This window comes from Prosthecobacter sp. (assembly GCF_044226605.1).
In the GTDB taxonomy this organism is placed as follows: Bacteria; Verrucomicrobiota; Verrucomicrobiia; order Verrucomicrobiales; family Verrucomicrobiaceae; genus Prosthecobacter.
The window spans coordinates 1-57,035 of sequence record NZ_JBGAGS010000032.1 but is presented as its reverse complement, the minus strand read 5'-3'; the positions used below and the strand labels follow the sequence as shown (position 1 = coordinate 57,035).

The 57,035-nt window shown below is 60.2% G+C and carries 53 protein-coding genes (1 of these 53 running past the window's edge); 38 read left to right on the top strand and 15 right to left on the bottom strand.

Features of this window, described 5'->3' with window-relative positions; translation table 11 throughout:
- On the top strand, positions 1-141 hold the 3' portion of the coding sequence (locus ACILSO_RS29855) for an ATP-dependent Clp protease proteolytic subunit (RefSeq protein ID WP_395741154.1). Its footprint begins 984 nt before the window's first position; the window shows 141 of its 1,125 coding nt (coding positions 985-1,125); its start codon lies beyond the left edge, outside the window; the stop codon is at positions 139-141.
- Positions 142-453: 312 nt separating this feature from the next.
- Here the strand turns inward: ACILSO_RS29855 and ACILSO_RS29850 are convergent, their stop codons facing one another.
- On the bottom strand, positions 454-1,194 hold the full coding sequence (locus ACILSO_RS29850) for a hypothetical protein (RefSeq protein WP_395741153.1): 741 nt from the start codon (positions 1,192-1,194) through the stop codon (positions 454-456).
- A gap of 115 nt (positions 1,195-1,309) precedes the next feature.
- Between ACILSO_RS29850 and ACILSO_RS29845 the strand changes: the two genes are divergently transcribed.
- Complete coding sequence (locus ACILSO_RS29845; protein ID WP_395741152.1) at positions 1,310-2,086, top strand: DUF6088 family protein; 777 nt, start codon at positions 1,310-1,312, stop codon at positions 2,084-2,086.
- Positions 2,083-3,126 (top strand): nucleotidyl transferase AbiEii/AbiGii toxin family protein, encoded by a 1,044-nt coding sequence (locus tag ACILSO_RS29840; RefSeq protein ID WP_395741151.1) that lies wholly within the window; start codon positions 2,083-2,085, stop codon positions 3,124-3,126. The genes ACILSO_RS29845 and ACILSO_RS29840 overlap by 4 nt, the downstream gene beginning before the upstream one ends.
- A gap of 146 nt (positions 3,127-3,272) precedes the next feature.
- On the opposite strand, the gene ACILSO_RS29835 is transcribed toward ACILSO_RS29840, so the two are convergent.
- Positions 3,273-4,094 (bottom strand): nucleotidyl transferase AbiEii/AbiGii toxin family protein, encoded by an 822-nt coding sequence (locus ACILSO_RS29835; RefSeq protein WP_395741150.1) that lies wholly within the window; start codon positions 4,092-4,094, stop codon positions 3,273-3,275.
- A complete protein-coding gene (locus ACILSO_RS29830; protein WP_395741149.1) occupies positions 4,091-5,218 on the bottom strand; it encodes a hypothetical protein in 1,128 nt (375 codons plus the stop codon). Before ACILSO_RS29830 ends, ACILSO_RS29835 begins: the two co-directional genes overlap by 4 nt.
- A gap of 504 nt (positions 5,219-5,722) precedes the next feature.
- On the opposite strand from ACILSO_RS29830, the gene ACILSO_RS29825 reads away from it, so the two are divergent.
- From ACILSO_RS29825 to ACILSO_RS29790, 8 genes are all read left to right on the top strand, one after another.
- On the top strand, positions 5,723-6,673 hold the full coding sequence (locus ACILSO_RS29825) for a hypothetical protein (protein ID WP_395741148.1): 951 nt from the start codon (positions 5,723-5,725) through the stop codon (positions 6,671-6,673).
- A 220-nt stretch (positions 6,674-6,893) separates the two neighbouring features.
- Entirely contained in the window at positions 6,894-7,385 is a 492-nt protein-coding gene (locus ACILSO_RS29820) for a hypothetical protein (RefSeq protein ID WP_395741147.1), read from the top strand.
- Between the two features lie 170 nt (positions 7,386-7,555).
- Complete coding sequence (locus ACILSO_RS29815; RefSeq protein WP_395741146.1) at positions 7,556-8,128, top strand: hypothetical protein; 573 nt, start codon at positions 7,556-7,558, stop codon at positions 8,126-8,128.
- A gap of 615 nt (positions 8,129-8,743) precedes the next feature.
- A complete protein-coding gene (locus tag ACILSO_RS29810) occupies positions 8,744-9,478 on the top strand; it encodes a hypothetical protein (protein WP_395741145.1) in 735 nt (244 codons plus the stop codon).
- Positions 9,479-9,648: 170 nt separating this feature from the next.
- Positions 9,649-10,023, top strand: coding sequence for a hypothetical protein (locus ACILSO_RS29805; protein ID WP_395741144.1), 375 nt, complete (start codon positions 9,649-9,651; stop codon positions 10,021-10,023).
- A gap of 580 nt (positions 10,024-10,603) precedes the next feature.
- Positions 10,604-10,807 carry a hypothetical protein gene (locus tag ACILSO_RS29800; RefSeq protein WP_395741143.1) on the top strand — a complete coding sequence of 68 codons (204 nt, stop codon included), beginning with the start codon at positions 10,604-10,606 and terminating at the stop codon, positions 10,805-10,807.
- A gap of 107 nt (positions 10,808-10,914) precedes the next feature.
- On the top strand, positions 10,915-11,157 hold the full coding sequence (locus ACILSO_RS29795) for a hypothetical protein (protein WP_395741142.1): 243 nt from the start codon (positions 10,915-10,917) through the stop codon (positions 11,155-11,157).
- Between the two features lie 61 nt (positions 11,158-11,218).
- On the top strand, positions 11,219-11,899 hold the full coding sequence (locus ACILSO_RS29790; RefSeq protein ID WP_395741141.1) for a hypothetical protein: 681 nt from the start codon (positions 11,219-11,221) through the stop codon (positions 11,897-11,899).
- A 247-nt stretch (positions 11,900-12,146) separates the two neighbouring features.
- Here the strand turns inward: ACILSO_RS29790 and ACILSO_RS29785 are convergent, their stop codons facing one another.
- The 5 genes from ACILSO_RS29785 to ACILSO_RS29765 form a co-directional block, all read right to left on the bottom strand.
- The gene (locus tag ACILSO_RS29785; protein WP_395741140.1) at positions 12,147-12,578 is read right to left on the bottom strand and encodes a hypothetical protein; all 432 of its coding nucleotides are present in this window, start codon (positions 12,576-12,578) and stop codon (positions 12,147-12,149) included.
- A 645-nt stretch (positions 12,579-13,223) separates the two neighbouring features.
- A complete protein-coding gene (locus tag ACILSO_RS29780) occupies positions 13,224-13,796 on the bottom strand; it encodes a hypothetical protein (protein ID WP_395741139.1) in 573 nt (190 codons plus the stop codon).
- On the bottom strand, positions 13,793-14,719 hold the full coding sequence (locus ACILSO_RS29775; RefSeq protein ID WP_395741138.1) for a hypothetical protein: 927 nt from the start codon (positions 14,717-14,719) through the stop codon (positions 13,793-13,795). Before ACILSO_RS29775 ends, ACILSO_RS29780 begins: the two co-directional genes overlap by 4 nt.
- A gap of 12 nt (positions 14,720-14,731) precedes the next feature.
- Positions 14,732-16,168: a toll/interleukin-1 receptor domain-containing protein gene (locus ACILSO_RS29770; protein ID WP_395741137.1), complete on the bottom strand. Its 1,437-nt coding sequence runs from the start codon at positions 16,166-16,168 to the stop codon at positions 14,732-14,734.
- Positions 16,169-16,297: 129 nt separating this feature from the next.
- The gene (locus ACILSO_RS29765; RefSeq protein WP_395741136.1) at positions 16,298-16,696 is read right to left on the bottom strand and encodes a hypothetical protein; all 399 of its coding nucleotides are present in this window, start codon (positions 16,694-16,696) and stop codon (positions 16,298-16,300) included.
- A gap of 741 nt (positions 16,697-17,437) precedes the next feature.
- Between ACILSO_RS29765 and ACILSO_RS29760 the strand changes: the two genes are divergently transcribed.
- The 8 genes from ACILSO_RS29760 (at position 17,438) to ACILSO_RS29725 (ending at position 23,755) form a co-directional block, all read left to right on the top strand.
- Positions 17,438-19,618 carry a hypothetical protein gene (locus ACILSO_RS29760; protein ID WP_395741135.1) on the top strand — a complete coding sequence of 727 codons (2,181 nt, stop codon included), beginning with the start codon at positions 17,438-17,440 and terminating at the stop codon, positions 19,616-19,618.
- Positions 19,619-19,792: 174 nt separating this feature from the next.
- The gene (locus ACILSO_RS29755; protein WP_395741134.1) at positions 19,793-20,062 is read left to right on the top strand and encodes a hypothetical protein; all 270 of its coding nucleotides are present in this window, start codon (positions 19,793-19,795) and stop codon (positions 20,060-20,062) included.
- Positions 20,063-20,066: 4 nt separating this feature from the next.
- Positions 20,067-20,225, top strand: coding sequence for a hypothetical protein (locus ACILSO_RS29750; RefSeq protein WP_395741133.1), 159 nt, complete (start codon positions 20,067-20,069; stop codon positions 20,223-20,225).
- A gap of 1,003 nt (positions 20,226-21,228) precedes the next feature.
- Positions 21,229-21,882 (top strand): hypothetical protein, encoded by a 654-nt coding sequence (locus ACILSO_RS29745; RefSeq protein ID WP_395741132.1) that lies wholly within the window; start codon positions 21,229-21,231, stop codon positions 21,880-21,882.
- 35 nt (positions 21,883-21,917) lie between these two features.
- Positions 21,918-22,421, top strand: a complete 504-nt coding sequence (locus ACILSO_RS29740) for a T6SS immunity protein Tdi1 domain-containing protein (RefSeq protein ID WP_395741131.1) — start codon at positions 21,918-21,920, stop codon at positions 22,419-22,421.
- Between the two features lie 115 nt (positions 22,422-22,536).
- The gene (locus ACILSO_RS29735; RefSeq protein ID WP_395741130.1) at positions 22,537-22,776 is read left to right on the top strand and encodes a hypothetical protein; all 240 of its coding nucleotides are present in this window, start codon (positions 22,537-22,539) and stop codon (positions 22,774-22,776) included.
- Between the two features lie 162 nt (positions 22,777-22,938).
- Complete coding sequence (locus tag ACILSO_RS29730; RefSeq protein WP_395741129.1) at positions 22,939-23,142, top strand: hypothetical protein; 204 nt, start codon at positions 22,939-22,941, stop codon at positions 23,140-23,142.
- Between the two features lie 331 nt (positions 23,143-23,473).
- On the top strand, positions 23,474-23,755 hold the full coding sequence (locus tag ACILSO_RS29725) for a hypothetical protein (protein ID WP_395741128.1): 282 nt from the start codon (positions 23,474-23,476) through the stop codon (positions 23,753-23,755).
- Between the two features lie 39 nt (positions 23,756-23,794).
- Here the strand turns inward: ACILSO_RS29725 and ACILSO_RS29720 are convergent, their stop codons facing one another.
- The 3 genes from ACILSO_RS29720 to ACILSO_RS29710 form a co-directional block, all read right to left on the bottom strand.
- Complete coding sequence (locus ACILSO_RS29720; RefSeq protein ID WP_395741127.1) at positions 23,795-24,922, bottom strand: AI-2E family transporter; 1,128 nt, start codon at positions 24,920-24,922, stop codon at positions 23,795-23,797.
- A gap of 247 nt (positions 24,923-25,169) precedes the next feature.
- Entirely contained in the window at positions 25,170-25,415 is a 246-nt protein-coding gene (locus tag ACILSO_RS29715; protein WP_395741126.1) for a glycine zipper domain-containing protein, read from the bottom strand.
- 345 nt (positions 25,416-25,760) lie between these two features.
- Positions 25,761-26,384, bottom strand: a complete 624-nt coding sequence (locus ACILSO_RS29710; protein WP_395741125.1) for a hypothetical protein — start codon at positions 26,382-26,384, stop codon at positions 25,761-25,763.
- A 175-nt stretch (positions 26,385-26,559) separates the two neighbouring features.
- On the opposite strand from ACILSO_RS29710, the gene ACILSO_RS29705 reads away from it, so the two are divergent.
- Positions 26,560-27,177, top strand: a complete 618-nt coding sequence (locus ACILSO_RS29705; RefSeq protein WP_395741124.1) for a hypothetical protein — start codon at positions 26,560-26,562, stop codon at positions 27,175-27,177.
- A 378-nt stretch (positions 27,178-27,555) separates the two neighbouring features.
- Here ACILSO_RS29705 and ACILSO_RS29700 read toward each other — a convergent pair whose 3' ends face one another.
- Positions 27,556-29,682 (bottom strand): ATP-binding protein, encoded by a 2,127-nt coding sequence (locus ACILSO_RS29700; RefSeq protein WP_395741123.1) that lies wholly within the window; start codon positions 29,680-29,682, stop codon positions 27,556-27,558.
- Positions 29,683-30,189: 507 nt separating this feature from the next.
- The gene (locus ACILSO_RS29695) at positions 30,190-30,402 is read right to left on the bottom strand and encodes a hypothetical protein (RefSeq protein WP_395741122.1); all 213 of its coding nucleotides are present in this window, start codon (positions 30,400-30,402) and stop codon (positions 30,190-30,192) included.
- Between the two features lie 129 nt (positions 30,403-30,531).
- On the opposite strand from ACILSO_RS29695, the gene ACILSO_RS29690 reads away from it, so the two are divergent.
- The 7 genes from ACILSO_RS29690 (at position 30,532) to ACILSO_RS29660 (ending at position 36,915) form a co-directional block, all read left to right on the top strand.
- Positions 30,532-31,542 carry a hypothetical protein gene (locus ACILSO_RS29690; protein ID WP_395741121.1) on the top strand — a complete coding sequence of 337 codons (1,011 nt, stop codon included), beginning with the start codon at positions 30,532-30,534 and terminating at the stop codon, positions 31,540-31,542.
- Between the two features lie 2 nt (positions 31,543-31,544).
- A complete protein-coding gene (locus ACILSO_RS29685; protein ID WP_395741120.1) occupies positions 31,545-32,054 on the top strand; it encodes a hypothetical protein in 510 nt (169 codons plus the stop codon).
- 344 nt (positions 32,055-32,398) lie between these two features.
- Positions 32,399-33,028, top strand: coding sequence for a hypothetical protein (locus ACILSO_RS29680; RefSeq protein WP_395741119.1), 630 nt, complete (start codon positions 32,399-32,401; stop codon positions 33,026-33,028).
- Between the two features lie 136 nt (positions 33,029-33,164).
- Positions 33,165-33,452 (top strand): hypothetical protein, encoded by a 288-nt coding sequence (locus ACILSO_RS29675; protein ID WP_395741118.1) that lies wholly within the window; start codon positions 33,165-33,167, stop codon positions 33,450-33,452.
- Positions 33,453-33,498: 46 nt separating this feature from the next.
- Entirely contained in the window at positions 33,499-34,008 is a 510-nt protein-coding gene (locus tag ACILSO_RS29670; protein WP_395741117.1) for a hypothetical protein, read from the top strand.
- 401 nt (positions 34,009-34,409) lie between these two features.
- Positions 34,410-35,132, top strand: coding sequence for a hypothetical protein (locus tag ACILSO_RS29665; RefSeq protein ID WP_395741116.1), 723 nt, complete (start codon positions 34,410-34,412; stop codon positions 35,130-35,132).
- A gap of 13 nt (positions 35,133-35,145) precedes the next feature.
- Positions 35,146-36,915: a hypothetical protein gene (locus ACILSO_RS29660; protein WP_395741115.1), complete on the top strand. Its 1,770-nt coding sequence runs from the start codon at positions 35,146-35,148 to the stop codon at positions 36,913-36,915.
- A gap of 79 nt (positions 36,916-36,994) precedes the next feature.
- On the opposite strand, the gene ACILSO_RS29655 is transcribed toward ACILSO_RS29660, so the two are convergent.
- Complete coding sequence (locus ACILSO_RS29655) at positions 36,995-38,887, bottom strand: phosphoethanolamine transferase (RefSeq protein WP_395741114.1); 1,893 nt, start codon at positions 38,885-38,887, stop codon at positions 36,995-36,997.
- Between the two features lie 630 nt (positions 38,888-39,517).
- Here ACILSO_RS29655 and ACILSO_RS29650 point away from each other — a divergent pair.
- From ACILSO_RS29650 to ACILSO_RS29610, 9 genes are all read left to right on the top strand, one after another.
- Positions 39,518-40,483: a peptidylprolyl isomerase gene (locus ACILSO_RS29650; RefSeq protein WP_395741113.1), complete on the top strand. Its 966-nt coding sequence runs from the start codon at positions 39,518-39,520 to the stop codon at positions 40,481-40,483.
- 167 nt (positions 40,484-40,650) lie between these two features.
- Positions 40,651-41,067, top strand: a complete 417-nt coding sequence (locus ACILSO_RS29645; protein WP_395741112.1) for a hypothetical protein — start codon at positions 40,651-40,653, stop codon at positions 41,065-41,067.
- 549 nt (positions 41,068-41,616) lie between these two features.
- The gene (locus tag ACILSO_RS29640; RefSeq protein ID WP_395741111.1) at positions 41,617-42,741 is read left to right on the top strand and encodes a tetratricopeptide repeat protein; all 1,125 of its coding nucleotides are present in this window, start codon (positions 41,617-41,619) and stop codon (positions 42,739-42,741) included.
- 100 nt (positions 42,742-42,841) lie between these two features.
- A complete protein-coding gene (locus ACILSO_RS29635; RefSeq protein ID WP_395741110.1) occupies positions 42,842-45,175 on the top strand; it encodes a tetratricopeptide repeat protein in 2,334 nt (777 codons plus the stop codon).
- A gap of 166 nt (positions 45,176-45,341) precedes the next feature.
- Positions 45,342-45,878, top strand: a complete 537-nt coding sequence (locus ACILSO_RS29630) for a hypothetical protein (protein ID WP_395741109.1) — start codon at positions 45,342-45,344, stop codon at positions 45,876-45,878.
- Between the two features lie 166 nt (positions 45,879-46,044).
- Positions 46,045-47,154 (top strand): tetratricopeptide repeat protein, encoded by a 1,110-nt coding sequence (locus ACILSO_RS29625; RefSeq protein WP_395741108.1) that lies wholly within the window; start codon positions 46,045-46,047, stop codon positions 47,152-47,154.
- A 1,250-nt stretch (positions 47,155-48,404) separates the two neighbouring features.
- Complete coding sequence (locus ACILSO_RS29620) at positions 48,405-53,663, top strand: hypothetical protein (protein ID WP_395741107.1); 5,259 nt, start codon at positions 48,405-48,407, stop codon at positions 53,661-53,663.
- Between the two features lie 75 nt (positions 53,664-53,738).
- Positions 53,739-53,915 (top strand): hypothetical protein, encoded by a 177-nt coding sequence (locus ACILSO_RS29615; RefSeq protein ID WP_395741106.1) that lies wholly within the window; start codon positions 53,739-53,741, stop codon positions 53,913-53,915.
- A gap of 18 nt (positions 53,916-53,933) precedes the next feature.
- Entirely contained in the window at positions 53,934-55,181 is a 1,248-nt protein-coding gene (locus tag ACILSO_RS29610; protein ID WP_395741105.1) for a hypothetical protein, read from the top strand.
- On the opposite strand, the gene ACILSO_RS29605 is transcribed toward ACILSO_RS29610, so the two are convergent.
- Entirely contained in the window at positions 55,164-55,571 is a 408-nt protein-coding gene (locus ACILSO_RS29605) for a hypothetical protein (protein WP_395741178.1), read from the bottom strand. The genes ACILSO_RS29610 and ACILSO_RS29605 overlap by 18 nt on opposite strands.
- 96 nt (positions 55,572-55,667) lie before the next feature.
- Here ACILSO_RS29605 and ACILSO_RS29600 point away from each other — a divergent pair, with 96 nt between their 5' ends.
- Both ACILSO_RS29600 and ACILSO_RS29595 read left to right on the top strand, forming a co-directional pair.
- Positions 55,668-56,222 carry a hypothetical protein gene (locus tag ACILSO_RS29600; protein ID WP_395741177.1) on the top strand — a complete coding sequence of 185 codons (555 nt, stop codon included), beginning with the start codon at positions 55,668-55,670 and terminating at the stop codon, positions 56,220-56,222.
- Entirely contained in the window at positions 56,219-56,704 is a 486-nt protein-coding gene (locus tag ACILSO_RS29595) for a hypothetical protein (protein WP_395741104.1), read from the top strand. Before ACILSO_RS29600 ends, ACILSO_RS29595 begins: the two co-directional genes overlap by 4 nt.
- Positions 56,705-57,035 lie beyond the last annotated feature (331 nt).

The window sequence follows — 57,035 nt, the reverse complement described above, 5'->3', positions numbered from 1 at the left end:
ATTTGCAGATGCCTGCAAAAAGGTGAGCACCCACTCTCATCAACAGATGCTTATTGGCTTGGATTGGTGGACGAGGTGATTGGGAGTGAACTTCCATCATTACGCACTATAGATGAGTTGTCCTCGACGCCTACCGCTTAGCGGCCGCCTTCTTGACTATGTCAGAGCGTTCCTCCTTTGTGATGATGCTAGCAGCGCAAGCCCGCCCCCCTCTTTTGAGACCCCCAACGTGACAGCAGCAGCTTTACTGAGAGAGACGATACAGGGTGGAGTGGCTTTCTCCGACGCACTGCCTGCACTAAAATTCACAATTATCTTGATAGGCTGGTTTGGAGCTTGAGAAACTTCGGTTCTTTCATGCCTGCCAACGCTCAGACATGCCCAGCCACGCCAGCTTCCAAATTATACCTTTACCAAAAACCATATCCAGTTCTCAGCGGGTTGTGGCATTCTTCAAAACAGACCCAAGGCTTGTAAGGCACGGATGCGCGCCTCACGACTGCCAAAGGAGAAATGCACGTCAATGAGTTCAGCGCGACCGGTCTTGGTGCTAATGATGACATTGTCTTCATGCGCGTCTGTCATGAGGATACGCCCGGCAGGCCCGGCGTTCACCCAGAAGCGGCCTTGTGCGGAGCCTTCTTCTTGCTGCAGCAGCCCCTGCGCTTCCAACTTTTCCACCAGTGTTGACCAGTCGGGGTGGGTGCCATCCACGTAGGGCTGTGTGATGATGACGTGTAGCTGATTGTTTTCCTCGTAGAATCCTCGAAGCCTCAAATCATCGCCGAAGAGATGGTTGCAGAGCATGAGATCTGTCAGGTAGTCGAACAAAGAATCCGTGGGCTTGTAAAAAATGTCCCAAGTATCCACGTCGATCAGACGTGGATCGTAATCCTTGATCACAAGTTTTTCACCACTCATTACCCCCACTTCATGTTCCAAGCCTCGTTTAAGAGGCTTTTGGGCCAGCAGCTTGCGCACCTGGCTGCCATCCAGCATCAGCTCCTCCGAGTGGCCGAAATCGGCGAGTGCGCGTATTTCCGACTGTCCTGCAGCCGCCGGATCATCTCGTTCGTGATCGGGCCTTGCTGCTGCAACAGCTGCTGCCGCCCTTCTGAGAAGGTCCGGCGAAGCTCTTCGTAAGACATGAGCGTTCTGGTTGGTTTCGTCTCCGGCGGCATGGGATGATTGCAATGCAATTGGAAAATTGCTCTTCGGGGGATAATCCGCAAGTTAAATTAAAAGTACGGTGCACCAAGAGACATGCGAAGGGTTGCCCGAGAGTGAGACAGATCAAAAGTGGATCGTCGTGGCACCTAGGCTGGCGCGTCTTTCAGCGCGCCAGCCAGGGTGCCACGAGCCGAAAGTCAAATATTGGATATTGACAACGCTGCGCATGGGAAAGAAACTTCTGTCAGAAATTTGGGTGGTTATTTCTGACAAAATGACTCAAACAATTAAAATGCAAGGCATTGATTCAAAGATGATTAGGAGGATACGTGCCACGAGGAGTGCTCAGGCATTTTCTCCGGTGCATTTTCTTGATCTGGGATCGCGGGCGGCGGTGGATACGGCTTTGTCCAGACTGACGAAGGCGGGGAAATTGAGGCGGGTGGCGCGGGGGCTGTATGATCTGCCGCGCAGTCATCCGTGGTTTGGAAAACTGACTCCGAAGGCGGAGGATGCGGCTGTGGCGGTGGCGAAGCGTGAGGGGATCAAACTGAGGCCGACTGGGGCTGCGGCGGCGAATTTGCTGGGGCTGTCTGAACAGGTGCCGGGCAAGATCGCTTATGAAACGGACGGGAGATCGCGGAAGCTGCGGATCGCCGGACAGGAGGTGGAGCTGCGGCATCGCTCGGCGCGGCTGATGTCGATGTCGGAACGGCCAACGGGGATGATCGTCTCGGCTTTTCGTGTGCTGGGGAAGGAGCATATCAGCGCGGAGCAGCTGGCAAAGATCCGGCGTAAACTGTCCGCGGCTGACCGTCGTGTACTGCTGAAGGAACTGCCGCTGGCGCCGGCATGGATGCACCCAATGCTGCGGGGCCTGGCAGCAGATGCAGTGGGAGGCAAGAAGAAACGATGAACCGAGTGGCCACGGCGGATGCGGTCATGCGCGCGAGGGCTTTTGCCGAAGCGGGGGCACGGCTGCGCATGCCTGCGGCGATCATCGAAAAAGATTTCTGGGTGTGCTGGCTGCTGGGGCTTTTGTTTGACGCCTCGCAGAGCAGGGACGGCCGTTTTGTTTTTAAAGGTGGGACGGCGCTGTCCAAGGTGTTTCGTGTCATCAATCGTTTCTCTGAAGATATCGACCTGTCGCTGGATCCTGCGGTGCTCGGCATCCGGGATGCGGAGGTGGAGGCTTTGAGCGGACGCAAGAAGACGGATGACTTCATGAAGAGGGTGGAGGCCCTGTGCGGCGAGTGGGTGCGTGATGAGCTGATGCCGGAACTCAACGGGGCCATCGTGGGTATTCTGGGTGAACGAGCGGGCCATGAAGGGTGGCTGGAATATGAGGAGGATGCGGACAGCAGATCGCCCGTGCTCTATTTTCGCTACCCCTGTGACTTTCCAGATGAAATTGCTTACATCAGGCGTGCGGTGAAGCTGGAATTTGGATCGCTGACGGACCAACGTCCCACAGGCCGGCACAGGGTGCAGCCATGGCTGGCGGAGACGATGCCAGGGGAGATGCGGGAGATGGGCTGCGATGTGGTGGCGCTGAATGTGGAGCGGGCCTTTTGGGAGAAGGCGACCATCCTGCACGCGGAGCATCATCGCGATCCTTCGAAAGCGATGCCGGTGCGCTATTCCCGCCATTACGCGGACCTGGCCGAACTGGCGCGATCGGGGTACATGGAGGATGCCGTGGCAAACACGGAGCTGCGTCAGCGTGTGGTGGACTGGAAAAACCGGTTCTTTGCGCGGGCGGCGGCGCGTTACGATCTGGCGAGGCCGGGGACGTTCCGGCTGATTCCTCCGGAGCACCGAATGGAGGAGCTGAAAAAAGATTTTGCGGCCATGCAGGAGATGTTCATGGGAGATGCTCCAAAGCTGCCGACTATTTTGGAGACTCTGCGCGCTTTGGAAGAGCGGATCAACGCTGAGGCTGCTGTGATGGAGTGAGGCGCGGGCGCGGTGACGAGAAGCACTACATATGGGAACCACGGTGGTCCCGTCCAGCTTAAAAACGCACCGCCTGCGAATTTAGATGCTCCTTTCTTACTCGCTGATGGCAAGCCACAAACACGGAAGCGCCGCTTGGTCAGCCATCACTCCCCCAGCAGAAACCGTGCGGTGGAGACGAGGTCTTCGCGGATGCGCTGCTGATCATCTGAAAAAGCCCGCAAAAAGGCGGCGGCGCGGGCTGGGGCGGCGGCGTCTGGATGGATGAAGTATCGGCGCAAGGCCTGGCATGCGGTTTCGTAGCCGGTGTTCCCCTGCCCTGCTTCGGCGTGGAAGGCGGCGATGGCGGCCTGCGGGCCGTCCACAAAGGCGGTGACGGCCTGGAGCACATCGTAGGCGTCTTTGGGGCGCTGCCGGCCGGTGGGGCCGCCGAAGGCATTGATCTTGAGCACGAGCAGCGGGCCGATGTCTGCCATGGCGACATCGCAGCTGGCGGTGGCGCCGTAGATGTCCTGCCCGGTGATGGTGACCATGCGACGTGCGGCCAGTGCGCGGTTGATGCCTGGAAAGACGCTGGCGAGGACATCATCCACTCTGCGGGTGCCGGTGATGGCGGGCGGGGCCTCGGTAAGGAAGTCCACGTAGAGGTTCATGTTTTCCACCTGCCGCACCAGTCGGCCGGCAGCCTGCGCATCCGCGTGAAATCCGAGTCCCTCCATGGCGGTGCGCACGCTGCCGTACTGGCCGTTTTCGGCGCTGAGCTCGATGCCGAAGTCCACGTCTGTGGTGACGACTCCGGGCCAGGGACTGTCTGTGCGGTGCCGGGTGAGGTAATGCACGGCAAGGCCGCCTACGAGCACCAGATCCTGATGGTATGGGGAGAAAGAGGGCCAGAGGGTGAGCAGCGCGGTCTGTGCAGCGGCGAGGCCGCTCGCTGGGTAGGCGGCGTGAGTTTCGTATTTGCTCATGCGGACGGGGAGGAGGTGGAGGCTGGCCAGCATCCGGAAAAGTCAGGCCAGCGGCGCAGCTCGGCGGCGGCCTCATCGCCGCGCATACCAGCACGCAGCAGGTCCAGGTAGATCTGGACATCTCCCACCAGCGGCAGGCCATTGACGGTCTGCTGAGGGTGGAGCACGCCGGCGTCTTTCGGACGTACGAGGCGGAGCCTGCCGCCGCCTGCACCACCCTCCACGCGCCGGGCGAGGAGCCCGCTTTTGAGCAGGTCTTCCTCAGGGAACTCGGCAACATAGACGGTGGTGAGGGGCACGGTGGTGTAGGGGTGGCGCTGGGTGGCGGCGATCCACTGTGTGAAGGCGTGGGGCTGATGACCGAGGAGCTGATGCACGCGGGTGGCGATGTCTGCGGGGTCCGTGTGCAGCAGGGAGTAGTCTCGCACGGTGGTGCGGTCCTCCCAGCGGTCAGCGGCGGCCCAGGCATCCAGGAGATCGGCGGGGCGCGTGACGAGGAGGCCTCCTGCCGCCTCCTCGGCCGCCCATTCCTGCGCGAGAAGCTGCTGGCGGACATCGCTGACATGGCCGAGGCTGACGTCTGCTGCAGCGGCGAGTTCTTTGACTTTCCACGGACGCAGGGGGCCCTGGAGCAGGACGCGGAGAATGCGCGTGGCCTTGGGCGTGAAGATGGACTTCAGGGTGCGCTTTTCATGGAAAGGATTGTCCGCAGCGCGGGTCTCGATATAGATGTGGGCGAAGGAGAGACGGCAGTTTCCTGCGAGGTCTGCATAGCCGATGCCAGCCTTGGCGCAGAGCTGGGCGGACGCTGGCGAAATGAAGGGCGCGAGCAGGATGCCGTAACGTCGCGTTTTGGGCGGGAGCAGGGAAAGCGCGTGCTGCAACCGCAGCAGCGCTGCGCGCACAATCTGGGGCTGGCCGCTGTTTTCCGCCTCTGCGACCAGAGTCCATTCACAGAGGCGATCGATGGTTACTTTGAGAACTGCGTCTGCCCAATGCTGGATCTCACCAGCACGCCGGCGCGTCACCTGAGTGCGCAGGGATTGCAGTTTGAGAAAGGGCACACGCGTGAACAGACCTCGAAGCAGCGAGTCGATCTGCTGCTGCGTTTCTTGCTGTTTCACTTTTTTTGCCGGTTTCAGCATTTGCTGAAACTAGTCTTTTTAGTGAAACTCGGCAAGAGAGAATTTGCCGGGTCCAGAGGGCTGGGGCGGCTGAGAAATGGGCTGGGCCTGTGGGTAAAGCCCCCTGACCAGGGGAAACGGCGAAATGTGGGAATGAAGCTTTTGGATTTATGGGGTCTGGGGAAAAGGGTGGGAGGAGGGGTCTTGGGGGCGCTGGTTTTTGGGGCGGCGGGCATCGGTGCGGAATCACGGACGGGGCGCGGCGCATACCAACCTGCCGCTTTGGGGCGAGGGTGGTATGTAGGGGTGTTTGTCGTGGTTTCGAGATGCTGCGGGAATAGGTGGCGGGAATCGGGGGGATGGCGGTGGGCGGGAGGATGTTGACCGGGGTTGGTTCGAGCTTTATGACGGGGGCTTGAGTCGGTCGGGGGGCTGGGGACGAATGTCTTGAGTGGTCCTGGTACCTGAACTGAGATTACCTGCGCCTTTCCCCTTCCCTTCCCTATGAGACTGCCTGACTTGCGGATGATGATGCCTGTGAGATGGAGAATGCCGGAGATGTGCCTGCGGCTTTGGCAGTGGACCGGGTGGCGGACGATGGTGGTGGGGACGAGGAAGATGCTGCTGAGGTCGCTGAAGATGTTTGTGATGACGTTGAAGTTGCTGCCGATGCCGATGAAGTTGCTGATGCCGGTGAAGGTGCTGGGGCTGATGTTGATGATTTTGTGCTGTGGGCTGGTGGGTTGTGCTACGAAGGGTGGAGATGCGAATGGGGCGGCGAGTGTGGGTGCCCATGCGAAGGCACGTGCGAATGGGGCTGCGGCGGTGGGTGAGGTGAAGGGGGCTTCGATGTTGCCGGGGGTGGCGGAGGATGTGCTGGGGCGGGTGGTGGGGGATGTGGAGGAGGGGACGGGCGGGAAGGAGGTGCTGCTGAGGCGGCCGATCGCGCTGCGGGGGCCGGATGGGAGGGCGCGGGTGCTGGTGGGAACGGAGGCGATCTTTCTGCAGCGGGCGCCGGGCGGGCCGCTGGAGAGGCTGGAGGAGACGATGGAGGATGATGCGGAGAAAATGATGGAGCTGGCGGAGGGCGTGAAGTGGTCGCCAAGGGGGACGCGGGTGGCTTTGCTGAGGCTGTTCAAACGCGGGAGCGGGGTGGCGGTGTATTCGCTGGCGGCACAGCCGGCGGCGGAGGTGGAGGTGTCTGTGAGCGAGGTGCACGACGCTGCGGTGAGTCGCGCGGGCGCGGAGTACGGGCACGGGCGCTTTTATTATGACAAGGTGCTGCGGTGGATCGATGAGGATCACCTCGAAATGGAGTGCAGCGGGAATCTGGTGCTGAAATCTGACGGGGATCCTGCGAACGGAAAAGGGTACTCGGCGACGGTGCGTGTGGAGCTGGGGGCGAAGACGGGGAATGTGGTGGGGGCGCCGGTGTGGGGGGCGATGACGGATTAGGGGCGGAGTTTTTGGTTCTCGGTTCTCGCTATTTGGTTCTTGGTAAGCGGATCTTGGTCATTCGGACGGGTGCTTGACGGGAGGAGGTGGCGGCGAGAGGGCGCGAAGGTGCTGAGCTGGGGTTTAGAGGGGGCTCGGTGTTTTTTTTGCGGCTGATTCGTGTGGGGCTGAGAGTGGGAGGAGCTTGATGGAGCGGCGGGGCTGGGCATTGGTTGGGGGCATGAGATTGAGAGGGATACTGAAGACGCTGGCGATGATGCTGTGGCTGGTGTGCGCCTGGGTGCTGACTGCGTGTGCCTCGTCTAAGCGGTCGGAGGTGGCTTTCCGGGAGATGGAGCGGCTGGCGAGGGTGGCGGTGGCGAATGAGGACCGGCCGGCGGGGTATCGCGATGATTCGGGGCTGGGCATCCAGAGCATGTATATGTGGAGCCTCGGGACGGAGTTCTGGAAGGCTTACTCGGATGCGCGGCTGGCTGCGGGGGACGGGCGGGCGCGGAAGGAACTGAAGGCGCTGCTGGTGCGCCATGGGGTCTCGGCAGCGATGCTGGTGCCGATGAACGCTGCGGTCTATGGCGCGGAAGAGAATGCGATCGTGGATGCGTGGCTGGTGTCTGGGGGCAGGATGACGGCTCTGCTGAAAGAAATGGTGGGCGATCCGCCTGACCTGGAGCGCATCACGGCGTTGCGAAAGGGGAGGCTGCGGGGATATTGAGGGTGCGAGGCGGGCACCATTTCATTTTGTTTCTTTTCCTGCTATGATGTGGCATTTTCTGCTGAGATGAAATTTTCTTCTTTTCAACGAAAGTGGGTCCTGGCGACGCTGCTGGTGCTGGTGCTGGGGGTTGGGCAGCTGGGCAGCTGGGCAGCTGGGCAGCTGGGCGGGTGGGCAGGTGGGTGGTGGACCGGGCTTTGACAGAGGAGGCGGAATTCGACCTTTTAGCTGCGCAGGGTTCGGGACAGGGGCTGGCGGTGAAGGTGGTGCGGCGGACACGTGGTTTTTTCATCAGCGGCGGGCATGGGTGGAGCCTTGGTGACAGGCGGGATGAGCATGAGCTGAGCTGCGTGCATGAGGGGCGCCCGCTGCGCTGGCGGGGGCCAGGGATGCCGCTGATTCTGCGCAGGATGGGCGATGCTTTTTACCTGGCGACGTTTGATCGGGAAGGGCCGCTGGATGGGTGGGATTTCCGCTGCTTTGTGTGGGAGGACGGGGAGTGGAGGGCGCTGCCGACGAGGCTTTTTCCGCGGAGCCTGGCGCGGCTGAATGTGACGGGGGAAAACTGGGACGCGGACTCGGAAGGGCCGATGATGGAGCCGCGCTTCCGCATGTCTCTGCTGGCGCACTTCTGGTATTGCATCGATTCCGGGAAGCCGCTGAGAGAGGTGCGCAATGTGACGGTGACGGAGGAGTTTGTGAAGGGGTTTGTGGAGACGATGAAGGGGGGGCAGGATCGGTGAAGTGGAGGGGGAGATGAAAGTGGTGGACGCTGCGGGGGCGGGCGGGACGAGGATGGTCCCACTCCTGCGGGGGTTTTGGAGGTGCGCTTGCGCGGGAGGATGAGGGGGCTTGCGGTTGGCGCGGTGTTTGTGATCGCTCAGCTTGGCGCGGGGGTGAAGGCTTGCGGGGAAAGTGTGGGTGGGGGCGGGTGGGCTGCGAAGGGCTCTTATGGTGCCTGCCGCGTCTCTTGCATGCCTTCAGCATGCGCCCCTGGCCTGGGGTTTGTTGTGCAGGTTGTCCGTTGGTTCTCGCTCGCCGAGCCTCGCTTCACCATAGGCTCATTTCTTGGCTCCTTCCTGGAGCCGATGGCGGGAAACATGTGGCGGGTTGCCTCTGGCTGGTGTCATTTCATGCACGTCTGTTGACTGGCGCAGTATTCAATCGTGGCAGTGAGGGTGGGACATTTTTTGGGGATTTTGGCTGACTTTTGGTTTTGGGGGCCAAGGGTGGCAGGAAATACCATGGCAAAATCTCAAACTTTATCTTCTGGTGGTGGGTCGGCGCGAGGTGGGCCTTCAAGGGGGGCGGCGAAGGGCGCCGGGGGCGTGAGGGCGAGGAGGAAGGGGGCTGGGGACGTGGCTGCCGGGAGTGTGGGAGCGGCGGTGGATGTCGGGGACACGGGGGCGGGGGTGAACGCGGCGGGTGCTGCGGCTGAGGCGGTGGGGCTGCGGGGGTGGGTGGCCTGGGCGCGGGGGGCGGGGCTTTCGGAGGGACAGATGGTGCTGGAACTGCATGTGCGCCAGGGGGTGCCGCTGCTGGGGGTGGCGGGGGCGCTGGGCGTGGGCTTTGATGCGGTGTGCGGGCTGTGGCGGGAACAGCAGGCGCTGATGGAGTCGCGCGGGGCGAAGTCGGAGAGGGAGATCGGCGGGATGCGGGAACACATCGCGGCGGTGCTGTGGCGGACGGTGGAGCTGTCGTTTGCGGAGGTGACGATGGGCGGGACTGCGATGACTGCGGGCGTGGTGGCGAATGCGGGTGCCGATGCCAATGCCGGTGCCAATGCCGGTGCCAATGCCGGTGCCAATGTCGGTGCCAATGAGAGTACGAATGCGAGTGCGGTTGTGAATGCGGCGGCTGGTGCGGGTGGGGCTGTGAATGCGGTGGGGATGATGCCGGAGGTGTGGGGGACGATGCTGTCGCCGATGGCTCAGGTGCGGCTGAAGGCGCTGGATCAGCTGGGCAAGCTGTATGGGGTGAATGTGGGTCGCGCTGCGAAGGAGGAGGATGAGAAGGAGGCGTATGCGACGCCGGAGGAGATCGCGCAGGCGGTGAGGGAGAGGATGCTGGCGCTGTGGGGGAAGACGGGGTGAGGTCTCATGATTTATGATTTGTGATTTGGGGCGGGCTTGGATGCTCGATGCTCGATGCTGGGCGCTGGGTGGGGTGGATGATGGGAGGGGAAAGATTTGGTGGATTGAGGTGGGGCTGGCATGATAGGATGGTATTTCCTATTTTTTGTGAGATGAGGCCTGCGAATTTTATGAGTGCGATTTTGGCGACGGCTGCGGTGGCGGTGACGAAGCTGCAGTCGGTGCATGCGATCATGAAGTGGCGCTCGGTCGAGACGGCTTTTGAGATGAGGGGAGTGGCGGGGGCGCCGCGGGAGCAGCTGCTGTGGAGGGAGGCGCTGGATCCGCTGCTGCTGGGGGTGCTGCTGGTGGTGGCGTGCGTGCTGACGTATAAGAGGAGCATCGCGGGGCCGGTGATGGCGATGGTGGCGCTGGGCTGCTCGATGCTGAGCGTGGTGGGGCGGGGTCCGGCGATGATGCTGAGCGTGTACTTTGTGCTGATGGTGCTGGCCTTTGTTTTGAATGCGGGGGCATATGGGCACCTGAGGCGGAGGAAGGGGGGCTAAACTTTTAAAGATGAGGACCGAGAGTGCGCCTATTGAGACTTGCGCAATAGACTGACACGAAGGGAGCGCATGCACATGCAGGAGCCGGGGCCTGGCGTGTGGCGGAGACACATGCTGGCTGCTTCGGCGCGGCGGGAGGACGCTGCTGGGGGACGCGGTGCGTGCAGAAGGCGCTGGCTTTGCCGCCCTCCTGCGGGTGCTGAACCCAGGGCGGCGCTCGCCAGGGCGGCGCTCGCCAGGGCTCGCTTGCCCTGGGCTACGCTAGGCCGCACCTTTGGTGCTAAAATCCGGAGGCAAAGCCGACGATGACCCAACTTAATCAAGTGCCACGTCAGTCTATTGTGCAACTTTCAATAAGGTGGTGAGGGGGCGGGTGTGAGGAGGTGCCGGGGCGGGGCATTCGATGCGGTTTTAAACTGAGGTCTTGCCGAAGGGTGGTGCGGCGTATTATTTATGTTTTCAATTGTATTTGCGCTTTGGCCTCCCAAGTGCTTCCTAGGTGGACTGCTCTAAACTATTATTTTCTATTATGCCTATGAACGGTCTTTCTTCTTTTCTTGCGGTTGGCGCCATTGGGAACATGGAGCTTCTGATCATCTTTGCGATGGGGCTGGTGCTGACGCTGGTGCAGGCGGTGCCGTTTTGGTTTATCTGCAAGAAGACGGGGATGTCGCCCTGGCTGTGCCTAATTTCGTTTATTCCGCTGGGGACGCTGGTGCTGACGTTTGTGCTGGCGTTCAGCGACTGGCCGGCGCTGAAGCGGAATGGGCCGCCGGGGTATTGATGACGGCGGGCGGTGCGTGGGGGATCCCCTGCCCTGCGCTGCTTTTTTGGGTGCGGGGCGGGCCTGACGGGGTCTTTGTTTTTTAACCTTCGATTTTTCTGACGATCATGCAGCCGGTTCCTTCTCCTCCGCCGTCTTCTTTCCTCGGTTCGCCGATTCTTCTCATCCTGCTGCTGATGGTGATGGCGGTGGTGCAGGCGGTGCCGTTTTGGTTTATCTGCAGGAAGGCGGGGATGTCGCCATGGCTGTGCGTGATTTCGTTTATTCCGCTGGGGACGCTGGTGCTGACGTTTGTGCTGGCGCTGAGCGACTGGCCGGCGCTGAAGCGGAACGGTCCGCAGGGGTTTTGAACTGCTGGCGGGCGGGCTGCGAAGGCGCACTGCTGATCTCACTGACACCTGATTTTCTGACATGGAAGCGATTCAATCATGGCTCGGTTTCGGGGCGCTGGAGAGTATCATCCTCGGGATGCTGGGAGTGGTGGTGGCGCTGTTTTGGATGATGTGCGGGAGGGCGGTAAGGTGGAGGTGGCTGGGTGTGATTTCAGTGATGCTGCTGGGGACGGTGGTGCGGGGGGAGGAGGTGTGGATGCGCGGCGGGGGGCATGCTTCGGTGAAGGCGTTTATGGCCGCGGGCCGGGCGTTTGTGCCGTCGGCAACGCCGGGGTCTGATCTGGCGGGGCTGTTTGCGGTGCCGGAGATGGGCGAGGTGAAGCGGGGGAAGCCGGTGCCTGCGAGGTCGGTGCAGGAGTGCACGGAACTGTGGGCGAACGAGGAGTGTGCGCTGGTGCTGGCGGTGGCTTTTCCGCCGACGGAGGCGACGAAGTCGTGCGTGGGGGTGCTGTTTCTGCTGCGGCGGCAGGAGGGGCTGTGGAGGATCGCGGATCTGCGGCGCTTTTCAGCGACGGGCAAGCTGGCGCGGGTGGAGGCGGAGCAGACGGCGCATGCGGGGAGTGGCTACGCGCTGGGCCGGGAGGGGATGCGGCCGGTGGTGACGGTGAAGCAATGGGACGGGGGACGGGGCTATTCGTATGGGATGTCGAGCTCGTATACGGTCTCGGGCTGGAAGCTGGTGAGGATGGAGCCTGAGTGAGCGGCCGGGGTGGTGTCTTTTGTTTCTTTTGTCGTTCCTTTTTTCGGAACTGGTCTAATATTCCATCCTTCTTTATAATATTTTATACCATTTCTACATCCGCTCTTCACTCTATTCCTGCCCTTGGCCCTATCGGTAACATGGAGCTGCTGATCAGCCGTGCGCGTTCTCGGTTCTCGGTTAGAGGAAGAGGCGGACCGGCTGAAGCCGGTACTACAATACGAAGAGGCGGGGGGCTGAGTTTGGGTTACCAGCGGAGGTTTTTGGTGAGGACGACGCCGATGGGGTGCTCGGAGCCGTCGGGGTCGCGGTAGTAGACGAGGTAGGTCTCGGGGGGGAGCTTGCCGAGGTCGAGGTCGGGGCACTTGGAGGTGAGGCCTTTGGCGGTGCGGCGGGTTTTGAGGGTGAGCCAGATGGTTTCTTCTTTGCGGATGACTTCGGGCGGAAGGCAGGCGAGGGAGGAGTCGAGGCGGGTGGGCGGGGTGGTGATCTGACGGGTGCCGGAGACGTCGCAGTCGATGGGGAGGATGACGTGGCCGCGGGTGTCAAGCCGTGCTTTGCCGAGGGCGATGCCGCCGAGGCTTTCGATGGTGCGGTGGTCGAGGCGGCGGGTGTGGGTGCTGCAGGAGGTGCTGAAAATAGTGACGACGCTGAGGACGAGTAGGATGATGGCTCTCATGGTGGCTGGATGAGACACGCGGGGAGGTGCGGTGTTCAACGGGGAATGTGGGACGGGGGGCTTTCAGACGGGGGGACAATCAGACAATCAGACAATCAGACTGGGAGACTGGGAGATGAGGGGGCTGGGGGATGGTGGTAAAATGATGGGAGGGTAAAATGATTTTTTCCGGAGGGGTAGTGGGAGGTGGGGACGCACGGAAAAAGGTGAGGGCGTGGGGATGGGGGAGGCTTCGCGGCAGTTTGCTGAGTCTGCGCGGCAGGAGGTGGTGAATGGGGGGCCTTGACAGGTGGGGTCAGGCTGTGATGTGCTGCGAAGGCACAGGTTCTCCGTTGCGAAATGGCGGTGGGACGCTTCTGGGAGCGGGGCGTGCAAAGAGGATGATGGGGTCGCCTGCCAGTGTGGCTGCTAGAACCCAGGGGGGCAGCTTCTAACGCTCCCTTCTTCGTTCTACGAGCTACGGTGGGCATGGGGCGCTCCGTGGGGCTGAATGACGGAAGACGGCTGCTATTCAAGACTAGCGATCAGCCTAATGCGTCCTTCTCCATGAAATGGATGAGCGTGGACTGCTGATGAGCCAGGAGATGGCATGGAGGGGCTGATTTCAGAGTGTGGGGGATGGCAACTTTTTGATGCTTCGGGAGTCTATTCTATGGAACGCGGATTTTGAATTTTTGCTTCTGCCGTGAGTCTGTCTGTCCAAATGGAATCTTGAACGACGCTGGTGTCCTTCAAGGCGGCCAATTTCTCCGCGACCTGAGAATGGCCTGCGAGGTTAGATGCCTGGACTGTTGACTCGATCTTCCTCCAGTCAGCCGAACAAAAGGGGGGCTTTAAGTTGAGCCAGGTTTCGAGCGCATCCAATACGGCAAGCAATGTATGAGGGAAGGTGATGTGGGGTATGGCTGCCACGAGCAGCTCTGCGGTGGGGCGGTCGCAGTTTGAATGAGCGGCCTGGCCGAGGGCGGCGATGAGGCCGTTGCAGGTGCATGGGTGGTGGGCCGGGGTGGCGGCGGCGGCGATTGCCTCGGTGGCGATATGCGCAAGCGGGATGTGGTGGTCTGCGATGAGCGCTGCGATGCGACGGATGAGCTGGTCCTGGTGCGTTAAATTGTCGGGCGCTTTGGAGAACTCCCAGGCATCATAATAGCTGGCCAGGGATTTGATGTGTTCCAAAGCTGGCGTGCTGTGTGGTGGGGTGGGATGTTCTTCGGTCATGGGTGCTGAGGGTTCACCAGATCTGCGACGATCTGCTGGGCGACATAACCGTAGGGGATGTAGATGTGCTGAGCGGGGATGGCCTGCGGCTGCTGCAGAGGGGATTGTGACCGCCCTTCCTGCCGCCTGGCTGATCTTTCGCGCCGAGCCTGCTCCTCCCTTTCCGCCTGGGCCGTCCAGAACTTCTGGATGTCGGCGAGGGCGTGAGCATCGGGGCTCTTTGTGCGCTCTTCGAGGCCCTGCCGTGAGGAGAGCATGGCGGCGGCTCCGCCGGTGGTGGTGTAGGTGTAGATGGGTAGACCGGGGTGCTCGCGGGCAAAGATGTCTGCTTCTTCGAGAACGCCGCCCATGCCACCGATGGCAACCATGGCAACCATTTTATAGGGCTTGGGTTTTTCATGGATGCCGTCGAAATCGGTATCTTTGATCATGGCCTCGCGCATATGCGTCAAGCTCCTGGGGGCCTGCGAACGGTCCTCGATTTTGGGGTCGACTTTTTCGCCGCCTTTGATGTCGGTCCACTTGACGGTGACCAGTGGGTGACGCTCGAGGCGCTGGGTGGCCTGGGCCCAGTCTTTCTGCCAGACTTTGCTTTGGTAGATGATCAAGGCGGGATTTTTCCAATGCTGGGGTCTCTCTGGGCTGCCTTTGGATGAGGGCGCAGGTTCGGGGAGATAGAAGTCCTGAATCACGCGGGCGACCAAGGGCGAGATGCTGGGGTGCGCGCCGAAGACTAGCGTGCCGCCCTCCATAAAAATGGCACGGGCGAGGCTGATGACGGCTTCTTCGATGCGCGCGAAGGCATCGTGGATGACTTCGAATTTGGGTTCGCCCTGGCGCTGCTGTTGCGTAGGGACTTTGGCACTGAGGAAGATGGCGGAGCGGTGGAGTCGGCTCTGCGGTGTGGTCTGGGGCGCTGGCATAATGAGAGAGGATCAGAGTTGGGCGATCATGTCCTTGATCTGTGCTTCGCAGGCGTGCTGGATTTTGCTGACACCGCCGAGCCAGGTGATCTGCGCCTGGCGCTGGTGCTCAAAGAAGGGTGCAGGGCTGATGAGCCAGCCCTGGCGGATGGCGGACACTTTGTGGCGCTCGCCGAGACCGAAATAATTTTGCAGCTCGGGGGGGCGGGCGGTGAGGCCGATGATGGTTTCAGGCTGCGTGGCGGAAGGAAGTGCGAAGGTGCCATCGGATTGCAGATCGTGGCATTTACCGGCTTTGGTGAGAGCAAGACCGAGATTGCCGATCAGTTCAAGACGGCGGCGATGCAATGCCTGGCCATGGACATCCCTGATGCGGCTGATGACGTGGGTGAGCTTGTCCGCGGAGAGCTTTTGCGCAGTCCTGGGATAGTCTTCTCCTGCGGGAACGAGGTCCGCGGAGGTCAGGAGTTCAGTGGAATCGGGGCCGATGTCTGCGCGCTGAGTGATGCCGGGGAGGCGCAACTCCAGGAGGCCGAGGCGGTAGTTTTTAATGGTGGCGATTTCTTGTTCGACCCAGCGGGAACGCTTGTCGGGAGCTACGGCAGAGACCCTTTCTGAATTGAGCAGGATGACCATGGCTTTGTCGCAGAGATCCTGCATGAGGCGCTGCTGGAAATTGACGGCGGCGGGAACGCTGCAGCGGTCGAGAAAGACATCGAAACCAGCCTCGGTGAGTGCCGCGAACAACTGATCTGCGATGGCGGAGGTTTCTTTGCGGACATAGCTGATGAAGATGCGGCTTTCTTCGGGGGCGAGCCCGACGCGCTGGAGCACGGCCCAGAGGATCTCAAAGCGAGAGAATGACCAGAAGCAGACATTGATGACGCGCCATAGCGTGGGGAGGCACAGGTGGACGTTGTCTCTGTCTGTGGTGTGCAAGATGGGGATGACCTCCCACTTGCAGGGCGGATACGGTGCCGGCACGTACGGATGCTTTTTTGCCTCTTCAGGCTGCTCCTCTTCATATTTCTGCTTTTCGATTTTTTCCTTTTCCTCCTTCTCACTGTCCCAAGCCCTCAGGCGATCATGCCAAATGCCAGAGGCGGACTGCGCGGGCAGAATCTCAGGATCCGAGGTGGCGGGCTGAGCGAAGTGGACGAGGATCTTGCGGCAGTCGTGGTCAAACATGGCATGGCAATGCACGGTGGGGCGGCAGCCCGGGCAGGACAAAGCTGTGACTTCAAAGGCGCCTGCGTATTTGAGGATTTCTTCGCAGAAGGCTTCACCCATGTCTTGCGCGGCGTCTTGAGCCGAGGACAGCAGGCTCTCGAACACGAGGAAAACGGGTGTGGTGAGGTGCAGCCCACGGAACCCGCGGCAGGTGTAATGATTGCCGCCCTGATGGTCCTCGGGATACTGGACGATGAGTTCGAGATTGTTTTCGAGCATGGTGAGGGATGGGGGGATGTGGTGCTCAGGGATGATGCGAAGGTGGGGCTGCTGCTCTTTTGGCCGCAGAGGGTGATGACTGATCGTGACGTGATGCGCGGATACGAAGGACGTGATGCGGGCGCTGTGCTAGATGGTTTTGATGTAGAGGAAGGCGATGAGGATGGCGGCGACCATGGTGCCGTGAAATGGCAGGACGGTCCTTGAATGGAGCACGGTGAGCCATCTTTCGGCTGCTGTGATGTCGGGTAATGTCATGCTGTAGTCGGTGCTGCAGGCCTGCCGGACTTCGTTGTAGAGGGAGCGAAAACGGCGCTCCAAGGAGAGATAGTAGGCGTCGAGAAACCAGAACATGGCGCACGGGATGAGGCTGAGGATGGCGAATTCCTTCTGGCTGTCCTTTGCTGCGAGTGCGACCAATGCTGAGACGCGGGTGACGGACCAGCCGCGGATGAGGAAGGAGTTGCCGGCCATGCGGGTGATGACGGCCTGGATGAATTCGAGGTGCTTGCGCTGGTCTTCGCTCATGGGGGTGGGTGTGCGGTTTGAACGGGTGGAGGGCTGGCGGGGTGGGCAAGTTAGAGATCCTCTGCTCCGCCCTTCTCTGCTCTTTTGCCCGGGGAGCAACGGTCAAGGTGCTGGTTGCTTCCAATTGAGACACTGCCGCTGGAACGCGAGGCTGAGGTGTAGTCGCCGGGTTTATGGTGTGACAGGCGTTTCATTGGGTGTTTTGCTGATGTAAGCATGGGCGTTTTTCATGGCAAGGGGTTCTGTGGGGAAACTGGATGCTGGGGACTAGATGCTGGGGGCTGGATGCTGGATGCTGGATGCTGGATGCTGATGCTGATGCTGATGCTGATGCTGATGCTGGGAGCGCTATGCGACGGGTGGGCTTTGGGTGGTTTGGGAATGGGGGTGGATATGAGATGGAGTGGGAGGGGCGGCGGTTCCTGGCATCGGGGTTTTGAAGGGCAGTCCTTTTTTTTGCGGTGTGAAAAAGATTTTTGCTTGCGCTTCGATTTCGGGACCCAAGTGGTTTGTCATGTCAGCCTGACGGAGTGTGGAACTCGGAGGGATGAAGCGCTTGGTTCTCGGCTTGCCGGATGCGGTGCCGGGAGCTCGCTGCCTGACTCTTAGTGCCAGATGCTGGTTTATAATGCTAGCTGCTGGTGTACCGGCTTGCGGCGGGTGCATTTTTGTTTTGGCGGTGTTTGCTGGCGATGGGCTGGGATTTCTATTTTCTTTTTCACTTTCACTTTTTTTTATCGCATGCCTTTGATTCCACATTCTTCGGTGAGTGCTTCGGCTTCTGCTGATACGCTGGCTGCGCTAAGGGCGAAGGCGGCGCTGGTGCGGAAGCGGAGGAAGACGCCGCTGGAGGATGCGCTGGCGGCGGGCGGGGGGACGCGGGCGGTACGACTGGTGCAGTGGGCGCGAACGCAAAAGGCAAACTATGATGCGGGGCTGGTGCAGTGGCGGGCGAACCGGGTGAAGTGGGCGCAGGAGGCGCAGGATGTGTTTGAGCATCGGGCCCGGGCGCGGCGCGAGAGGCGGGATGTGGAGGAGGCGGGGAGTGTGTTCGAGGTGGCGAATGAGTCGGTGAATGTGGTGGGGGCGCTGGCGGAGTTTGCGGCGGCGCAGGCGGAGCAGGACATCTATGGCGGGGAGCCGTGGTTTGCGGCGAATCCGGTGGGGCGCACGGATGCGAAGCTGGCGGATGACATTCAACATCACCTGCAGTGGGTGTTTCGCGATGGACGGTATGTGGATGCGCAGTGCCTGGGGATCGACCAGGCGGTGACGCTGGGGGAGTGCTTTATGAAGACGCTGTATGCGGTGGATGTGGATGAGTATGAGGCGGTGACGCCGTGCCTGCATGCGGATGGGAAGCCGGTGATGGACGGGCGGGGTGCGCATGTGACGAGGGATGAGCAGGTGGCGGGCCTGCGCGGGCTGCGAGGGAAACTGGAGTGGCGTGATGCGTATGAGACGCGGAGGCGGGTGCTGCGCGAGGGTGTGGAGGCGATGCCGGTGCACTTTAATGACATCAGCTTTCGGGAGGATGCGCCGGAGCTGGATCTGCGGCATACGAATGTGTATGTGAGCGTGGAGATGAGCGTGTTTGAGGCGATGCGGAGGTTTGATCTTTCGAAGGAGGATGCGATACGGCTGGCGCGGTGTGCGGTGGCGGGGACGCGTACGGATGAGGAGGTGCAGAGGGAGAGATCTGCGGATGCATGCGCGGTGGGCGGACCGCCGGTGGAGGTGGCGCTGGGTGAGGAGGAGGCGGACAAGCTGATCAATACGCGGGTTAGGCTGATCGAGGGCTACATACGGGCGGATGTGACGGGGACGGGGAAGGAGGCGAGGCTGTGCATTGTGTTTCCGCCGCTGCACGAGGACTGGATTGTGTGGGGGGATTACCTGGCGAATGTGTCGCCGAATGCGGAGCTGCCGATCAAGTGCGAGGTGTGGGAGCCGGTGCCGCACAGACTCTACGGGCGGGGATTTTTCTCGAAGTATGCGTATCTGCAAACGGGGACGGATAATCTGTGGAATCAGGTGCACTTCCGCAATGAGATGCATGCGAATCCGCTGACGGCGGTGCATGAGGAGAACATGCTGCGTGATGAGGACGGTGGGGATGTGGTGATCGGGCCGGGGCGGACGATCAAACCGAAGGCGGGGAAGCGGCTGGGGGATTGCGTGGAGTTTGCGCAGCTGCCGGATGCGGATACGCGAAGCATGGAGCTTTTCCAGGTGGGGATGCAGCTGGCGCAGCTGAGAAGTGGAATAACGAGTGCGAGCCAGGGGGATCTGTCTTCGGTGCCGGAGAGCAACACGGCGACGGGGATCAAGTCTCTGATAAGCCGTGCGGCGGTGCTGCTGAAGAAGCCGGTGCGGAGGCTGCGGCGGTGCAAGGGGCGCGGCTTCAGCTATGCGGTGAAGCTGTATTATGCGAACTTTGACCGTGAGGAGGCTTTTGTGTGGGGGGAGGGGCACAACAAGGAGCTGGTGCGGATAACGCCGGAGCATGTGCGTGACCTGGACGTGGATGTGGTGATGCTGCTGACGCAGGAGCAGAACCAGACGAAGCTGGAGGGCGCGAAGGCGATGATGCAGATGGAGCAGACCTATGCGGGCCTGCCGGAGGTGGACAAGGCCGGGGCGCGTGTGGGGATGGTGCAGGCGCTGAAGGCGCTGGAGTTTGCCAACGCGGAGGAGATGGTGCGCAAGCCGATGCTGACGGTGGAGAGCTGCCTCTCTATTCTGCCGCCGGAGGAGGCGGAGAAGCTGAAGGGGATGCTGGCGAATGCGCAGCAGGCGCAAGCCCAAGCGCAAGCTGCGCCTGGGCAGGCGCAGCCGGGGGCGGGTGCGCAGGCGATGGGCGGGTCCCCTGCCCCGGGACCTGATGCGAATGGTGCGGTGGGTGCCGCACAAACTTTATGACTATGAATACCATGCCATACCACTTTGATGCACTTCATGGGATGGATGCTCCGGCTGCTCCGAGGTGGGATGTGATGCGCCTGCGATGCTGCTGATGCGAACGCGCCTGCACTTTTTTATTTTTTTTAATACGAACCTACAAACACAAACACGATGCCTACTACCAAACGCCGAATGACTCTGGATCCACATAGCACGCCGGGCGTGCTGCAGGAGATGGTGCCGAATGATTCCTTCCGGGCAGTGACGCCGTCTGACACGGTGGCGCTGAAGGGAGGACCTGCGCGGGCGCTGTATGTGGGCGGCGCGGGGGATGTGACGGCGGTGAACGAGAACGGTGTGGCGGTGACGTTTGCCGCGGTGCCGGGAGGTTGCGTGCTGCCGATCGTGACACGGCAGGTGAATGCGACGGGCACAACGGCAACTCACATCGTGGCGCTTTGATTTTATGATCGCACTCGGACACGGACTCGGACTGACGCTTTCCTCTGGCGGTCTACCAGGTGATACCACGCCTGGTGGAACGGAGGATGTGCTGCTGCTGGCGGGAGGCCAGCGCGGCCTGCTGCTGGCGGATGGCACGGGCTTTTTGGTTCTTCATTCTTAACGACTCACTTCTTTCTCTTAATCCCTAACTTTTTGCACTTCTATGTCTGACAAAACGCTTGCCTCACTGTAATCTTGCCCTGCGCGCTCCAATGTTTCAGGAGCGTCTCAACCTTGAAGATGAGGGACTCCGTCATCTCCTCGCCCTTGCCGGACTGGTGGCTGATCTGGGCGATGTGGAGATCCTGCGTGATACCAAATCTGGCAAACACAGCCTACTGGGTGGAAATGATTCCGTTGACAAGTGCTCCGATCACCTTGTCTCCGACGTCCCCGCCGGTCGATTTGAAATACTGCGCTGCAAGCCATTTCATTGTCTATTCACCATTAGGCTTGAATTTTTGTTGGCTTAGGAAGTGCAACCAAACTTTTCTACCCACAGGTCGAAGGTCATTTTTGGCGAGAGGTTTCGGCGAGGTAAACCGAGGACTGCAGGATCTGCCGTGTGGCTAACGGGATGCACGCCGCTTCGGAAGGGAGAATCCGTTGCATAAAAAGAACTGCGGGCTTTATGGCCATCGCTTTAATGCGGGCGGCCATGGAGAATGCGCGGCAGCGGCGAGATCCGGTGGCTGGTTCGGGAGGGCAAGTGAGCACGGCGGCAGATGAAGCGGAGGCTCAGGCGGCGCCACGCATCCCCTGCCCTGGCGGATGAGAGCGTGCAGGAAGAGAAGGAGGCTGGAGGCGGAATGCGACGGAAACGCAGGATGCCGGTACAGGCTTAATACCATGACCGAGCATCTCGGCGTATGAAATAGCATGGCTTTCCTAACACGCAGGAAAGCGCGGGCAGGGAGTTTTTTCATCGGCCCACGCGCCCGCGGCGCTTCACCTTCCCTACCTTTGCGCTGCCAATGCACGCGCATCTCTTTCCGCGAGGGGGCGCACGCGGGGCGGAGGAAATGGTGGCAAAACGGCTCGCGGCTGGAGGTTCGGCCAGAGGAGTCTTGCGCCCAAGCTCGGTTCAGGTAAGCTTTTCAGCACAGCCATCTGTGCCAGTTGCCATGAAGACGCTCACCTCTTTGCTCTTGATCCTCGTTCTTGCCGCGGCCGAGTGCTCTGCATTCGATTACGGGCCGCTGATGGCCGGGCGGCCAAAGAGTCCGGAGGCGATTTCTGCGGGCATTGCTTCCGGCACATCGCTCTTTATGCGCCACCTGGAGGCTCCGGAAAGTCTTTCCTCCGTGCGAGGCTTTACCGCCATTTATCGCAAGGGTGTGGAGACTGCCACCGGCACTGCCGCCGCCATGGGAGGTTCTCCCGAGTGGAAGAGGAAGCTGGTGATTTCGGTGGCGGTTCGCCTTCAGGATCATCCGAAATACATCCTCGGCAAAGGCTGCCCGGAGGCTGTTGTTCCAGGGACGGGCAGCACGTACCTTGGCATGTCGTTTCTCTCCTACACGGAGGGTGGCGGGCACTCTGGCACGGGCACTCAGGCCATCATCCAGCATAGCGAGGTGGACATGCTGAAGATGGCGGGTCCGCTGGATGCGAGCAAGCTCCCCTTCAAGCTGGACACCCAGGCGATGCGGGAGCAGCACGCCGTGCCGGTGTTTGTCTGGCTGCCAGTGACGTTCGACCCCGCCAAGGCTCCGAAGATGATGCCGGAGAGCGAACTGCCCGATGGAACGGTCATTGTGTATGCAGTGATCGATTAGAGCGGGATGCACCATGGACTGACGCGACTGAAATCATGACCATCAACGACCTGACCGTGAATATCAGCCATCTGGACCGGGAGGCCTTGCTCTCCGAGTGGCGGTGGCTGACTGGAGCGACCAAGCTTCCCGTGCTGGCGACTCTCGCTGGAGATGTTTTTGTACAAGACTCGACCGACGGCTCCGTGCATTTTCTGGATGTGGTGGAGGGCAGGTGCACGGAGATTGCGCCAGATGGAGACACATTTCAGCGGCTTCTCAGCGACCGTGAGTTTGTCATGCGCCATTTGTCCGTCCAGCTGGTCGCGCCGCTGATTCGCGCGGGGAAAGTTCCTGCTGCAGGCCAGATCCTTTCGTGGCGCCATCCTCCTGTGCTGGGTGGCGCCTGCTCCACGGACAACCTGGAGGCGACGGACATTTCAGTCCACTTCAGCATGCTAGGGCAGATTTGGCGGCAGGCTTCGACCCTGCCTCCAGGCACTCCCATTCATATCTCCATGCAGTCGACATCAGCGCAAGGCAACGCGCCCGAGGCGTAGCAATCGCTGACGACAACTCCTCGCGACCGTCGCTCACCACAGCGCAGTCTTGCGCCTGCAGCCGGCATAGCATCGACGTTTGTTTGCCCGGACCCGCAACTCATCGCCCCAACCAATGGACCATCTCGCTTCAGCTCTGCTTTCAGCCATCTCATCCATCGAGAGCAGGGACGTGCCCGACGAGATCGCGGATGAGGATGTTCGTGTGCTTGAGGAGGCATTCTTTCACCTCCGAAGGTGCAGCGATTCGGAGCGCAGCCGCATCGCAGAAGCCGCCCGCAATGAAGCCATGCAGACCACCGATGCCCGTCGTCAGCAGTCCATGCTCTTGATCATTGAAAATCTTGATCCATGACCGGCTGCGGCGGACATCTCTTAGAGGACAAAACGACCGTGCTGACTTCCGGGGCGGCGCCGGCGCGTTCGCTTTCCACAACTTCAACGCGCCTTGCCTTATCCTGGTTCTGCCCCGCTCCGGCAACAGGCACCGCTTTCATGCAAGGCTGCCCGACCACTCATGCCCACGCCCGCTCAAGACATCTCCATTTTAAAGCTTGAAGGATTTGAGGAAGTCGCGGCCATCAAGGCCGGCCGCCCCTTGTTTCATTTCAGCGGGGTGCACTCATTTCACTTCTCCATCCGCCGCGAGGATGATCGTGGGGAGACATGGCGCGACATTGAGATGGTGGATGAGCGCGTGAAGAATGACACCAAGGCGTAAAGCGTAGTGCGTGCTTTCTCTGCTGTCGAAGCAAACTCACGGTTGGAGAGCAAATGGGGGCCAGGCGCAACTTTTCTGACACATTGACGGACTGAACCGTGGATGAGTTGCTGCTTCAAAGCGCACCGAATTTTGTCAAGTATTTGCACCCTGACCCCTTTTTAGGCAATGGATTTACGTTTTCTGCATTGTATAAATGGGTTGACGAGGCGCTCTACACCCCTCCCTTAATCACTGAAAGTGAACACTTTAAATCGTCAAAAAGTTGATTTGAAGATCAAAGCGATTGCGTTCGCAAAGATTTGTTGTCCGGTTCCGGCAACATTCATCAATGAGCAAATCAACCGCGCTCTCCCTGCTTTCCCTGATCAACGAAAATGTCCATTATTGCAAAAGGCCGATCATTCCCGGGGATGTCCAGACGCTGATGGTGAAAGCGGGCGATGACCTCGTGGCGGCGCTGTCTGACGAACCTTACGCCCAGGAACGGGCGAAAACGCTCGGGGTTTTTCTTCGCTCGGTGTTTCGTCCCGGGGCGGCTGTGAATGAACGGTTTTGTGAGGAGATCCTCATTCAGACGAACGCGCTCATCGCTTACTTAAAGGGGCCCTGAAGGCAGCCTTGCCCATGGCCAGGTCGTCTGTGAGGATCTTCACCCATGAGCGTTCACTTTATCGAGCGCGTCGTGTTTCTGCACGGTGTCAGGTTCCAAGTGAGGGCGCAGCCAGGTTCTTTCGATGATGGGGTAGGAGGCAACGATGGGCAGGATCAAAATGATGCCGAGCACGCCTCCGACGATTCCAGCCATCATGCAGCATACCAGGACCGTCAGGGATGAGAGGCCGAGGCGCCGACCGTAGATCCTTGGCACGATGAAGTAGTTTTCGATGAGGTGATAGACGCTGTAGAGCACCGCCACTGACACAGCCGTGGCTGGCGAGACGAATGCGGCGGAGGCGACGGCGGGTATCACGGCGATAAAGAAGCCGATCAACGGAAGCACGTCGCAAAATCCTGCGATCACGGCAAACAGCGCCGCATCGGGCACGTGCAGCAGGCTGAGAACGCAGAATGCGTAGGCTCCGCAAAGCAGGGATGTGATGAGCTGGCCGCTCATGTAGCCGCTGACCACGCCGGCGATTTCCGGAGCTGCTGCTCCCAGTTTTTTGCGGTGGCGCGCGGGGAGAAAGGCGAGGAGCCAGCGGTAGACGCGTTCGCCGTCGGAAAGAAAATAGATCGATGTGATGACGATGACCAGAAACTCGATGAGGCCCTTGAGGGCAGTGCCGCCAAAGGCCACGATCTCTGCGACGAGCGGTTTTGAGTCCGCAAACATGGGAGAGGCCAGAAACTGCTGCGTAAAATTGTGCACCGCGCCCTGCGCTGGCGCATATTTGACGATATCCTCCTTCAGCTTGGGGAGGGTTTCGACAAGCGTGGCCGCCTGGTGCGTGATGGTGGGAATCAGCAGGCCAAGCCCGAGCGCGACGGCGCCCAGAAGGATGAGTGTGATGCAGGACAAGCCGAGCCACTCAGGCCAGCGGTGTTTTCGAGACCAGCGGATCATCGGCCAAAGGGTGATGCTGATGATCAAGGCGAGGAGGAGGTCCGCAAAGAGATGCCTCAGCTCAAAGGCGACGAACGCAAACAGCACTGCGGACAGCAGCTTCAGGATGGTTTTCCAGGAGATGAAAATCTCCCTGCGCTGCGAGGCGGCGGGATGAGCGCTCTGAGCCTGGGAGCCTCTTCTCGCGACGCGCTTTGGTTTGGGCGTTCTCACTTTGGCACTCTGGGTTTAGCCGGTTTGAATCGCTTGGCTGAGCGGTGGTGGGAAGCACTGAATGTGCGTGCGGCTCCGCAAGACCGTGGTTTAAAAAGTAGTGCGCGTGCAAGGCCAGGAGATGGAAGCACCTGCGCCACTTGCTTGTGCGATGAGAGGCCCCGAACCGTTTGACGGGGCCCCTCAGTCACAGGCGGATCACACGGGGGAACGAAGCGCCATGTTTCGGACGCTTTCCCCGGTGCGCTTAATAACGACGGCGGGAATTGTATGCGCGCTGATCCTGCGCGTTTCCAACCGTGTTGCCGGCGGCCGCTCCCAGGCCCGCGCCGATGGCGGCACCTTCCAGACCACGCCCGCTCTGGCTGCCAATGATGCCGCCTGCCGCAGCACCGGTCAAACCTCCGATTACCGTCCCTGTTTGTGCACGCGGTCCTGTGGCGCAGGAGGAGACAGTGATGGCAAGGATGACGCTGTAGATGAATGTTTTCATGATGTGGTTGGTTTAAGGTTTGGACAGTATCGTTAGACTGTGTGCCGCTTAAATCGCTCCTCCTTAATCAAGTGGGTGTATTGACGTGAAGAGATGGCGTATTTCGCTCTGAACTGCGCGGGCAGAGCATGCGAGAGAAGCGCGGTTTGTCCGCATCGATGTGCGGTGCATGGAGCGGCGGATCCTTCTCACTCACACAGGCGATGTTCAGCACATCGATCAAGCTTGGCGTCAGGACATCCATCTCGCACGCTATCGATAGCCGGCCATGGTTGCGCGCAAACTGCGGGGAGGCTCACGCCATGCAGGCGTTACCTCCCCTGCCCTTAGCTGTGCTGTGCTTGTTCACTTCACTTTGGCCCGCGCGATTTCTTTGCCATCGCCTTTGATGCTGAGGAACTCGCCTTCCTCGGTCACGTCCAGCTTTCGGACGCCCTTTGGGATGATGCCCAGCTTTTGCTCGTCCAGGGTGAGATTGGATTCGCCCACGGTGAGCGTCTTGCCCGCCACCGCCACCTCGGCAGTCGATCCGTTCACATTGACGGAAACAGATCCCGGCGCAGTCACGCGGATATCGCGACCGTTTACCGTGGCGGTGGCGGTGCCTATGCCCGCAGTGGTGGTGCCAGGAGTGGCGGCGCCGCCGCTCACGCGCGCGGTGGCAGATCCACCGGTGGCAGATCCACCGGTGGCAGATCCACCGGTGGCAGTGCCGCCCGTGGCGCTCCCACCTACCGCCGATCCTCCTTTAACGCTGCCGCCTCTGATCGTGCCACCTGTCACTGATCCGCCGGTTGCCGAGCCACCCGTTACGGTGCCTCCGGTTACAGTTCCGCCTGTGACGGTTCCGCCAGTGGCAGAGCCGCCCTTCGCCGAGCCACCGCGCACCGTGGCCGACTGCCCCCACAAAGCCGAAGAGGTGACGACGGCCAGACTTCCAACACTCACAAGATAGAGAATCGTTTTCATGCTGAAGTATCGGCGGAAGCTTCCACGCGCGCTCCGGTTATGCGCGACCTGAGTGGCAGATCAGGCATCCACGGAAGGTTCGTGGAGGAGTTGGTTATCAATGAACTGACACTGATGCCTGGCTCATCCTAGGTTCTGACATTCAGACTAAAGGCGCATTCGAAATAACGATGCTATGAAAACTAAACCCCTCATTACCACCCTCGCTGTAGCAATCTTTGGCCTCGCCGCCAATGCACAGACCACCACGCCCACTCCACCCACCACCTCCGGCACCGGCACCGCCACTGGCAGCGCCAAGGCCTCGGGTACCGGCGGCAGTGGCACGGCCACCAGCACCGGCGTCGGAGGCTCCGCCACCAGCAACACCACAGGCGGCGCGACCACCGGCGGCTCGGCCACGGGCGGCGCCACCACGGGCAGCTCGATCTCTCTGGACGGCAAGTCCAAGATCATGCCGCATGCCACCATCAATGCCAACACCACCGGCGGCACTACCACAGGCGGCTCCGCTACTGGCGGCACCACCACGGGTGGTACTGCCACCGGCGGTGCAGGCACTGGCGGCACGGCCACCGGCACGGGCGGCGCAGGCAGCGGCACCGTTTCCAACAGTGGAAACGCCTCCGCCACTGGTTCCGCCACCAGCAGCACCAAGAACGACAACACTCAGGCAGGCTCGCACCCAGAGGGCACCTCGCGTCCTGGCAAAGGAAACGACGACAAAGTCCACCGGGAACTGAAGACGCCTTCTGGACATGACAGGAAGGATGACAACCGCAAGGACCGCTAACCGTCCTGCGAGTCATTTGGTATGGTGTGAAGGCGCCCTGGGGGTCATTCCCCAGGGCGCTTTTTCGTGAGTTTGTCTTCGATGGGGGCCGGGGTGCGGACGTTTCTGCAAGCGCCAGGACCAATGATGAAGGCCATGGTGCCTGATGCGGAGGATACGGCTTTTTCGCCGAGACGGAGAATCCGCAGCGGCATGGGGGGGCGGCGTCTGATTTGCATCTGACGAATTCGCGCGGGGGCTAAGTTTGTCCATTTTTTGCACCCTGCCCTACTTTTTCCATTATTTGCACCCTGACCCCCTTTTTTCTTTTTTTGCCTGCCCCATTTTTTTCATTGCACTCGGGCGGGCAGACTCAGGAGGGGGCGGTCCCCGGTGGTGCTAGACCTGGCCATTGACGACGGAGGCGATGGCGTCGCGGAGCTGGCCGAGGTCGACAGGCTTCACGAGGTGGGCGGAAAAGCCGGCCGTTCTTGACTTCCGATGGTCGGCTTCCATCCCGTAGCCACTGAGGGCGATGCCGGGCCAGCCGAAGCTTTCTTTGAACTGCGACATGAGAGCGTAGCCGTCACCATCCGGCAGACCAATGTCGCTGATGACCAGATCACATTTGTGAGCCTTCGCTTGTGAAAGCGCCTCACGCATGTTTGTGGCACAGAACACCGAATGTCCGTCCCGTTCGAGCAGACGGCTCATGGCCTCCAGGGACTCAACGTGGTCCTCCACAAGCAGAAGGCGCAACGGGGAAAGCTGGGTGTTGTGCCGGGGTGTCGCGGCGGGCGCGCTTGCGGGCCTCGTCGTTGTCTCGACGATCATGGTAAAAGCCGCCCCGTGGCCTGGTCCCGCGCTCTCAGCCATGAGGCTGCCTCCATGTGCCTCCATGATGTTTCTTGAGATCGAAAGGCCCAGGCCAAGTCCTCCGAACTGATGCCTGCCTGTTAATGCGCCCTGATGGAACGCGAGGAAGATGTTTTCGAGTTCGCCCTCAGGGATGCCAATGCCTGAATCCCTGACCCTGACGGCCAGACTTCGTGGGGCGGGATTGAAGGTGCTGAGCGTTATGGAGCCGCCCTGGGGCGTGAATTTAACGGCGTTTTTCAGGAGGTTCCACAGCACCTGCAGGAGGCGTGCCGGATCTGCGTGGACACACGTTTCGAGCGCCTCCAGCTCCATGCGCACCTCGATGCGCTTGTCCCGGATTTCCTGGGCGAGGGTTTCTTGTGCGTGCCTTAGCAGCTCATGAACATCCGTCAGCACGGGGTGAACCTGCAGCTTGCCACTGCTGATCCGCGTGACGTCCAGCAGATCGTCGATCAACCGCGCCTCAAGCTGGATATTGCGCCGGATGACGGTGAGCTTCTCACGAACATGGTCAGGAAGCGACGGATCATTTTCCAAGTCAGCCGCATTGATGAGGGCTGGCGAGAGGGGCGTGCGCAGTTCGTGGCTGAGCGCCGCCAGAAAGTCATCTTTGGCACGGGAGGCTTCCTTGGCCTCATGAGCTGCCAGGCTGAGCTCCCTCTCTGTCCGCTGGCGTTCGGCGACTTCCTGCGTCAAGGCCGCTTCTTTCGCCCGTAAGATGTTCTCACGTTCAGACACAATTCCCGCACACCACCACAGGAGGGTGCAGAGCAGCGCGATGAGGGCGATCACCAGCAGAGCCGTGCCCATGTTGAGATCAAACAAGCCCGCTCGCTGCCCTCGGAGCCGAAGCCAGCCCAGCACGATGGGAATGCCGACGATGCATGGGAGGGAGCGCCTTACAAGGGCTCCAGCCGCACCGGAATCCATCAGCGCCCGCATGGGCTGGTGCTCACGCACGCTGGCGGTTACTCGCACCGCCAGGGCGAAAATGATCATGGCAGACTCCATCGCAATTCCCGTGTAACGTGAAACTGCGTAAAGGGGGTCCGCACCGAAGGCGTAGCCCATGAGCGAAAAGCTCGCGATGGACATGATCAAAATGCCCATGGCAGGAACAATGCGGCGCGCGCTCCCCGAGAACGAAAGCAGTGTGATCGCCACACCTAAAATCGTGAACGAAAGCGACGCCGGAGGACCGGGTCTTCCAAGCGACACTGCAGCCCGATGGCCCCAGCTTGCCCTGACTAAAAGTTGATCGATGCCAAGATCAATGCCGGACAGATGTTGGAACAAGGTGGCCGCCCCTACCAGTGCGGCCAGCAGTGCGAGAATACGACTGGCAGCAACCGTCCCCTTTTTTGCCGAACCCTGCATCATCAAAGCAGCACCGCACCCGATCGCCATGAGGGCCGTATTAACGAACATGGCGATGCCGTCGCCATCCCAATCGGTGAGCCGGGGTCTTTGTGCAAACCACCCGATCAGCGTCAAAGCGCCTCCTGCCACCGCATATCCGCCGAGGACCCGCGGAAGCAGGGCCTGAACTGGTGTGGCGATTTGCTTTTTTAACTCCATAACCTTTACCGCCACACCCTGAACCGTGGGCAATCCGACAACTATGAGCGTTAACCCGCCGTGGAACAAGCAAAAGCAGGCTTCATTGCCAGCAGGGTGCAGGGAAAGGATGACGGCGGAAGCCAGGGAGGATGGAAGTGTGAGATCGCAGCTTTGAAGTTAGCCAGCCTGAACCCGTGCATGAGTTGCTGCTTCAAAGCGCACCGTTTTTTGTCAGCTTTTTGCACCCTGCTCCCGTTCCCGTGCCCCCTTTCTCCGGCATGAAAACGCGTGAATTCATTTGCGCCTGCAAATACGGACCCAAGGGGTGTCTGCATGGCCTTCTCATCCTTCATTCGCAGCAACCGTCCCGCAGCCGAAATCCCTGAAGAAGAAGAAGAGGAGGAGGAACAGCCGATGCTGAGGAGCGGGAGTGTGCGGGCTTTCAGCCACCTGCCGGTGCGGGAAGAAGAGAGGGTGGATGCTCCGATAGTGCCCGGGAATGAAGGGAGCACGCGCCAATACATCCCCATGCCGATGCATGAGGATGCGGTGGAGGATTGGGGAATGCTGCCACGCAGCGGTGGTGTGCGGGCTTCAAGCCACCTGCCAGCGCGGGAGGAAGAGGATGCGGATGCGATGCCTGAAAGTGGCCACGGCCAGCAAGGCTTCGGTCTGCCTGTGGCGGGCAGTGCATCCGGCCCGCTGTCTTTGCGCGGAGCGCAGCCGACGGGCCGCTGGCGTCAGCTCGGGGGACTGGCTGAGCAGGAAAATGGGCGGCAGTTTGATCGGGTAACATCGGAACCGCATGCCCCAAGCGGAGGAGGCGAGCCTCCTCCCGGCTTTGGGTGGAGAGCGGATGACCAGCGCCAAGGCATTCGTGGCCCCGGCGCTGAATCAACAGGTGATCGTTTCGCCTCTGACCAGGGCAAGCCGCCCATGAGCCGCTTGTTTGAGAAGCGCAACCGCGATGGTACCGCTCCTTCCAGCCGCGGCATTCCTCAGAGCGGCGGGCTGGGATTTGATGATCTGGTGTATCGCGGTCAGGCACCGGGTGCGGGCAATGGTGGCGCTGGAAGTTTCACGAACGCGGACGCCATGCCGGGCGTGCGCCTACAGCAGTTGGCTGCGGCAGCGGGATCACAGGAGCAGCAGGTGCGCGGAGCCGCGGTGCATGCGCAGGGTGGGAGGCTTGGAGCGCAGCAGGCTGCAGCACCCAAATCATCCATTCCAAGTACGCCCCCTAATCCCACATCCGCTGCTGAAAAAAGATCATTCAGCTCTCCAAGAAGAGTTTCAGGAGACAGGCCGCTTGGATATAAAAAGCCAAAGCCGCAGCCACCAAAAGAGCCCGCCCTGATTCAGAATGACAAGGTTATTCAAGCATCCAGCGTTTCTCCGTCCAAGCGCGGCCTGGCGGTATTGCGCGAGTTTTTCAATCCTGACGCGACCGACTTAAACCAACTTTACGACTCCATGAGGAAACGGCTGGCCGATGGCGAAGCCTTGGTCCTGCTTATCAATTCAAATGGCGCACATGCCGCCATCATCACCTTTTATTTGGACGAAGAAGGCAATCTGGTGAGCACTCTTTTCGACCCAGGAGGAGAATACAAACACGGAGGAGTGAGGGGTTCTGACGGCGTTTTTACGAATACAATTCCCAAACAAGGACCTAATGAAACCCGCTGGTCTTTGGCTGAGTACATCGAGTTTCATTCCAAAGATGGCGCCATGTCTTTTGTCCCAGTATGGACCGATGCAAAAACGGCTCAAGATTTTCAGTATCCACAAGGCACCTCCGGAGGGTTTTGCGCCAAGGCTTCGTGCGCCGTTCTTGTGCAAATCCCTGGTATTACCCACCGTGGGGGCCCCGGGCCTTTTTTTCCTTCAGCATTGTCAGACCGACTTTACAAGCTTATGGGGAGGCGTGTCACCATCAAGCACTAGCCATGAAATGGTCGAATGTTTTCAAACTACTCTATCTGATCTTCAAGTGGCTCGCCCGTGTTTTTCTTTGCCTGCTGCCGTTTGTCTGTCTCGCGGCGTTTGCCTTTGACCGGATCATTGTCTCCGAGGTCAGGAGTGCCTGCGAACTCCCGGTGGTGGACGAGCGGCAGAGGCGGGCCATCGACCAAGCTTTCATTTTTTCCTGGTTTCATGTGGCGCGCGTTGGTGAAATCTTTGAGAGAGAGCACCCGAGACTGTCGGGCATTTTTACCTGGCATCAAAAGTTGGCTCTGATCAATGCGTGCATGCTGCCGCGGCAGTGGGCGCGGGTGGATCTTGAGGTGCAGTTCACACCCGTCCACGGGAAAAACGGCGAGTGGCTGACCGGCCTGGAGGCCGCAAGCCAGCATTGGTTCGGTCATGGCATCGAACTGGCGACTCCAGCGGAGCTGCAAGTGCTGAATGACAACCGTGCCACTGCGGCTGGCAGGCGTCCGGCCCGGCGGAAATGAACACCCCCTGTGGAGGAGGGCAAAGGCGTGTGATGTTGAACCCTGCTAACGCTGAAGATGTAAAAGCGGGTCGGGCGAAATGATTGACAGCATCCACACACACCTTCGATTGTTCCGTGCTGATGCGCGGAGCTGCCGCGCTATTTGATAGCGCAGCGCCTGCATCAAACAGATGTTTATTGTTGCTGCCATTTGTCAATTATTTGCATCCTTTAACAGGATAAGCCCGGCGGTCCTTTTAAGGTCAGAAAGATTACGCCAAGTCCCACAGCCGCGCCAGTCCCACAAGTGCGCGATGCATTTTGGCATTGCGATGAGGGGTGCCGCCCTCATATACTCTGACGATGAACCTGAGTCTCCAGCACCGCTGCATCATCGCCGTGGCGGTCATTTTCTGCGCGCTCTTTCCTGCGGCGGCCAAGGCGCAGCAGAACACCACTACCCAGCGCATACCGCTGGGTAACACGCTAAGCTGGGAAGAGCTGGCTGCACATTCGGGACTGTCCGGCCTCAAACTGAAGACGCCCGAAGAGTATCAAGTCGATGTGCGTTTTGAAGTCGCTGTGCGTTTCGGATCCACGGTGGTGCCCTGCTCGATCAAGGCATCCATTCAACTGACTCCTGAAGAGTGGGCCCGGCTCGAATCCGGCAGCCACCCCATGCTGAACCCATGGACGACAGGCAAAGTGGATGACAAGACCTGGAAAAGCACGGTTGATCTTATTTTTTCTGATGAAGACGAGGCGGATGCAGGCCTGAAGCCCAGCCCAGGCGGCGACCTTGACGAGCTCTTGAAAGGTCCGTTTAGCTCTGCGCCCCCGCGTGCTGGAAAGGTGGATGTCAGCCGGCTGAAGATGACCGACAAGGCGGTGGTATTGCGCCGGCTTGACCTGCGTAGCACACGCCTATACATGCTCTCTCCCAATCCCGACGGCAAAAGCGGTGTGCTGTACTACTTCTACACGAATTATTAGGGCCCCGCGGGAAACCAGGGCCAGAGAAGGGTGCCATTTTCTGACACATTGAGAGACTGAAATCGTGGATGAGCTGCTGCTTCAAAGCGCACCGCATTTTTGTTGAATTTTTGCACCCTGACCCGCTTTTCCCCGGGTGCGCCGAAACATTGATGCGGAAACCTTGGGCCACGAGTTTCAACATCTCGGCGAAAAACTTTTTGGCACCCAAAATCCTTTTTTGAATGCGTCACACCCTGACGATACAAAAGCTTATCCCGAGACCGGAGGTCTTGACAAAGAATTCCGCGCCATGAGAATTCAAAACCAACTGCGCTTGGAACGAGCGAGGATGAAGAATATCAAACCGCTTTTGTACCCTCATTACTACTTCAATGAAAAGAGCCGCTATCCCATTCCTGGCAGCCTTCTTCCGCTGCCGTGAACACCGCCAAAGTTATGGCCTCCTGGTGAAGCGCTTTTGCCGCCGGATGGCCCCTGCCTTTCATCTGCCGGTGCTGTGCGTTTTGTTATTCTGCTGCACGGGATGCGGCGACAGGCAAAACAGCGGTGATGCAAACAAGGATGAAATCTCCCGGCGTCGGGACGCTGACCAGGACCAAAGCGAATACCCGTCTGAAACTGCCGTGATCGATCTGGGCAAAGCCCCGCTGGCTCCGGGTGCCTTCAAAATGAGCGTGGGCGATTACTTCAAGCATTTGGAGGAAGAACACTTTGCAAAGAAAGGATTGATGCTGCGGATCATCGTCCCTCCTTTCGCCTTGAAGGATCTGGACGACGTGATGAAAGCGCCGTGCGAATCAAGAGTACCGCCCGAAGACCGTGCCAGGATGGCAACAGAGGGCGATCTTTTCAATCATATCATCGCCGGAATTGGGCAGCACCCTCAGTATGACCGCTCCACCATTTACCTGAGGTGCTTTGATGACACTTATTTCCCCAGTTATCACATCAATCAGAGCACGACGCAGTCGCGTTAGAGCCGAAGGCACCGTCACCCGTCATTGATTACAATGCAGATTTCATCGGATCTCATGGTGGGAGACAGGAACACGGAGGCACAGGCGCTAGTGTTTGAACTATTGAAGCCTGCGTAATAGGCTGACACGACCGGAGCTCGCGTGAGGAGGATGATGCGGGGACGCAGCAACTGAGTGGCGAAATGGCGAGGCGGACGCTGCTGGAGGTCGCGGTGTGGAAAGAAGGTGCTGGGTTTGCTTTCCTGAAGGATGCACCCCGTACCAGGGTGGCCTCGCTTAGGCTCGGCAACCCTTCGCTATGATGCGGAAGGCCGTTGGCCTTCAAGGCAGAAGTGTCAGTCTGTTGCTCAAATCTCAATAAGGCTTGACGCTCCCGCCATGGCCAAACTATGTCTTAAGACATGACAAGATGGCATGCCAAGCTCCTCTTCAGCGGATCGCTGCTCGCAGCCCTGTGTGCGGGATTGTCTCTGGGTTTTTGGATGGAGTACTTCCACGGTTGGAAATTTGGGGCGTCCCAGCTAGTGCTCGAATGGACTGACACCAAAAGCTATGTCGTGCTGGCTTTCATGACGATCGTGGCTGCGCTGGGCGCGTTCCCTTTTCTACGAAAGAAAAAGCCGACGGATACACCGGATGTGGTCTTGTCCTTGTTTTATCATGGCATCACGCTGACAGCGGTGCTGGTCATGGGAGTCAGTTCCTACTGCATCCGGCCATCGAGTGTTCGCAACGCGGTCTTTGCATGGGGAGCGGCAGACTTTTTATTCGAGTTTCCTGGGGAGGCGGACCTTCTTAAGAAGGCACTGTCCGAGAAAAGACCTCCTCGGGCAAAAGAAATAAGCGATATTTTGGATACACCCGCCCCCCTCAAGGGGAGCAGCTGGGAAACCCGACCTGGCATCCGTGAGGTGTGGTATGCCGAACGTTGCAATGTCCTTGTTTTCGAAAGTCTTTTGCATGGCCACAACCGGCATGCTGTCGCTGTTTTTTTGGCTGGCGAGGATGAAGCTGACACCAGAAAAGTGCTGGCTGAGGACAAATGGAGCTTTCATAAACGTCCCATATTCGGCACCCGGACGCATGGGCTGGTGATCGAGTGGCAGGACATCACTCATAGATAGCCTCATACTGACCATGAAGCCCCCACTTTGCCCGTCCCTCTTCGCATGGCTCGTGGCCGTGCTCCTGCTGCCCGCCGCAGCGATGCGCGCTGCGGATGACGCGCCTGCGCCGGACTACCCGGCTGTGATCAAGGCTCTTTTTCAAAAGGCGGACGTCGTCAAGATCACCGGCCATGTGGTGGAGGGGATCCGTCACAACATCGAATGCATCGAGACGGAGGCTGCGTTCCGGAAAGAGCTGGAGGATCTGTTTCTTGCCGAGAAGCCGCGCTATCTCGGCAGAGACATTCCTCCGCACCTGGGAGAGTATTTTTCCAGCAGGCTGAACTTCACCTGGGTGGATGTGGAGCAAAAGGAGCTGGGCCACGCCGCGCTGCTGGAGGGAGACAGGCTCCTCATCAATGACAGCCTGCTCTTCAGCCTCAGTCCCATGACGGGAGAGAAAAATCTCACGTTCCTCAGGCATGCGGCGATGTTTGCCAACGACCTGGTATTCGACACACCCGCTGATACACCCAACTTCCGCCGCATGGTCAGCGGGTTCTTTGCGAAGGCGGCTTCATGCAAAATAACGGGATACCACAACATGTCACGGGAAGGCCCCCACATGATCGACTACACCACGCCGGATCTTGCGGGGCTGCTGGAGCTGAAGCGGATCTTCCTGCATGAAAAAGCCGTCTTTAGCTATGAGGTGCCCGCCGCCGAAGCGCCCACGCCTGACCAGGACCTTTCCAACGGGAACAGCGTCTATAAGTTTACCTGGCTGGACGCCCAGGGTGCTCCGCTGGCCAGTGCGGCGCTGGTGGACAGACACCTGATCGGTCTGAATGGCCGCCTTTATTTCGCCCCCCACTCAGCCGGACGTTCTGGCACAAACATCACCCTGTGGTTGAGCATCACACGTCTGGTCGATCCCGGGATCTTCACGCCGCCGCCATCGGACTACCAAGCCATGATCCAGGACCTCTTCTCCAAGGCCGCCTCCTGCAGCATCGAGGGCAGCTATGCGATCGGAAAGATCCTTCCGTATGATGTGAACTTCACGGCCTCAGACTCCGCCGCGCTGCTGGCCCTGAAGGAGATCTTTCTCTTTGAGAAACCGCGCTACAAGGAGCGCAGCAACGGAGACCCCACCCACATCACGCGCCCGTCCCGCCTGCATTTCATCTGGAAGGATGCGCAGGGAAAGGAGCTGGGCGGCGTCTCATTGATCAATGAAGACAGGCTGGAGTTCACCCCCACGCATGACATTTTCCAGATCACCCACTTTCCGGGCAGTGTACAGCGTAACATCACGCTCCTCACACACGCGGCCCGCTTCGCACTGCCGCGCTCCTTTAAAAGGCCCGCGAAGCCGGACTACCAGGATCTGGTGCAGGGCCTCTTTTTGAAAGCGGCGACGTGCAGGATCAAGGGCTACCACACGGACGTGGAGACGGACACCACCCACGATGTGGACATCGCCGCGTCAGACCCGGCCGCGCTGCTGGCGCTAAAGAAGATCTTCCTCACGGAGAAGACCGGCTATCTTGGCATTTGCAGCAACGATGAAGCCCCCGGCCCCTTTGATATTACAAGCCTGCACTGCATCTGGACGGATGCGCAGGGAAAGGAAGTGGGCCACGTGGCGCTGCTGAATGATGACCATCTGCTGTTTGCCGGGACGCAGGATCTCTTCGCCACGGGTGCTGGCGCGGCCGGGAGTGGAGGAACGACGCTGGTCAAGCGCCTGGCGCACTTTGAACATGAACAACCCCGTCCGCCCGCACCGGCGAAGTGAGGCGATATCAACGGCTGTCTCGAGACAAGCTTCCGCGTCATGGTGATCGCCGGCACGGCCAAAAGCATAGCGCGCCCTATCAGCGAGATGCCTGGGATTTGCGCGGGTGCCAGCCCTGACGCTTGGCTTCTTCGGGAAGAACCTGTTTGTCGTAGTCGATGACGTCCCGGCCATTGAGATCCACCAGCAGCCTCGGAGCAGGATTGAAGGTCATGCTGGCTGCGCTCTGGGCGGGCTTCAACAGTTCGCATTCGAGGCCCGCGAGGTCAATCACCGTATGAAAAGTCGTGTCGCTGCAAAAGGGCGTATTCACATGCTGCCTGAGCGCGGCGTCTTTTTCCGGACGTTCTTTTTTGAAAGCGGGTGAAGTCCAGACCAGCATCGGCACATGGATCGTGGACGAGGCAATGACGCCGTGGCTGAATGGCATCATGACGGCATTTTCAGACGTCTCCCCATGGTCGGAGACATAGGTAAGCGTGGTCAGGGCATCTGGCTCCGCCTTGAGACGGCTGATGAGTTCTGAAAGGAACCAGTCCGTGTACAAGACTGTATTGTCATAGGCGTTTGCGAGCTGCTGCCGGGACTCTGCGGTGTCCACATTCATGTAAGGAATGGGGATCATCCCGTGCATGAAGGTTTTGACGCAAGCCTCACGATTGACAGGGAATGTCTCAAAGTCTCTGGGGTAGCGGTCCATGTACAGGCAATGGCTTCCCATGGTGTGCAGGACGATGAAAACACGTTTGTCATCGCTGGAAAGAGCGGCATCGACCAGCGGGAGCAGTTCGCCATCATGCGCGGAGCGAAAGTCAGTGGCCTGCTCGGTGAGCTTTCCACTGATGAAGCGCGACTGATCGGCATCGCGGGAGAAGATGGAACAACGCAGATCGATGAGGCCATGCTTCCTCTGGCTGGACAGCCACCAGGTGCGGTAGCCGGCTTTGCGATAGACCCCCGCAATGCTGATCATGCCTGAAGCTTCGGAAATGTTGGTTGCAACGGCGGGGGTGATCAGGGCGGGCACACTGAGGCCGGTCATGCACGCGGGAGCCGTGACTTGCTGGAAGCTGTGCAAATCCGGAAGGGCTGCCAGACGCGGCGTGGTGGCGCGCTTCGCTCCATTGATCTGAAAGGCGTCAAACCGTGCCGACTCTCCAATGACCAGGACGTGAATCTCACGGGCGTTCGGGGCACTCAAGGGAGGCGCGGGCTTGACTTCGATGCTTGCATTGATGGCATCGCGGTCAGCATAACAGGACTGAATGGTTCGCGCCCTCTGGAAAGCCATGATGACGTTGACTGGATAAAGATTGGCCTGGCGGACAAAGGATCCCAAGGTGGCATTGGCGGCAGTGTCTCCCGTCATGACAAGAACCGGAATGGGAGCCAGGAGGATCGCCGCGGTGCAGCCACGAAACTTCCAGCCGGGCTCGATATGGCGGGAATGACGGACGACTTTCCAATAGACCCAGAGCAACAGGGGCGTGGTCAGCGCCAGCGTGGAGAGTTCCACGCCAAAACGCGCCATTTCGCTGCTGTCCGTTTCATAGAGTGCGAGCAGGCTCCAGACAGCGGGCATCTTCTCAGTGGACCAGTAATAAAGCGTTACCAGAGGCATCAAAGGCAGCAGGACGGCGCAACAAATCAACCAGGGCCGCAGCTTCATCCCGCAGAGGAACGGCAGAAAGAGCAGGAAAACCCCGGAAGAAAAGTCGGCCCAGTCCGCCAGACTCACCTTGGGATAAACAGCGGCCACCGCATTGGGCAATTGCAGCAGCAGCGCAGCGATCGCCAGCACGCACGCAGCCAGCCACGGAGTGCGCCGAGCTTGCGTGCTTGAGGAGCCACTGGCAGCGGCATTTTCCTGCGATTTGATTGATTCATCCGAAACTTCCATAATTATTATAAATAAACCAATGCAAACTGGCTTGGCAACCGGTTTTGGAGTTTTCCGTTCGAACCCGCCCAAGGTTGGAGCTTCCTAGGATGGGGCCTCAAGTGAGGGGGACGGCAATGCCCACCGCGGCGTGTGGCGGCGACCTATGCTGCCTGCTTCGGCGTGGCGGGAGTACGCTGCTGGGGGACGCGGTGCATGAGGAAGGCGCTGGCTTTGCTGCCCTGCTGCTGGTTCTCAACCCAGGGCGGCGCTCGCCAAGGCTCGTTTGCCCTGAGCTACGCTAGGCCGCACCTTTGGTGCTGAAACCTGGAGGCAAAGCTTACGATAACCCAACTTAATCAAGTGCCACGTCAGTCTATTGTGCAACTCTCGATAAAGGAGGCCTTGCAATCCCGGGCCGAGATGGAAGGCGCGCCAGATTGTGGCGCAGGAAATCCAGAAGCTGCGCAAGGCAGCCGTCATTGAGACGATGGAGGCGCCGTGAGCTGAACTGAGCGCGGGCGGTCAGGCAGTCCTGTTGCCAAACACGTCGGCACCGGTCTTCCGGCTGAGAGAGGGCTTGGAACCGGGCCAGAGCATTGACTACCACAAAATAGCATGAAGGACTGGCATCATCGTGGCGGACGCCAGGCTTCGCGTGTTGACGCTTTCCTGTGGGACGGCACGCCGCTAGCGTGCTGCTGCAAACGCCTCTTTTCACTCATGAAACCTCAGCTTTCTCACGGCGCGATGCGCGCCCTTGCCTGCCTTCTTTGGCTTTTCTCCACCCTGGCGCTGGCGGAAGAGCGGCCGGTGGCCACGGTCGATGGCGTGCCGATCATGCCGGCGGATCTTCGGGCGGAAATCCGCAAGCAGGAGGCGAAGATCCTCCTGGACCACCCGGCTGAACCGGGCAAGCGGGAGGAAGAGATCGCCGCCATGAAGCGCACCGTGCTGGACACGGTCATCGATCAGCAGCTGCTGCTCAACGAGTTCAAGCGCCTCGGCGGCGTCATCAAGCCGGAATGGGTGGACGAGGATGTGACCGATGTGATCAAGACCTCTTTCAAAGGAGACCGCGATGCCTTCATGGCCTCGCTTGAGAGAGACGGCGTGACCTTGTCCGAGTTCCGTGCCGAGACTGAACGCAAGATCAAGCTTGTCATGATGAACCGGAGAACCATCGGAGAGAAAAGCCGCGTCACGGATGAGGAGGTGCGGGCCTACTATGAGAAAGAGAAGCAAGGGCTCACCAGGCCGTCAGAGGTGAAGATCCAGACGGTGATGGTGCGCAAGCCCACTCCGGATGCCCGGAGTGTGGCGGAGGGGCTGCGCAAGAGGATCCTCGAAGGCGCGGACTTTACCGCGATCGCGCGTGCCTTCAGCCAGGACAGTTACGCCCAAAACGGCGGTGACTGGGGCTGGATGTATCTGAACGATCTCGCTGAAGATTTGTACCCGGTGGTGGCGAAGATGAAGAAGGGCGAAGTGAGCGGCCTCATCGAGCAGCCGGGGGCCTGGGTGATCGTGCGTCTGACTGACCTCAAGGACATGCTGGTGCCAGACTTTGATGCTTTGAAGGAGGCCTTGCAATCCATGGCCGAAATCGAAAAGGCGCGCCAGATTGTGGCGCAGGAAATCCAGAATCTGCGCAAGGCAGCCGTCATTGAGAAGATGGAGGCGCCGTGAACTGAGCTTAACTGAGCGCGGGCGGGCAAGCAGGCAGGCCTGTTGCCAAACACGTCGGCACCGGCCTTCCGGCTGAGAGAGGGCTTGGAACCGGGCCAGAGCAGTGACTACCACAAAATAGCATGAAATCATTTGCGTCCTGAAATTCGGACCCAAGGAGTGCTTTCATGAACCACTCCTACACACCCGGCAGCCTCTTCCTCACTCCACGCGCGCCCAATGGCAAACGCCTCTCCGCCCGCGCGCGGCATCACATGCGCGGCTCGGAGGACAAGAAGCCTCCGACTGCGCCCAGCCCCCCAAAATGGACTCCGGCAGACAAAGACATTGTTCGCAATCCGGCATACGTTCCTCCGGCCGTGCCCGGCGCAGGTGTGCTGCTCCCTCCGCCCACGGATGAGGAGCGAATCAACAAAATCATCGAAAGACACTCCCCGGAGGACTTTTTCCCGGACAAGAAACCGGAAGGCGGGATTCCGCTTCCCGGCGGTATCAGGCTGCACATCGAACCTGAGGTGGAGCCGACCAAGCCGGGCGAAAAGACCAAGATTGTACCGAAGTTCAACTTTAAAAAGGAGTTTTAAGGGCCTTGATCCTGAAGCATCGCATGGACTCGCATCCCAGATCCTGCTTATTGAGTCTTGCGTAACAGGGTGACGTCCTTCGGCGCTGAGTGGCTAAACTGTTTCCAGTGCGGCTTTGCAGCTGCTCCTGGACGGAGCCAGGAAGACAGCCGGTGGTGAAGCGAGGCTTGGCGAGCGAGAACCACCGGAACAGGTGAAAGTTGAACTTTGGCTTTGACCCAGGGCCGCATGCTAAAGGCATGCGAGAGCTGTGCGCAGACTCCACGTCTCCACGTCCACGCTGGGTGTCAGGAGGCTTCTCGCATACCTCCGGCATGCGACCTTCACGGGATGCGGCGCGCTGCTCCGGTCCGGTGGTTCACGCTGCACCGCTTCGCGGTTTCGCTTCACCACCGGCTAATATCTCTGCTCCTTCCAGGAGCCCATGCCCAGGGCATTTTGAGCCTTGTTCTGCGATTCGGTTTTCTGTCACCCTATTGCGCAACTCTCAATAACCCTTGCCTAAAGGAGCATGCCTCTTCATTTTTGGGAAGCCACCCCTTCCCCATCATGAAGATGCTGCCCGCCTTTCTTTTGCTCTGTTTGACACTCGGCGCAGCCGCGGCGCCTGACGCCGGCAAACAGGGCACAGAAGCCATTTCGGACCTGATGAAAGCGGGCAAGTATGCCGAGGCGGAGCAGGCGGCCGAATCACTGGTGGCGGCACTCACGCGGGCGCAGGGCGCGGAGGCGCGGGAGACATTGAAGGCCAGAACGACGTGGGTGCGAGTGCTGGTGGCCGTGGGCAAAGATGCCGCGGCAGAAAAGCAGGCGGAGGAATTGCAGCCGGTGCTGCAGCGCATCTTTGGCGCGGAAGCCCGCGAGACGCTGGCCGGCCAGCATGAACTCATTTCCGCCAGGATGGCGATGGGAAAATTTAAGGAGGCAGAACTGGAGCAGCGCAGCCTGATCGCCACGGACACCCGTGTGCTGGGTCCGGAGGACAAAGACACCCTGCGCGCGCGTGAAGGCCTGGCGGTGGTGCTGCTGGAAGAGGGGAAGGTGGAAGATGGCGAAAAGGAGCTGCGCTCAGTGCTGGGGATTGATGAGAGACTTTACGGCGTTGATTCCGCGGAGGCTTTGCTGCATCGTCAAAATCTGGCGCAAGTGCTGTGCATGCAGAACAAGCGTGAGGAGGCCGAGTCCATGCTGCGCGGGCTGGTGGCCACCCGCACGCGGGTGCTCGGCCCTGAACATCCGGGCACCCTGACCAGCATCATGGCTTTGGCAGGACTGATGTACGAAGAGGACAAGTATGACGAAGCACTGGAGTTGACTCAGCGCACGCTGACCATCCTGACACGAACACTGGGGCTCGATCATCCGGACACGCTGAGGGCCAGGGCCAATCTGGCCAACATGGTTTCCTGGCTGGGCAAGCACGATGACGCTGAAAAGGAACTGCGTGCCGTGCTGGCTGTGAACGAGCGGCTGAACGGCGCCGAGCATCCGGACGTCATTTTCGACTGTCTGATACTGGCGGAGTGCCTGAAGCAGCAGGAGAAGTACGAGGAGGCGCTGAAGTACGCGCAGCGCGCCTACGAGGGCAGCCTCAGGCTTCGTGGCAAGGAAGATCCGTCAACGAAGATCGCGCAGACTCTGGCAGATGGGCTGAAGAAGAGGATGAAAGAGTGAGAAAAGCCGGAGGGAGGGAGTCCTGCGCCGCGCCCGCACTTCACCGCTTGCCATGCCTTCGGCAGCTCCTTTATTCAAGGCACCACCGCCCCTGACCACCATGAAGCCACTTCTGCGCTCTGCGCTTTCCTTTGCCCTGCTGCTCTCAACTGTCATGGGGGAGACCGCGCGTGCGGAGAAGAGCGGCCAGGAGAAGGCGGGGCAGAAGAGCACGGCAGGCGCGGCTGAGGATGAAGCCTTCGCTGCGGCGGAGGCGCTGCTCAATGCGGGCAGGCATGCCGAGGCGGAGAAGGCGGCGCTGGCGCTGGTGGCGGCACGCACGAAGGCGCTGGGTGCGAAGGACAAGGAAACGCTGCGCTGCCAGCGCCTGCTCCTCCAGGCCTTGTCTGCCCAGGCCAGATCCGCAGAAGTGGAGGCGCTGTGCCGCAGCGTGATCCCGCTGTACGCCGAGGTGCTGGGAGCCGGGAGCAGGGACACGCTGGAGTGCCACTATTATCTCATCAGCGCCCTGAACGCCCAGCAAAAGGACGCGGAGGTGGCGGAGGAGTGCCGCAGCCTGCTGCCGCTCCACATCAAGATCTTCGGCGCTGAGAGCAAGGACACGGTGGCCTGCCAGACCCTGCTCATGGAAGCCCTCGCCGCGCAGCAGAAGGATGCGGAGGTGGTGGAGGTGTGCCGCAGCCTGCTGCCGCGCCAGATGAAGGTGCTCGGGCCGGAAAACGAGGACATTTTGGAAACACGCGGGCGTCTGGCCTATGCCCTGGTGCATCAGAGCCAATGGTCGGAGGCCGAGGCGGAATACCGCGCGCTTCTCGCGCTCCAGATCAAGATGCTCGGGGAGGAGAGCAGGCTTGCTCTAGCAACACGCGGCACTCTGGTGCGCACGCTGAGCGAGCAGAAGAAATGGGCGGAGGCCGAGGCGGAATACCGCCGGCTGCTGCTGCTCTGCGAGCGTGTGCTGAAGCCGGAAGACGAGAGGTCCCCCGCCCTGTCCCGCCTGCGTGATTTCATCGGAGACCTGAGCAGCGCGAAGAAGCATGCCGTGGCGGAAGAACTGTGCGGCCGGGTGCTGGCCCTGCACACCCAACTGCTCGGGCCGGAGAACGCGTCTGCTTTGAGCCTGCGCAGAACTCAGGCCTACATCCTGAGGAGCGCGGGAAAATTCGCGGAGGCTGAAGCGGCCTACCGCGAGCTGCTGCCTCTCTATGCCCGGGTGTTTGGCGCGGAGTCCCCGGCCGCCCAGAGAGAGCGCACGTCTCTCGCCTTCCTGCTGATCGAGCAGAAAAAAGATGCCGAGGCGGAGAAGGAGTTTGATCAGGTGCTGGAGCTGGCCGCACGTGGCCGTCCCAAGGGCTCCGAGGATGAATCGCCGCTGGAGGATGTGGCGACGACGATGGAATCTCTTCAGTCGATGTACCGGGATGCGGAGGTGGAGACGCTGTTGCGCAAGCACCTGCCCGCCTTCATCAAGACGTATGGCCAGGACCACAGCGAGGTGCTGAAAATGCAGGAGGTCTTCATCGCCGCGCTGACGGCACAGAAGAAACACGCGGAGGCGGAGAAGGAGTGCCGCAGCGTGATCGCGGCGGAGACCCGCGTGCTGGGGCCGGAGGCCAGGGCAACGCTGGAGTCCCGCTCCCATCTGGCGCAGCTGCTCGCTAAAACGGACCGGGAGGCGGAGGCGGAAAAGGAATACCGCGAGGTGCTGCCACTTTATACCAGAGTGTTCGGAGCGGAGTCCAAGGACACTTTGACGCAGCGCATGCAGCTTTCCAGCGTACTGAGCAATCAGGACAAGAATGCCGAGGCGGACAAGGAACTCAGCGAGGTGGTGGACATAGCCGTGCGCGTCTTCGGCGCGCAGGACCTGTACACCACGGTGCCGCTCTCGCTGCTGCTGGAGCTGCGCAAGAGCGTGGACCGGGGCGCGGAAGTGGCGGAGCAGCTGCGCCGGCAGCTGCCCGGCATCATCACGACCCACGGCCAGGACCACCGCAGGGTCATGGACCTTCAGCTGACGATCATCTCCACGCTAATGGAGCTGGAGGATGATGCGGGGGCGGAGAAGGAGTGCCGCAGCCTCGTCGCCATGCAGACCCGCGCCCTCGGGCCGGAGGCGGAGGAGACCCTGGACTCGCGCCTCACGCTGGCGGACCTGCTGGTGCGGCTGAAGAAAAACGAGGAGGCGGAAAAGGAGTGCCGCCAGGTGCTGGCCCTCTCCGAGCGCGCCCTGGGCGCGGAGCACCCGCAGACACTGACAAGCTGCCACCATCTGGCCATCTGCCTGGCCCGGCAGAAGAAGAACAAGGAAGCCCTGAATTACGCCCAGCGCGCCTATGCCGGACGCCTGAAGGCGCTGGGCAGGGACAACTCAGACACGCAGAAGTCCAATCAACTGGTGAATGCGCTGACGAAGTCGGAAACGAAGGCGTGACGTGAGGCTTGGGTCTTGAGGTTCGAAGCGCAGGACGCCGAGGTGATGAGCGGGCAAAGATGGGCGGCCACCAGACGAAGCGGTGGCGGCGGATTCGTGGTATGTTCAGTCATTAAAAAGCATGAAATCATTTGCGACCGCAAAAACGGACCCAAGGTGTGTTTTCATGAACCCGCACTACACCCCCGGCAGCCTCTTCCTCACTCCACGTGCCCCCAATGGCAAACGCCTTCCCGCCCGCGCGCGGCACCACCACCACCACCACATGCGGGCTTCAGAGGACAAAAAGCCGGATCCCACCTCCCAAGAAATGCAGGGGCTGGGCGGGCAGATGAGACAGGAGAACCCGGCTGGCGGGATGAGAACAACACCTCCGGCGGGTCAGCCTCAGGCTCCGAGAGGATCTCTGGCTTCTCAGATGGAACCGCATGACCCACGATGGAAAGGCGTGGATGGAGACATTCTGAGCATCCCCAAATACGCCCCTCCCGCCATGGATGACACCAACACCATTCGCCGTGCTCCCACAGAGGAGGAAAGACGGCAGATGGAACGTGCTGGCGGCGCTAAAAACGCCGTTCCAGCGCCTGAAAAGGGCGGCCGGGAGCTCCCGGTCAAACCTAAGCTGGATTTCAAGCACGGCAAAATTGAGGGAGGCTCGCTCGAGGGGTCAGTTCCCTGGGAAAAGATCTTCGGAAAATAGGTGACACCTTTGATGGGGCGCCCTCCGGCATGACCGGCGCACTATCCGGCAGCCGCCCATGCTTTGCGGCCTCCGGCGTGGGTGCGGGAGGGGCCCCGGCGGCGCCACATTTGGCTTGCCGCCTGCATGCCTGCCTTCATCTTTGAGCATCCAGCCCCCTGCTCCCATGAAGATTCTCTCCGCCGTCTTTCTGCTTTTCCTTGGAACCTGCCGTGGTGCGGCGGACATCAGCGAGAAAGCGTACGACTCTGCCGTGGCGCTGCGAGAGGCGGGCAGGTACGACGAGGCCGAGAAGGCGCTGCGGACGCTGGTGGAGGCACGGACCCAGGCGCTGGGGGCTGAGAACCGAGAGACTTTGCTGGCCAGAATGCAGTGGGTGGTGGCGCTGCTCAAACGTGACCACAACGCCGACGCCGAGGCCAGGGCGCAGGCCCTGCTGCCGGTGCTGCAGCGCGTGCTGGGCGCGGAGGACCCGCGAACTCTGCAGTACCGCGGCATTCTGGTCTATGCCATGTGGCAGGCGCGCAGGAAGGCGGAGGTGGAAAAGGAATGCCTCAGCCTGATCCCTGTCATGACACGGGTTCTGGGGCCGGATGATGACATGACACTGGTCGTGCGCGGGGCTTATGCGGATGCCCTGGGCGACTTGGGAAAACTGGATGAAGCCGAGCGGGAACACCGCGTGCTGCTGGACATTTACGAACGGCTGCAAGGCGCCAGGGCGAAAGAGACGCTGATGGCCCGGCACAATCTGGCGGTGCTGCTGGCACAGAAGGAGAAGCTTGCGGAGGCGGAGGCGCTTCTGCGGGGCGTGCTGGCCGACCAGGTGCGGGTGGTGGGCGCCGAACACAAGGACTCCCTGGAGAGCCGCAACAGCCTGGCTGTCGTGCTCAATGCAGAAGGGAAATATGAGGAGGCGGAAAAAGAGCTGGCCAGCGTGATCGCCATCCGCTCACGCGTGCCCGGGCCGGACGATGCCTCCACGCTGAGAAGCAGGTCTGCCCGCGCCGATGTGCTGAACAGCCTGGGCCGGACGCAGGCGGCGGTGCAGGAATTCCAGTCTGTGCTGGCCGCGATGGAGCGGGTGCTGGGCGCGGAACACCCGGTGACTCTGAGCGCCCGTTACTTGATGGCATGGAGTCTGGCAAACAATCGCCAGATGCCGGAAGCGCGGACCTGCGCTCAGCGTGCCTACGAAGGCAGGCTGAAGGTGCTGGGCAAAGAGCATCCTGACACCGAGAAGTCACGCGAGCAGGTGACGCGCCTGACGAATTGAAATGCGAGGAGGTGCCAGGGACGCGGCTGCATTTTGCTCCGGTCTGGCGGGCGACAACCCGGGGCATGTGCCGGCGCGGAGTGCGTCACACGCTGATGTGCCAAGCGACCTCCGAAACGCGATGGGAATACCACGCTATAATATACTGGAGCATGAGATCATTTGCGCCCGCAAAACCGACCAGGGTGTGTTTTCATGAACCCCCACGGAACCCCGGCAGCGATCGTTTTGGCCTGGATCTCGGCGCGGGAGTCAAGACAGACTCGACCCACGACATCCAGCCCGCCACAACCAAGGAAGCTCTGGATGAGTGCTGGGAAAGAATGCGCGGTCCGCGCGCGCCGGGAGTGCGCAGCGTGCGCTGGCAGGGATGCTCAAAACGCTCGGAAAAGATCATGCAGAAACCCGGGCCGCGCAGCGGCTGGTGGATGAGCTGACCCGGAAGAAGACGGAGGTGTGAAGCAGGCTGCGCCGGCAGCGGCAATCCGCAGAGGGCGGGGCGAAACGCCTGCCGCAGCACATCCTACCACAAAATAGCCGGAAATCATTTGCACTCACGGAAAGGGGCCCAAGGGATGCTGCATGAAGCACCCTGACCACTCTCCATCCTTTTCCCCCGCCCTACGCCGCCCCGCCGGCCTACGTGGGACGGCTTTCGACGCCCTTGTGAACTCAGGCGGGGGGAATCCCCTGCACGAAGACGGCGCGCAGCCGAGGCGTGAAGCGCCCGCTTTTGCCACCGCTTCCGGGCCGGATTCCGCAGCGGGCCCTGGGGCGATGCAGCGAAACTCGGTCCATTGGGACGAGGCCGCAGCCCCGGCAGCCAGTGCCCCAAAACCGCCCAAGTGGCTGGCTCCCTGGCTGAAACCTTATTTCAAACGCTCGAAGGATGAGACCGAATTCGAGTTTAAAAAAAGCATTCCCTGGTGAAATGCGCCAAAGGCATGCCGGAGCTGCGAGGCATCCCACGCCTCCTTGCGGGCGGCGCTGAATCAAAAGCGCTTGTTTCATCTCTTCTCTCTTTCCCGGCGCATGCGATTGCGCCGATTTTTTTGTGGTCATGGGGCGTGCAGGTGTACGGCCCGCGTTTTTTTCACCGCAGGCCGACCGCGGACTATTATAGCATGAAATGGTATTCACTGGTTTTTTCGGTTGCGTTCCTCCGCCTCGGCCCAAGACGTGAAAGCCAGAACCGGACGCTGTGAAGAACTCGGAAGGTGCCACCGCCGCGCTGCGGCCACGCATCCGCCATGTCTTCCTACCTTCGCCCCCGCCGTCCACCGCCCTCCGCCATCGCCCAGATGATCCTCCGGCAGAAGAGCGCCGCCCACCAGCGCGCCTCCGAGACCGCCCCGCCTGCTCTCGGTGCCCCGCCGCGCAAGCTTCCCCCTGGCATCGCGCAGCCTCAGCTTCCCCAGCCACCGCCACCGCCGAAACCTGCGATCCCTCAGCCTCAGCCTCAGGCTCCGCTGCCGCAGGAGCAGAATCAGCAGCGGATAAATCTGGTGCAGCCGAATGCGACTCTGCCGCGCAGCCAGCCGCTCGGTCCTGCCGCCGCAACGGTGAGGCCGCCGCTGAAGATGCCGCTGCCGCAGTCGGAGCCAAAGCCGCAAGCTGCGCAGGCCGCGCCGGTGCCGCTGCGCTCCGTGCGGTCGTACGAGCCGCAGGCCGCCGCGCCGTCTTTCTCGCTGGAGGAAATGCTCGACCGCCACCGCGCCCGCTCGGGCGGCCAGCAGAGTGCCGCTGCTGCTTCTTCAGGCAACCCAATACCACAACCTACCACCCTATTTCAGCGCACGGGCTCCCCCACTTTGGAATCTTTTGCCCGGCAGGCAGCCCTGGTCAAACGTCACGGCGAAGCCACGGGCGAGGGGCAGCCGCTGGATTTTCCAGGCAGCGCAACACCACAAACCACCACCCTTTTTCAGCGCACCGGCTCCCCTACCCTGGCATCTTTTGCCCAGCAGGCAGCCCTGGTCAAACGTCACGGCGAAGGGCAGGCGCCGGATTTCCCAGGCAAGAATTCAGCGACCAATGCCAGCCTCTTCCACCGTCTGGACGCCGCCGACCCGCAGAGCCTGCCCGCTGGCGGCGACCTTTTAAATCAACGGGCACCGGCAGCGCAGCCTGCAGTGGTGCCGCAGAACAGCGCGGCTCCTACCAACCAGCAGACAGCCTCCACGGGAGTGAACGCGGCAGTGCGCGCGGCCGTGAGACCACAGGCAAACCCGCCTCCCGCAAATCAGCAGGTAGCATCTGCAGCGACAAACGCGGTGGCGCAGGCCGCTGCGCCACCTCCAGGGCAGAAAGGGCAGTCTTCTCCAGCGCAGCCAGCTCCAACGCCGCAGGGCCAGAGCCAGAGCGCGCCCCCTGCCCCGCAACCAGGAGCCTCCACAGCGGCCAACGCACTGCCGCCACCCTCTGAAGTCGCGAGCCAGCTTCAGGAAAAGCTCAGCAAGGCCGCTCCCGGCACCCCCATGAGCCTGCTGGATGCCGCGACCGGCGGCACCCCTGGCAGCGGCGTCAAGGCCAAAGGATCGGATGCCGTCGCCGCACGCGAACTCTTCATGAAAAGCATGGGCATTGCGGATGTGAATCACGTCCAACTGCACCCCCAGCCAGACGGCACGTTTGACCTGCGCTCGAAAGGCAATGCCAGTGGCACGCCCACCGCCACCTATGACCCAAAGCAGCACTCGCTCACCGTGCAGGCACCGGGTGGCACTCTCAGCGAGGACACGCGGCAGATGCTGCAAAACATCGCCGTGCCTCCTGGACGCCCGGGGGCAAAGCCGCGCGCCAGCGATGGGCTGCCCGTTTACTTTGGCAATGGCCGGCGCGCGACGACGGAGGAGTTCGGCGCGCTCAGCCAGGCAGGACAGCAGGCGTCCAGCACCGCCCGCACCCCGGAGGAGCGGGCCGCCGCGCTGGACAAGCTGGGCCTCTCCCCGGCGGGCATCAGGCAGCAGATGGAGGCAGGCCGGATTTCCTTTCAGCAGGCGCTGGCGCTCAATGGCCACTTCAACCATGTGCTGGAGCACAACGCCACACTTCACGGCGCTTCGGAGGCACTGAATGACTGGGGGCTTCAGCCGCAGAACAAGGACATGGGCTCATGGCTGCATTCGGGCACGCCGGAGCAGCGCGCCTATGCCATCAACCAATACTTCGATCAAACCAGCGGGCGTGCGGAGAACAACCTGCTGACCACACCCGAACGCATGGAAGAGCTCCGGCGCCGCGCGCTCGGCGAGATCCCTGGAGGTAATCCCGAATGGGGCAAGCCCGGCGCTGTCTCCCCCGGTCGCGAACCGAAGGACGGCCCCGCGGGCCTGCTGCGCATTCCCCTTCAGGGCGGTGGTGCCGCGCACATTCCCACCGGCACGTGGACGCGCGAGGACTACGAGACGCTGGACCAGCACTCCGACATCCGGAATCTGCCCCACGCAGAGCGCGAGGCCGCCGTGGACACACTGCTGCAGGAGCATTACGCGCAGCTCTCCTCCCAGCCGGGCTTCTCGGGTGAGGACCATCGCAAGTTCCGCGAGACCGCCCAGCAGCTGCGCGACCGCGTGGCCGAGCTCAAGACCCTGAAGGACACCGCCGGTGAAGGCGTGGACATGGTCAAAGAAGCCGCCAAAAGCGAAGCCACCACCCATGTGGCCGCTGCCGCAGACCTTTCCTTCTTCGATGGAGAGGGCAATCCGCGCTGGCCCGCCGGCAACATGGCGGCGCAGAGCGCCTTCCAGGCGCGGAATGCCAAGGACACCGCGCAGCGCCTCGCCCAGCCCACCGCGGAGAAAAAGATCGACGACGCCCTCGCGGCCATCCATCAGGACATCCGCAACGGCAACTTCCCCCTGGCCCCGGGCGAGGAGCAGGAGAAGTGGATCGACGCACTCTCCGCCAGTTTCAATCCGCAGCGCCAGCAATGGTTTGACGCAGTTCAGGGCCCTGCCGACCCCACCACGCCCGAGGGAAAAAAGCACCTCTCCCACACGCAGGACTACACGCTCGCCCACCCGGAGAACCGCGCCAAGATTCTGGACTACATCCGCACCGGCAATGAAGAGCGCTGGGATGAGCTGAAGCACAACCTCAAGAAAACCCCGCAGCGCGCGCAGACGGAGGAGGAGCAGGAAAACAGCCTCAAAAACGACCCGATCGTCCGCGTCCTCAACAATGCCACTGGCTCCGACTGGAGCGAGGACATGAAAGGCGCGAACGGCGCCGTCGTGGGCCATTTCGTGCCCGGCATGGGCAGCGCCACCAAAGGCGGCCGTGTGGGAAAATGGGTCCGCCGGGGTGCCGGAGTGGCCGCAGACATCGGCGGTACCGTGGCACAAAATACCATCGAAAACCCCGACGCCGATTTTGAGGATCACAAGAAGGCCGTCATCGCAGATTACGCCACCTCCCTCGGCCTCAAGCCGCTGCAGCATGGTGCGGGATTTGCCGGCCAGAAGGTCAAGGACAAGCTCCAGAACCAATCAGGGGCAAACAATGTCTCCCCTGGCGCAAATTACGGCCCCAACGGCAAAGCGGATCCTCCGGGTGGCCAGACCTTTGAGGAACGTCATAAGCTTGAGCAAGGAGGCATGCAGATCCCCGAGCAAGCGGCGGCTCGCACGCCTTCTGCACAGGATGGAATACCAGTACATACCACTAAAACAGCAAGGGCCGCACGCGAAGCCTGGGAAAAGGATGGTGGCAAAGCGCTCCAAACCATCGACCGCCTCAAGACCAAGGCCAAAGAAGCGCCGCTGAGTGCGGAGGAGCAGCACGAGCTCAACCAGGCTGAAAAATTGCAGGCCAACGTGCGAGTGGCCAACCTGGAAACCGAGCAGCAGAACCGGCCGCAAGGGCTGGACCCGGTCAAAGCCCAGGCGCTTGAAACAGAGCGGGCCATTTTGCAGAAGTCCGCCTCTGGCGAGCAGCCCCCAGGAGGCGGAGGCGGCGCAGGTGAACCCGCCGCAGTGCCCGCCGGCCAGGACGCATCCCCGCCCCAGCCGATGAATGGCGGCGCCGGAAATGGCGGCAAGGGCGGCGGGGAATCACCGCCGCTGCCACCACCACCGTCTCCCTCCGAAGGGCAGCCGTCGAAGAATAGCAGACCTCAAGATCAAGACGCAGCACCTGCAGGCGCAGGCCAGAAGGATACTCCCGTGCCCACGTTTAAGGAATTCGGCCAAGCTCAAAAGACCGTTGAGAGGCTCAAGGCGCAGGACGTTCCGCTGACTCCGGATCAGCAGCGAGAGCTGGACACCGCCGAGAAGACGATGGCCAGGAAAACAGAGGCCAATATCCTCGAACAGAAAGCCGCATTGGAGAAACGTGGCGAAAAAATCCATGACAAGACAGCCCAAAAGCTTGCGGAAGCGCAGGCCACCCTCGCAAGGCCGACTCCGGGTGGTGGAACTTTGCGCTCTGATGATTCAGGGAGAAACGGAAACGTTTTTTTGGACACCACAAAGAAGCTCGACACTCCGGCTGATCCTTCAAAGCCGCCTTCGCCAAAGCCAATGTCGCCTGATCCGGCAGCTTTCGACCCAGCAGCGGTGGATCCGGTACGACATCAAGAGCATCGAGACAAGTACGAACGCAAGCGTGCGGAGCCACGGGATGCGGAAGCGCAGGCTGAACTAAAAGCCCGAGAAGCTCCGCTGCTGCATCCCGAAACCGGGGTGGATGCAACACGAACACGAATACAAAAAGCTGCAGACGAAAAATCTTTTCGAAAGGGAGAAGAGATTAGCGGAAAGCATGTCAATGCAGTTGATCACCTGAAAGCAGACGATGGTCTGGAGGTAGTACACAAGCCCAGAGACGGTCAGGAGAAAAAGAAGATCCGTGCAGGGATCAGTCCTGAAACCACCGGCCATCGTGAAGTAGCTGCTTCAAAGATTGCCCAGATTCTGGGCATTGATCTCGTGCCAGCCACGACCATGATCACCCACGAGGGACAGCCCGGTTCCGCGCAGCTTTTCAAGGGGGGCGACAATGTTGTGGATGGACGAAGCGCCATTTCGCCCCCTCACAATGTTAAGATCGACGCTAAGAACCGCTTTCCAAAAGAACTCCCCGATGACGCCGCTCATGACTGGCAACTTATGGACGATCTCCTAATGCACGGTGACCGACATGAGGGCAACTATATGCTGCATCTTAACGGGAACAGGATTGCGGGGGTCTCCCTTGTGGACAATGGCCACGTCCTCCCAGCGAACACGGGAGTCGTGAAAAAGCGCTTTCTGGGTCCGCGTGAGGGTCAGCCCATTTCTCCCCTTAACCAAGAGCGCCTTCATCGAATGCTCGACAATGAAAAGTCACTCAGGCAATCATTGAAAGATCACCTGGAACCAGAAGCCATCGACGGCCTCCTCGCCCGTGCCAAGGCCTTGCTGGCCCGGGGAAGGTATGGCAACTTCACCCTGGATGAAATCAACGCCCACCTGCCACCAGAGAAGCATCGCGTTGATCCAGTTCCCTTTCACGACATCGGCCAATAATCAACTCTTGATATGAAAGTAGAAATTCGAAGTTACCATAAAAATCCTCACGGGACACTTTGTTGCACATGGACTTTGGACCACAACGGCCATGCCGTCTGCGACGACCCCAAGACGCAGGAAATGGTGGAATACAGTGGTATCTGCGGGATTGGACGCCTTTACTTTCCGAAGGATGGAGAGGAATTTTTGCGCAACTATCCGTGGGAATACGCCGGCAGCAGCTTCGTGCGCGCTGTCATTGTGGAGTAACGGCAAGTAAATGGGGTCATGCGACATGAATACGAAGGAGAATGCCGCTTTTTCCCGGGTAAATGGGGTCAGGGTGCGAATAAATCGATATATCAATCGAAGTTGTTCCGCTTTGCAGAGGCTCTGGTTCACCGGGCAAACTTCCATTTTGTCAGATATTTGCACCCCGCCCCCGTTTCTGCGCTGGAGAACGTACGCCTTGCAGACTTGAAATGGAACCCTGATGATGATACTGTCACTCATGAACCTACCGGGCGCAGGCTATCCGAAGGAGATTTTAAACAAATCGTATCGGGACTGGACCCCGGAGGAAGCGGAATTGGTACGACGACACTTTCTCGGGCCCTTATTGCACGACATGCGTTACTCGTGGAAGCCCCTGGGGGCGGTCGCTTGGGACATCAGTTGCATGAGGAATCTCGTGGACAAGGACGAGGAGAAGCTGATGTACTTGGCGATGAGCTATTCAGACTACGTGGAAAGAACAAACAACTCTTTTACTCGCAGCCCGAGGGTGCCGATGCTGGTGGAGCAAATAAAGGAACCGGAGACGGAGGTAGCGGCCGCAAACTCGCCGGCCACTTCGGCAGCGACTCAAAACAGCTAGCTGGCGCGACAGCGCAGACTGTGGACACGCTTAATCAACGTGTCCCCGGTCTTCTCCACGACAAGACCCACGTCTTCCACAGCGTCGAAGACCTCCTAAATTCCGACTACGCCAAGCAGCACCCGTTTTCGAAGGAAGATCTGGCTGGCCTGCAGAACGCCGAAGGCTTCCACGATCCGAAAACCGGCCACAGCGCCATCATCGCCGGCAATGTGGAGATGCGGCATGGTGAAACACCGCATGATGCGCTGAGCCGCGTCATCCTCCACGAGCGTGTGGGGCACGATGGATTGCAAACCCTCCTCGGCTCCAAGGACAGCAAGGCCCAGAAACATTGGGAGGGATTGACGCAACGCATTCCGCAGAAAGAACTCGACAGCATCGCCAGCCAGGAAGGCTACCAGCACCTCAAGGATGACCGCAACGCACTGGCGCACGAATGGTTTGCCCACCAGGCGGAAAAGTCGCCCCACCTGCTCAAGCAGCCCGGCGTGCTGCGAGACATGTGGGAAGCCTTTAAAGGCCAGCTCAGGAAACTGCGGAACAACTTGAAGGACACACCCGAAAGCCATCTGGACACCCATTTGCACGAACTGCTGCGCCACTCCCGCAAGGCGGCTTTGAAGCCGTCTGCGTCTCGCTCAGTCAGCGACCGATAAAAAATCCTCACAGCTTCCCTTCCGAAAGGCCAGAACCACAAGGAAAAGGTCGCCTTGGAAAGAGCGGAAGGCATGCAGATCCCCGAGCAGGCGACCGCTCGGATGCCTTCTGCACAGGATTGAATACCAGTACATACCACTGAAACAGCCAGGGCCGCACGCGAAGCCTGGGAAAAGGATGGTGGCAAAGCGCTCCAAACCATCGACCGCCTCAAGACCAAGGCCAAAGACGCGCCGCTGAGTGCGGAGGAGCAGCACGAGCTCGACCAGGCTGAAAAATTGCAGGCCAACGTGCAAGTGGCCAACCTGGAAACCGAGCAGCAGAACCGGCCGCAAGGGCTGGACCCGGTCAAAGCCCAGGCGCTGGAAACAGAGCGGGCCATTTTGCAAAGGCCCTCCTCCGGCGAGCAGCCGCCAGGAGGCGGAGGCGGCGCAGGTGAACCCGCCGCAGTGCCCGCCGGCCAGGACGCATCCCCACTCCAGCCGATGAATGGCGGCAATGGCGGCGGAACACGACCGCCTCCTCCCCCCAGCCCGGAGCAGCCATCTAAGAGTGGCAATAAGGATCAGCTAGGCACAACGAATAAAGCCGATCCGACCACCGGAAGCCTGCCTCCGGGCGATGCAAAAAAGAAAAAAAGCAATACCACACGCAGAGGTGTGAAACGCAATAATCCGCAAGACTGGAAGGACACAATGAAATTATGGGATTCTCTAGGTTATCAGGACCTTCTCAGCACGGCCAATCGTAATTCAATTCGAAACAATCGTGTTCCTATTGTAGACGACGCATGGATCCAGCATCATCCAGAAGATGCAGGGCTCAGGGGGCAAATTATCACCATTCATCATGTTCAAGGCTTGCCACTAAATGCACCTTTGCCATATTCTCGACATCTTGATGCGCATAGACCAAGAGGGTTTCGATACAATCCAGGGGGTATAGGCTCGCAGCTTCCCTTATATCTAGATCCAACAAATCCACCCCCGCCTACCCCGCCAATTACCTTGCCCCTGCGCCCCCCGCCTCCACAAAAATGAATGTTTCCAGTGCTTCCGGTGAGGATCATCCCATTCAGCAGCTTTCATTTGTTGCGCTTACCAATGATCCTCAAATGTTCAAACTCAAACTCGAGCGTGCGCTTCAGCATTTGGCGCAATCGCGTAGATGGATCATCTCACCGCCAGTTCTCTTTGGCTCGGACCCTGTGGGCAATAAACCACCCGTGGATGGAGACGCGGCGACTGACGACTTTAATGAATCAAACCAACTGGCAGGATATTTGGACCTTTATTCAGCGATCCAAGGACCTCCCCTGCCATATGAACTTGATAAAGCACAATTCGAGGAAGTGACCGCACTCGTTCATATGCTGGAGCGGTTCTCCATCGAGCATGGAGTGGAAATTGAGTTTTATCTGGATTCTGAAATAATCGGCAAGATTGTGTGGGGATTGCAGGATGAATCTTTGCGCGTGGGCCTGCTGGAGGAATGGAGCCACATGCTTGACTTAAAAAAATGAAATCAAAACAGGCATGCGGCTTCTGAAGGGTAAATGGGGTCAGGCAATCATTGACAAACCACTCGAAGTTGCTCCGCTTTGCAGAGACTCTGGTTCACCGGGCAAACTTCCATTTTGTCAGATATTTGCACTCCACCCCCGTTTCCCCGCTGGAGAACGTGCGCCTTGCAGACTTGAAATGGAACCCTGATGATGATACTGTCACTCATGAACCTACCGGGCGCAGGCTATCCGAAGGAGATTTTAAACAAATCGTATCGGGACTGGACCCCGGAGGAAGCGGAATTGGTGCGACGACACTTTCTCGGGCCCTTGTTGCACGACAGACGCT

Excerpts from the sequence above, each read along its gene's own strand:
- ACILSO_RS29840 (WP_395741151.1), top strand. The coding sequence starts at position 2,083 with ATGAACCGAGTGGCCACGGCGGATGCGGTCATGCGCGCGAGGGCTTTT.
- ACILSO_RS29835 (WP_395741150.1), bottom strand. The coding sequence starts at position 4,094 with ATGAGCAAATACGAAACTCACGCCGCCTACCCAGCGAGCGGCCTCGCC.
- ACILSO_RS29825 (WP_395741148.1), top strand. The coding sequence starts at position 5,723 with ATGAGACTGCCTGACTTGCGGATGATGATGCCTGTGAGATGGAGAATG.
- ACILSO_RS29820 (WP_395741147.1), top strand. The coding sequence starts at position 6,894 with ATGAGATTGAGAGGGATACTGAAGACGCTGGCGATGATGCTGTGGCTG.
- ACILSO_RS29805 (WP_395741144.1), top strand. The coding sequence starts at position 9,649 with ATGAGTGCGATTTTGGCGACGGCTGCGGTGGCGGTGACGAAGCTGCAG.
- ACILSO_RS29800 (WP_395741143.1), top strand. The coding sequence starts at position 10,604 with ATGGAGCTTCTGATCATCTTTGCGATGGGGCTGGTGCTGACGCTGGTG.
- ACILSO_RS29795 (WP_395741142.1), top strand. The coding sequence starts at position 10,915 with ATGCAGCCGGTTCCTTCTCCTCCGCCGTCTTCTTTCCTCGGTTCGCCG.
- ACILSO_RS29790 (WP_395741141.1), top strand. The coding sequence starts at position 11,219 with ATGGAAGCGATTCAATCATGGCTCGGTTTCGGGGCGCTGGAGAGTATC.
- ACILSO_RS29785 (WP_395741140.1), bottom strand. The coding sequence starts at position 12,578 with ATGAGAGCCATCATCCTACTCGTCCTCAGCGTCGTCACTATTTTCAGC.
- ACILSO_RS29780 (WP_395741139.1), bottom strand. The coding sequence starts at position 13,796 with ATGACCGAAGAACATCCCACCCCACCACACAGCACGCCAGCTTTGGAA.
- ACILSO_RS29775 (WP_395741138.1), bottom strand. The coding sequence starts at position 14,719 with ATGCCAGCGCCCCAGACCACACCGCAGAGCCGACTCCACCGCTCCGCC.
- ACILSO_RS29770 (WP_395741137.1), bottom strand. The coding sequence starts at position 16,168 with ATGCTCGAAAACAATCTCGAACTCATCGTCCAGTATCCCGAGGACCAT.
- ACILSO_RS29765 (WP_395741136.1), bottom strand. The coding sequence starts at position 16,696 with ATGAGCGAAGACCAGCGCAAGCACCTCGAATTCATCCAGGCCGTCATC.
- ACILSO_RS29760 (WP_395741135.1), top strand. The coding sequence starts at position 17,438 with ATGCCTTTGATTCCACATTCTTCGGTGAGTGCTTCGGCTTCTGCTGAT.
- ACILSO_RS29755 (WP_395741134.1), top strand. The coding sequence starts at position 19,793 with ATGACTCTGGATCCACATAGCACGCCGGGCGTGCTGCAGGAGATGGTG.
- ACILSO_RS29750 (WP_395741133.1), top strand. The coding sequence starts at position 20,067 with ATGATCGCACTCGGACACGGACTCGGACTGACGCTTTCCTCTGGCGGT.
- ACILSO_RS29745 (WP_395741132.1), top strand. The coding sequence starts at position 21,229 with ATGAAGACGCTCACCTCTTTGCTCTTGATCCTCGTTCTTGCCGCGGCC.
- ACILSO_RS29740 (WP_395741131.1), top strand. The coding sequence starts at position 21,918 with ATGACCATCAACGACCTGACCGTGAATATCAGCCATCTGGACCGGGAG.
- ACILSO_RS29735 (WP_395741130.1), top strand. The coding sequence starts at position 22,537 with ATGGACCATCTCGCTTCAGCTCTGCTTTCAGCCATCTCATCCATCGAG.
- ACILSO_RS29730 (WP_395741129.1), top strand. The coding sequence starts at position 22,939 with ATGCCCACGCCCGCTCAAGACATCTCCATTTTAAAGCTTGAAGGATTT.
- ACILSO_RS29725 (WP_395741128.1), top strand. The coding sequence starts at position 23,474 with ATGAGCAAATCAACCGCGCTCTCCCTGCTTTCCCTGATCAACGAAAAT.
- ACILSO_RS29715 (WP_395741126.1), bottom strand. The coding sequence starts at position 25,415 with ATGAAAACATTCATCTACAGCGTCATCCTTGCCATCACTGTCTCCTCC.
- ACILSO_RS29710 (WP_395741125.1), bottom strand. The coding sequence starts at position 26,384 with ATGAAAACGATTCTCTATCTTGTGAGTGTTGGAAGTCTGGCCGTCGTC.
- ACILSO_RS29705 (WP_395741124.1), top strand. The coding sequence starts at position 26,560 with ATGAAAACTAAACCCCTCATTACCACCCTCGCTGTAGCAATCTTTGGC.
- ACILSO_RS29695 (WP_395741122.1), bottom strand. The coding sequence starts at position 30,402 with ATGCGGTTCCGATGTTACCCGATCAAACTGCCGCCCATTTTCCTGCTC.
- ACILSO_RS29690 (WP_395741121.1), top strand. The coding sequence starts at position 30,532 with ATGAGCCGCTTGTTTGAGAAGCGCAACCGCGATGGTACCGCTCCTTCC.
- ACILSO_RS29685 (WP_395741120.1), top strand. The coding sequence starts at position 31,545 with ATGAAATGGTCGAATGTTTTCAAACTACTCTATCTGATCTTCAAGTGG.
- ACILSO_RS29680 (WP_395741119.1), top strand. The coding sequence starts at position 32,399 with ATGAACCTGAGTCTCCAGCACCGCTGCATCATCGCCGTGGCGGTCATT.
- ACILSO_RS29670 (WP_395741117.1), top strand. The coding sequence starts at position 33,499 with ATGGCCCCTGCCTTTCATCTGCCGGTGCTGTGCGTTTTGTTATTCTGC.
- ACILSO_RS29665 (WP_395741116.1), top strand. The coding sequence starts at position 34,410 with ATGACAAGATGGCATGCCAAGCTCCTCTTCAGCGGATCGCTGCTCGCA.
- ACILSO_RS29660 (WP_395741115.1), top strand. The coding sequence starts at position 35,146 with ATGAAGCCCCCACTTTGCCCGTCCCTCTTCGCATGGCTCGTGGCCGTG.
- ACILSO_RS29650 (WP_395741113.1), top strand. The coding sequence starts at position 39,518 with ATGAAACCTCAGCTTTCTCACGGCGCGATGCGCGCCCTTGCCTGCCTT.
- ACILSO_RS29645 (WP_395741112.1), top strand. The coding sequence starts at position 40,651 with ATGAACCACTCCTACACACCCGGCAGCCTCTTCCTCACTCCACGCGCG.
- ACILSO_RS29640 (WP_395741111.1), top strand. The coding sequence starts at position 41,617 with ATGAAGATGCTGCCCGCCTTTCTTTTGCTCTGTTTGACACTCGGCGCA.
- ACILSO_RS29635 (WP_395741110.1), top strand. The coding sequence starts at position 42,842 with ATGAAGCCACTTCTGCGCTCTGCGCTTTCCTTTGCCCTGCTGCTCTCA.
- ACILSO_RS29630 (WP_395741109.1), top strand. The coding sequence starts at position 45,342 with ATGAACCCGCACTACACCCCCGGCAGCCTCTTCCTCACTCCACGTGCC.
- ACILSO_RS29625 (WP_395741108.1), top strand. The coding sequence starts at position 46,045 with ATGAAGATTCTCTCCGCCGTCTTTCTGCTTTTCCTTGGAACCTGCCGT.
- ACILSO_RS29620 (WP_395741107.1), top strand. The coding sequence starts at position 48,405 with ATGTCTTCCTACCTTCGCCCCCGCCGTCCACCGCCCTCCGCCATCGCC.
- ACILSO_RS29610 (WP_395741105.1), top strand. The coding sequence starts at position 53,934 with ATGCGACATGAATACGAAGGAGAATGCCGCTTTTTCCCGGGTAAATGG.
- ACILSO_RS29600 (WP_395741177.1), top strand. The coding sequence starts at position 55,668 with ATGAATGGCGGCAATGGCGGCGGAACACGACCGCCTCCTCCCCCCAGC.
- ACILSO_RS29595 (WP_395741104.1), top strand. The coding sequence starts at position 56,219 with ATGAATGTTTCCAGTGCTTCCGGTGAGGATCATCCCATTCAGCAGCTT.